General features: G+C 45.2%; 47 protein-coding genes, 1 tRNA gene and 1 pseudogene (1 of these 49 cut by a window edge). 23 read left to right on the top strand and 26 right to left on the bottom strand.

Annotation, left to right across the window (positions count from 1 at the left end):
• Window positions 1-53: 53 nt before the first annotated feature.
• The 3 genes from Q5691_RS05825 to Q5691_RS05815 form a co-directional block, all read right to left on the bottom strand.
• A complete protein-coding gene (locus tag Q5691_RS05825) occupies window positions 54-416 on the bottom strand; it encodes an MTH938/NDUFAF3 family protein (protein ID WP_333344140.1) in 363 nt (120 codons plus the stop codon).
• 478 nt (window positions 417-894) lie between these two features.
• A complete protein-coding gene (locus tag Q5691_RS05820) occupies window positions 895-1,218 on the bottom strand; it encodes a hypothetical protein (protein ID WP_333212535.1) in 324 nt (107 codons plus the stop codon).
• A 303-nt stretch (window positions 1,219-1,521) separates the two neighbouring features.
• Window positions 1,522-2,457 (bottom strand): class I SAM-dependent methyltransferase, encoded by a 936-nt coding sequence (locus tag Q5691_RS05815; RefSeq protein WP_333212537.1) that lies wholly within the window; start codon window positions 2,455-2,457, stop codon window positions 1,522-1,524.
• A 331-nt stretch (window positions 2,458-2,788) separates the two neighbouring features.
• Between Q5691_RS05815 and Q5691_RS05810 the strand changes: the two genes are divergently transcribed.
• The gene (locus Q5691_RS05810; RefSeq protein WP_333212539.1) at window positions 2,789-3,691 is read left to right on the top strand and encodes a hypothetical protein; all 903 of its coding nucleotides are present in this window, start codon (window positions 2,789-2,791) and stop codon (window positions 3,689-3,691) included.
• 207 nt (window positions 3,692-3,898) lie between these two features.
• Window positions 3,899-4,843 (top strand): glutathione S-transferase family protein, encoded by a 945-nt coding sequence (locus tag Q5691_RS05805; RefSeq protein ID WP_333212619.1) that lies wholly within the window; start codon window positions 3,899-3,901, stop codon window positions 4,841-4,843.
• 22 nt (window positions 4,844-4,865) lie between these two features.
• On the opposite strand, the gene Q5691_RS05800 is transcribed toward Q5691_RS05805, so the two are convergent.
• Window positions 4,866-5,516, bottom strand: coding sequence for a Uma2 family endonuclease (locus tag Q5691_RS05800; protein WP_333344139.1), 651 nt, complete (start codon window positions 5,514-5,516; stop codon window positions 4,866-4,868).
• 236 nt (window positions 5,517-5,752) lie between these two features.
• Entirely contained in the window at window positions 5,753-6,679 is a 927-nt protein-coding gene (gene thyD, locus Q5691_RS05795; protein ID WP_333344138.1) for a thylakoid membrane protein ThyD, read from the bottom strand.
• Between the two features lie 493 nt (window positions 6,680-7,172).
• On the opposite strand from thyD, the gene Q5691_RS05790 reads away from it, so the two are divergent.
• On the top strand, window positions 7,173-8,804 hold the full coding sequence (locus tag Q5691_RS05790; RefSeq protein ID WP_333308705.1) for a DUF3352 domain-containing protein: 1,632 nt from the start codon (window positions 7,173-7,175) through the stop codon (window positions 8,802-8,804).
• A 277-nt stretch (window positions 8,805-9,081) separates the two neighbouring features.
• Here Q5691_RS05790 and Q5691_RS05785 read toward each other — a convergent pair whose 3' ends face one another.
• The 3 genes from Q5691_RS05785 to Q5691_RS05775 form a co-directional block, all read right to left on the bottom strand.
• Window positions 9,082-9,279: a hypothetical protein gene (locus Q5691_RS05785; RefSeq protein WP_006632682.1), complete on the bottom strand. Its 198-nt coding sequence runs from the start codon at window positions 9,277-9,279 to the stop codon at window positions 9,082-9,084.
• 196 nt (window positions 9,280-9,475) lie between these two features.
• Window positions 9,476-9,892, bottom strand: a complete 417-nt coding sequence (locus Q5691_RS05780; RefSeq protein WP_333212545.1) for a tetratricopeptide repeat protein — start codon at window positions 9,890-9,892, stop codon at window positions 9,476-9,478.
• A gap of 125 nt (window positions 9,893-10,017) precedes the next feature.
• Window positions 10,018-10,371: a HesB/IscA family protein gene (locus Q5691_RS05775; RefSeq protein WP_006632680.1), complete on the bottom strand. Its 354-nt coding sequence runs from the start codon at window positions 10,369-10,371 to the stop codon at window positions 10,018-10,020.
• Between the two features lie 245 nt (window positions 10,372-10,616).
• On the opposite strand from Q5691_RS05775, the gene Q5691_RS05770 reads away from it, so the two are divergent.
• From Q5691_RS05770 to Q5691_RS05730, 9 genes and pseudogenes are all read left to right on the top strand, one after another.
• The gene (locus Q5691_RS05770; RefSeq protein WP_333212546.1) at window positions 10,617-12,269 is read left to right on the top strand and encodes a DUF6930 domain-containing protein; all 1,653 of its coding nucleotides are present in this window, start codon (window positions 10,617-10,619) and stop codon (window positions 12,267-12,269) included.
• Between the two features lie 136 nt (window positions 12,270-12,405).
• A complete protein-coding gene (locus Q5691_RS05765; RefSeq protein WP_333212548.1) occupies window positions 12,406-12,660 on the top strand; it encodes a hypothetical protein in 255 nt (84 codons plus the stop codon).
• Window positions 12,661-12,664: 4 nt separating this feature from the next.
• The gene (locus tag Q5691_RS05760; protein ID WP_333212550.1) at window positions 12,665-13,021 is read left to right on the top strand and encodes a type II toxin-antitoxin system PemK/MazF family toxin; all 357 of its coding nucleotides are present in this window, start codon (window positions 12,665-12,667) and stop codon (window positions 13,019-13,021) included.
• Window positions 13,022-13,080: 59 nt separating this feature from the next.
• Window positions 13,081-14,517, top strand: coding sequence for a 9,9'-di-cis-zeta-carotene desaturase (zds, locus tag Q5691_RS05755; RefSeq protein WP_333212552.1), 1,437 nt, complete (start codon window positions 13,081-13,083; stop codon window positions 14,515-14,517).
• Between the two features lie 204 nt (window positions 14,518-14,721).
• Entirely contained in the window at window positions 14,722-15,168 is a 447-nt protein-coding gene (locus tag Q5691_RS05750) for an SRPBCC family protein (protein ID WP_015175311.1), read from the top strand.
• Window positions 15,169-15,274: 106 nt separating this feature from the next.
• Window positions 15,275-17,380: a serine/threonine-protein kinase gene (locus tag Q5691_RS05745; RefSeq protein WP_333344137.1), complete on the top strand. Its 2,106-nt coding sequence runs from the start codon at window positions 15,275-15,277 to the stop codon at window positions 17,378-17,380.
• Window positions 17,381-17,466: 86 nt separating this feature from the next.
• A tRNA-Val gene (locus Q5691_RS05740) sits at window positions 17,467-17,540 on the top strand.
• Window positions 17,541-17,703: 163 nt separating this feature from the next.
• Window positions 17,704-18,309 (top strand): annotated as a pseudogene (locus Q5691_RS05735) (Uma2 family endonuclease).
• 538 nt (window positions 18,310-18,847) lie between these two features.
• On the top strand, window positions 18,848-22,396 hold the full coding sequence (locus Q5691_RS05730; protein ID WP_333344136.1) for a PAS domain S-box protein: 3,549 nt from the start codon (window positions 18,848-18,850) through the stop codon (window positions 22,394-22,396).
• 145 nt (window positions 22,397-22,541) lie between these two features.
• Here the strand turns inward: Q5691_RS05730 and Q5691_RS05725 are convergent, their stop codons facing one another.
• Together Q5691_RS05725 and Q5691_RS05720 are read right to left on the bottom strand one after the other, a co-directional pair.
• Window positions 22,542-22,703 (bottom strand): hypothetical protein, encoded by a 162-nt coding sequence (locus tag Q5691_RS05725; RefSeq protein WP_333084216.1) that lies wholly within the window; start codon window positions 22,701-22,703, stop codon window positions 22,542-22,544.
• Between the two features lie 7 nt (window positions 22,704-22,710).
• Window positions 22,711-23,712, bottom strand: a complete 1,002-nt coding sequence (locus tag Q5691_RS05720) for a hypothetical protein (protein WP_333212556.1) — start codon at window positions 23,710-23,712, stop codon at window positions 22,711-22,713.
• Between the two features lie 346 nt (window positions 23,713-24,058).
• Here Q5691_RS05720 and Q5691_RS05715 point away from each other — a divergent pair, with 346 nt between their 5' ends.
• Window positions 24,059-24,358, top strand: a complete 300-nt coding sequence (locus tag Q5691_RS05715) for a helix-turn-helix transcriptional regulator (RefSeq protein ID WP_333212557.1) — start codon at window positions 24,059-24,061, stop codon at window positions 24,356-24,358.
• A gap of 111 nt (window positions 24,359-24,469) precedes the next feature.
• Here the strand turns inward: Q5691_RS05715 and arfB are convergent, their stop codons facing one another.
• The 3 genes from arfB to gnd form a co-directional block, all read right to left on the bottom strand.
• On the bottom strand, window positions 24,470-24,883 hold the full coding sequence (gene arfB / locus Q5691_RS05710) for an alternative ribosome rescue aminoacyl-tRNA hydrolase ArfB (protein ID WP_333212559.1): 414 nt from the start codon (window positions 24,881-24,883) through the stop codon (window positions 24,470-24,472).
• A 72-nt stretch (window positions 24,884-24,955) separates the two neighbouring features.
• Window positions 24,956-25,426, bottom strand: coding sequence for a restriction endonuclease (locus Q5691_RS05705; RefSeq protein WP_333310413.1), 471 nt, complete (start codon window positions 25,424-25,426; stop codon window positions 24,956-24,958).
• Between the two features lie 139 nt (window positions 25,427-25,565).
• Window positions 25,566-27,020 carry a decarboxylating NADP(+)-dependent phosphogluconate dehydrogenase gene (gene gnd, locus Q5691_RS05700; protein ID WP_333212561.1) on the bottom strand — a complete coding sequence of 485 codons (1,455 nt, stop codon included), beginning with the start codon at window positions 27,018-27,020 and terminating at the stop codon, window positions 25,566-25,568.
• Window positions 27,021-27,313: 293 nt separating this feature from the next.
• On the opposite strand from gnd, the gene Q5691_RS05695 reads away from it, so the two are divergent.
• Entirely contained in the window at window positions 27,314-27,736 is a 423-nt protein-coding gene (locus Q5691_RS05695; protein ID WP_333212563.1) for a hypothetical protein, read from the top strand.
• Between the two features lie 129 nt (window positions 27,737-27,865).
• On the opposite strand, the gene Q5691_RS05690 is transcribed toward Q5691_RS05695, so the two are convergent.
• The 10 genes from Q5691_RS05690 to Q5691_RS05645 form a co-directional block, all read right to left on the bottom strand.
• Window positions 27,866-28,462, bottom strand: a complete 597-nt coding sequence (locus Q5691_RS05690; protein WP_333310411.1) for a Uma2 family endonuclease — start codon at window positions 28,460-28,462, stop codon at window positions 27,866-27,868.
• 254 nt (window positions 28,463-28,716) lie between these two features.
• Window positions 28,717-30,582, bottom strand: a complete 1,866-nt coding sequence (locus Q5691_RS05685; RefSeq protein ID WP_333310410.1) for an ABC transporter ATP-binding protein — start codon at window positions 30,580-30,582, stop codon at window positions 28,717-28,719.
• Window positions 30,583-30,637: 55 nt separating this feature from the next.
• Entirely contained in the window at window positions 30,638-33,463 is a 2,826-nt protein-coding gene (locus Q5691_RS05680) for a BPTD_3080 family restriction endonuclease (RefSeq protein WP_333310408.1), read from the bottom strand.
• 25 nt (window positions 33,464-33,488) lie between these two features.
• Entirely contained in the window at window positions 33,489-34,673 is a 1,185-nt protein-coding gene (locus Q5691_RS05675; protein WP_333344135.1) for a Fic family protein, read from the bottom strand.
• A 130-nt stretch (window positions 34,674-34,803) separates the two neighbouring features.
• A complete protein-coding gene (locus Q5691_RS05670; protein ID WP_333344134.1) occupies window positions 34,804-35,412 on the bottom strand; it encodes a Uma2 family endonuclease in 609 nt (202 codons plus the stop codon).
• Complete coding sequence (locus tag Q5691_RS05665) at window positions 35,412-35,768, bottom strand: hypothetical protein (RefSeq protein WP_333344133.1); 357 nt, start codon at window positions 35,766-35,768, stop codon at window positions 35,412-35,414. The genes Q5691_RS05670 and Q5691_RS05665 overlap by 1 nt, the downstream gene beginning before the upstream one ends.
• A complete protein-coding gene (locus Q5691_RS05660) occupies window positions 35,761-36,105 on the bottom strand; it encodes a DUF433 domain-containing protein (protein ID WP_333344132.1) in 345 nt (114 codons plus the stop codon). The genes Q5691_RS05665 and Q5691_RS05660 overlap by 8 nt, the downstream gene beginning before the upstream one ends.
• Before the next feature lie 57 nt (window positions 36,106-36,162).
• The gene (locus tag Q5691_RS05655) at window positions 36,163-38,772 is read right to left on the bottom strand and encodes a site-specific DNA-methyltransferase (protein ID WP_333344131.1); all 2,610 of its coding nucleotides are present in this window, start codon (window positions 38,770-38,772) and stop codon (window positions 36,163-36,165) included.
• A 36-nt stretch (window positions 38,773-38,808) separates the two neighbouring features.
• On the bottom strand, window positions 38,809-39,003 hold the full coding sequence (locus Q5691_RS05650) for a hypothetical protein (RefSeq protein WP_333344130.1): 195 nt from the start codon (window positions 39,001-39,003) through the stop codon (window positions 38,809-38,811).
• A 24-nt stretch (window positions 39,004-39,027) separates the two neighbouring features.
• Window positions 39,028-41,388, bottom strand: a complete 2,361-nt coding sequence (locus Q5691_RS05645; RefSeq protein ID WP_333344129.1) for a glycoside hydrolase family 31 protein — start codon at window positions 41,386-41,388, stop codon at window positions 39,028-39,030.
• 158 nt (window positions 41,389-41,546) lie between these two features.
• Between Q5691_RS05645 and Q5691_RS05640 the strand changes: the two genes are divergently transcribed.
• On the top strand, window positions 41,547-41,960 hold the full coding sequence (locus tag Q5691_RS05640; protein WP_333344128.1) for an element excision factor XisH family protein: 414 nt from the start codon (window positions 41,547-41,549) through the stop codon (window positions 41,958-41,960).
• Complete coding sequence (locus Q5691_RS05635; RefSeq protein WP_333102648.1) at window positions 41,948-42,283, top strand: XisI protein; 336 nt, start codon at window positions 41,948-41,950, stop codon at window positions 42,281-42,283. Before Q5691_RS05640 ends, Q5691_RS05635 begins: the two co-directional genes overlap by 13 nt.
• 469 nt (window positions 42,284-42,752) lie before the next feature.
• Here Q5691_RS05635 and Q5691_RS05630 read toward each other — a convergent pair whose 3' ends face one another.
• Together Q5691_RS05630 and Q5691_RS05625 are read right to left on the bottom strand one after the other, a co-directional pair.
• Window positions 42,753-43,112 (bottom strand): group 1 truncated hemoglobin, encoded by a 360-nt coding sequence (locus tag Q5691_RS05630; protein WP_333212579.1) that lies wholly within the window; start codon window positions 43,110-43,112, stop codon window positions 42,753-42,755.
• Window positions 43,113-43,270: 158 nt separating this feature from the next.
• Window positions 43,271-43,510 (bottom strand): hypothetical protein, encoded by a 240-nt coding sequence (locus Q5691_RS05625; protein ID WP_333344126.1) that lies wholly within the window; start codon window positions 43,508-43,510, stop codon window positions 43,271-43,273.
• Between the two features lie 246 nt (window positions 43,511-43,756).
• Here Q5691_RS05625 and Q5691_RS05620 point away from each other — a divergent pair, with 246 nt between their 5' ends.
• A complete protein-coding gene (locus tag Q5691_RS05620) occupies window positions 43,757-44,359 on the top strand; it encodes a 2OG-Fe(II) oxygenase (RefSeq protein ID WP_041622513.1) in 603 nt (200 codons plus the stop codon).
• A gap of 57 nt (window positions 44,360-44,416) precedes the next feature.
• On the opposite strand, the gene Q5691_RS05615 is transcribed toward Q5691_RS05620, so the two are convergent.
• Window positions 44,417-46,195, bottom strand: coding sequence for an SWIM zinc finger family protein (locus Q5691_RS05615; RefSeq protein ID WP_333344125.1), 1,779 nt, complete (start codon window positions 46,193-46,195; stop codon window positions 44,417-44,419).
• 554 nt (window positions 46,196-46,749) lie between these two features.
• On the opposite strand from Q5691_RS05615, the gene Q5691_RS05610 reads away from it, so the two are divergent.
• From Q5691_RS05610 to Q5691_RS05585, 6 genes are all read left to right on the top strand, one after another.
• Window positions 46,750-48,036, top strand: a complete 1,287-nt coding sequence (locus tag Q5691_RS05610; protein ID WP_333344124.1) for an AAA family ATPase — start codon at window positions 46,750-46,752, stop codon at window positions 48,034-48,036.
• 4 nt (window positions 48,037-48,040) lie between these two features.
• Window positions 48,041-48,700 (top strand): hypothetical protein, encoded by a 660-nt coding sequence (locus Q5691_RS05605; protein WP_333212586.1) that lies wholly within the window; start codon window positions 48,041-48,043, stop codon window positions 48,698-48,700.
• A gap of 358 nt (window positions 48,701-49,058) precedes the next feature.
• Window positions 49,059-50,333, top strand: coding sequence for an alpha/beta hydrolase (locus tag Q5691_RS05600; RefSeq protein ID WP_333212588.1), 1,275 nt, complete (start codon window positions 49,059-49,061; stop codon window positions 50,331-50,333).
• Between the two features lie 942 nt (window positions 50,334-51,275).
• Entirely contained in the window at window positions 51,276-53,450 is a 2,175-nt protein-coding gene (locus Q5691_RS05595; protein WP_333344123.1) for a glutamine synthetase III, read from the top strand.
• A 237-nt stretch (window positions 53,451-53,687) separates the two neighbouring features.
• Window positions 53,688-54,761, top strand: a complete 1,074-nt coding sequence (locus Q5691_RS05590; protein ID WP_333311170.1) for a BMP family protein — start codon at window positions 53,688-53,690, stop codon at window positions 54,759-54,761.
• A 41-nt stretch (window positions 54,762-54,802) separates the two neighbouring features.
• A protein-coding gene (locus Q5691_RS05585; RefSeq protein ID WP_333344121.1) for a PAS domain S-box protein crosses the window boundary here: on the top strand, window positions 54,803-56,877 show its 5' portion. It continues 757 nt past the right edge of the window; the window shows 2,075 of its 2,832 coding nt (coding positions 1-2,075); its start codon is at window positions 54,803-54,805; its stop codon lies off the right edge, out of view.

Here is a 56,877-nt window from a genome sequence, read left to right as displayed (position 1 = left end):
AAATGCTTCAACAATTGTTATCTGGGACATTTTGACCTGAACCCTCAGTGAGATTAATCTGTTATTCTATCAGGCCTTACACTAGAATGAAATAGCCCTGCAGCCAATTTGGTAGACCCAATATAATACTCAATACCTCTTTGATGCAGCAGTTCTTCTGTTTCGGGACAGGTATGTAGCATGAGTTCCATACCACGTGTCAAAACCATAAATTCTATACCTTGCTCTAAAATTTCTTCGATATCAGCAGGTTGAATACCTGGTTGGTGACGAGTACCTGTGAGTCTCCAATCCCATTCCTTAGCACCTCCCCACCATATTTTACAATCTTTGAATTGACAAGTTTGGCCGTCAGTGGTTACTTTAATACGTCCCCAAGAGATATGAGTAATCAGGCTTTGATGACAAGTGCTCATAATATTGTGTATTTATAAAAAAGATAAACAAAAGACCTTTAACTAATGTAGATAGGAGCACCCAACCGCTAAACTGAGATGCCCCATTAACTTTAGTTTAACGGGAATTATCTCTATTCAGTAAATCAAGGCTCGTTTACAAACATCAAGTCCTTGAGTTAAGCATTCCTCTCGCCACTTTCGAGATATGGGTGCACACATTTCTACCAACAGATGTTTTGTCCATTCATAGTTCTGGTGTGACTTACGCTCAGAAACCCGGTTTCTACCCTATGTCGATAGACCGAAAATAAATTTCATGGTCAAGGTCAATCTACACTAAAAATAGTGTGTTTCGTTAGCTTTCTAATCATATTGTTTCCGGTTGCATCAGTATTGTTCAAATATCCCAACAGTCAGTTTTCAGGAAATCCTAATTTTACTCAACATTCAACAATCATATCATTCGTGCAACCGGAATCACTATCACCAAGATAGGTTATTCGATGAAAATCCCAGCAACTTTGTCTCCATTCATAGTCATGTGTGCCACAAATTCATCTCCACCATCTTCAAAACTCAGCTTCCACAAATAAATCGGAAAATTACCTTGTTTTATTTCACCAAAATAATTAATTGAGTATCCCTTTTGCAGGCGGGAAGCAAGCTGCTCGCTAACATCGTCAAACATTTTTTGTGTAATGCTCGCTTTGTAGCCTGCATCACCGACTGTAGTAAAAAGCTCGTAATTTTTCGATGCTGTCGCATCCAAGATAACCTGCAAACAATCGATGACGTTTGGAGATGGGTCGGTCGGGTTCATGCTCATGTCCTTCTTTTAGGGTTCTATCAAAATGTCTAACAAATGGCGCTGTGAATAGCTTCTACGGCTGTCTAATATCAAATCCGGTAGCATCGCCATTATTTATCGGTAGGGGGTGCGATCGCCGAAATGTTTAAATCCACAGATTAGACTATTTACACTCACGCACCGCCCCAAGCATTGAATAATATCGATGCAACTTTACTATTTATAGCAGTTTTCAACCCGATGAAATAAATACAGCTTTAGACACGGCAGTGCCGTGTCCTACCCGATATCTGTACTTCACTATACTGAAAACCGCTATATTGCCTCAGCAACAATAGTGCGGTGTCGGACTGTATTACAAGTGATTGTCGGCTGGGCAAAACCGGAATCTACCAAAGCTTGCTCAATATCCAACCCAAAATACTGATCCAAATAAGGCTCCGTACTCTTGAGCAAAGTCAAAATATAAGGAGGCATTTTGGCATACACTTCCGACTGAGGATTCATATCCATAATTGTCAAATGTCCGCCAACACGTAGCAAACGCCTCGCTTCCCGAAAAATTTCTCTCGTAGCTTTCTGTGGCAATTCGTGACAAACTAAACACATAGAAACTAAATCAAAAGCAGCCGCAGGCAAACCAGTAGATTCAGCAGCAGCGTGCACCCAAGTGGGAGATTTTTGATTTAAAGATTCAGATTCTCGCTGTTGGGAACGGTATTTAGCAACGGCTAAGAAATAAGGCGATAACTCCACCCCAGTCATCTTCGCTTGCGGGTAAACCTCCCCAAGGGCAAAGGTACTCATTCCCACACTACATCCTAAATCAACAATATCTCGCGGCGAAGAAGCAATCTGAGATTTGATGACTTCGTGATAGCTGGCGCGGAGTTTTGCATCGCCTTCTGCACCTGCTTCCGGCCAAATAGTGGCGTGAACTGTACGGGCGGCAACTTCAACTTCTGTAGCAGCTTCCCAACTCATATTACCTTTTTCATAAGCGTGGAATGATGTTAGATAATATTTCGGGTAAACAAGATCGGGATTTTGAACGCTGAGCAATTCTGCATCCCAATTCCGGGACAAAAGTGCTTGGGATTCTTGTCGCCAATGCACTCCGATTTTTTCTCCTCTTTTTATCATCATTTCCCGTGCTTGGTGCTTGGCTAGATTAGCCAAAGGCTTGATGGAAAGGACGCCATTTACTAAGCGCGAGGCTAATCCCGGAGTTTTGTTAACTGCAACCGTCATGTTTTATGTTTTTCTATTTTGCGCCACTTATTTTAACACGCTTAGGCGATTTTGAGTCGGTTAATATAATGAAAGTTAACTTTATGCTGGCGAGTGAAATGCAAATGTTTGGTGAAAAAGACTTTTTTTAATGAACCGCAGAGGGCGCTGAGAACGCAGAGTTAGAGAAGAGAGGAAAGATCAGAGTAGGGCAAAAGTGGATCGGGTGGTATAATATTTATTTGTGCTTACCTACTTCCTTCTGGGGAATTCATCTGGAATCTGGAATCGGATTGGCCGAAGTTGGAGTATTTGGAAGAACACTTTAAATCGGGCTATTCAGGAGTTTTTGATGAGCAAATCTATTGTGGAATTGGTTGACAATTTGCCGTCTGGTGGCGTCACTGTGATGATGCTCAAATCCCTCGATTTTGTGGTTCCGGGGGAGTGGAATAATCTAACGGGTTTTGAGAATACTATTCAAGCGGTGACTGGGGAAACCAAGCGCAAATTAGTTGAAAAAATTCGCGATCGCGCGATCGAGCTTTACGCTAACCCCAATGAGCCATATCAAGGCGTAGTCAGGCTTTACCAGTTAGCAGACAGCGCCGACAGTGCGTTAGGTGCAACGGCTATGGCCAGTAAAATTGGCGAAAACATCGGCTTTCTTTCCTTTCTCAACCGCCTCACTCCCAAAGCTGACACAACTCAAACGATCGACTTGTGTGTCAAAGTGGCGATCGAGCTAATAGCCTACTGCAAACTTAACAATATTTCCCTTAACAATGTGGGAAGCTTTGGTAATTATTTATCTCATTACAAAGGCGAATCTCTGATGCGGATGGCTGCTTTAGTGTGTGTTGACGGTTTAATTCCCCTTGGCCCGGACTTCATTCGAGTAGCACAAAATACCATAGGCGGATTGAATCCTTCAACCTTGCAGCAAAACTCAACATTCCAAAATATCAGCAACCTAATTCCCGGCGCAAATAATTCACAAAAGTTCGGATTTGTGACAACTACTTTCGCTTCAGCGCAAGGTTGGATGAACAATTTAGTACAGTCTCGCGGCTTAACTCCCGCCATAGTTTTGGGCCATCTCAAGCAATACGTTGATGTTACTGATGACAAATTGGATTATGTGGCGGCGTTTTTAGACATGACTACCAATTATTACGAACATACGGGAATTCAGACGGTTGCTCGCCGATTGATCGATCGAGCTTATGCTGAAATAGCCTCTGGCAGATCCTAGAAAATTCGTTCTCAGGTGAGGGAACAGAGGGAGGCAGAGCCAAAGCATCTGCGTTCCCAGGCAGAGCCTGGGAACGAGGGAATAAACCTCGCAATGTGAGTTAAAATAAGCAGATTATGTTAGCAAACCTCTTTTAATCGCATTGTGAAAAACAAATCGCTTCCTTCATCCGTAACAGTCAAGCTCGGCAAATTTGTCTGGACATCAATGTGGCAATTAATGATGTCAAAACTAGCGCCGCCCGATCGCACGGGAGCATACATTCGCCCCAGCAGCAGTTTCCGCAACTTTGTCAGCACTGCACCAGACAACCCTCACCAACCCGCTGCGGGACGGTATCGCCTCTTCGTGGGTACGGGATGCCCTTGGGCGCACCGCACTCTGGTGACGAGGGCGCTCAAAGGGCTGGAAGATGCGATATCGGTGTCTATTGTGTATCCCTCGGAAGGGGGAATGTGGGTGATGGAGTCGGAGACTTTTGGCTGCAATACGATGCCGGAACTTTACCAGTTGGCTTTACCGGGCTATCAGGGGCGGTGTACGGTGCCGGTGCTGTGGGATGACTCGACAAAGGCGATCGTCAATAACGAGAGTTCGGAAATTATTGTGATGCTAAACTCGGAGTTTAACGAGTTTGCTAGCAATCCTCAAATGGATCTTTATCCTCTGGATTTGCGAGAACAAATTGACGAGTGGAATGAGAAGATTTACCAATCGGTGAATAACGGCGTTTATCGCTGCGGTTTCGCGCAATCTCAAGCTGCTTATGATTCGGCTTGCAGTGAATTGTTTGCTGTTTTAGACGAGATCGATCGATCGCTCTTGAGGAGTCGTTATCTTTGTGGCGATCGGGTGACATTAGCAGACGTGCGGCTTTTTACTACTCTATTCCGTTTTGATGCCGTTTACTACAGCTTGTTCAAATGCAATGTGCGCCGCATTCAAGATTACGAGCATTTGGGAGCTTATCTGCGCGATTTGTACCAGTTACCGGGAGTTGCTGGCACTTGCGATTTGGAGGCTGTCAAACGCGATTATTACGGCAATTTGTTCCCGCTGAATCCCGGCTGCATTATCCCCGCTGGGCCCGATCCGGCGAGTTTGCTCAAAGCTCACGATCGAGAAAAAGTCGCAAAGAAAGCCAGTTTTTGAACGAGTTGGCGCGGACTCGCTCTTATTCTTGAATTTCACTTTTTGTCTGGTTTACTTCTTCGTCTTCAACTTCAAAATTAATTCGTTCGTAAATCTCTCTCAGCGACATTTGAAATTCTACGGATTCTAGGGTTAATAGAGATTCCTCTGAATCATATTCTGTTAATACCCATTTGCCATTAGAACTTTTAGCAAATTGTTCAATGTGATAGCTGTATTGGTCAATTAAAATGTATTCTCGAAATTCCGGGATTGATCGATAGGCGAGAAATTTACCACCTCGATCGTAGTCTTTGGTTGAATTGGATAAAACCTCGACGATTACCAGAGGATTTGTAACAATTGTTTTGTTGTTTTCGTGATAAATAGGTTCTCCTTGAATGACGATGATATCGGGATAGACGTAGCGGCGAGTTTGGGGTATCCACAGGCGCACATCATTGATAAATGTCTCGTAATCTTGACCATTCACAGTCAAGGGGAATTTGCGAGAAAAATTCAGTGCAAGTTTGTTGTGGTTGGTTGTTCCGCCTGTCATTGGTACGATTTCCCCATCATGGTATTCACTTTTGTCGATCGCACTTTCTTCTAATGCGAGATATTCCTCTGGCGTGTAGTAGCCTTTTTCTGTTTGTGGTTGCTTTTCGGTTGCTGGTTTTTCTTGGGTTTGCATTGTCGTTCCCTTCTGTTCTCAAGTGATTTTATGATAACAGCGATCGCATGGGACTCAGAGACAGGCTTTCTTACCACAATCGGGCGTGAAGATGCCAACATTCTCGCAGAAACCCGGTTTCTTGGATTAGGCCCGCAGGACCCTCAGAAACCGGGTTTATTAACAAAATCCGGCGTGAGGATGCCACAATTATCGAAGAAATCCGGTTTCTTGGACAACGATGATTCGGCTACTTCCTAGCTTCCAGACAAAATCTCTTCGAGTGCTAATCTCAGCGTCGGATATTGATATTGAAAACCGCTAGCTAAAGTTTGTTTTGGCAACACTTTCTGCCCTTCCAAAACAAGTTTTGCCCCGTCTCCCAAAAGCATTTCTAAAGCAAAACCTGGCACCGGCAACCAAGAAGGTCGCTTTAAAACTTCTCCTAAAGTTTGACACAATTCATTCATCCGCACCGGATTTGGTGCTGTCGCATTCAAAACGCCTTCAACTTGCGAATTTTGCAAAGCGTACAAAATTAAATCAACCACATCCTCGCGATGAATCCAAGAAAACCACTGTTTTCCTGTCCCAATCGGGCCGCCTGCAAATAGTTTAAAAGGTGGCAGCATTTTTGCCAAGGCGCCTCCCATTCCCAAAACTATCCCCAGCCGCAAAATTGCTAACCGCGTTCCCGCATTTTTTGCAGGTTGGGCTGCTGCTTCCCAGTCTTTGCAAACTGCTGCTAAAAAATCGTTTCCCGCGAGGCTCGTTTCGTCAAACTCAGCGGTTTCGCTGGTTCCGTAATAGCCGATCGCCGATGCGCTAACAAACACTGATGGTCTAGGATTAGCATTGACGATCGCCTCGACCAATTTTGCCGTCGTCAGTCTGCGACTGTCCAGAATTGCCTGCTGGCGCGCCTCCGTCCACCTTTCCTCCGCAATCGGAACCCCAGCTAAATTGACAACAGCGTCGCAGCCCGCGATCGACTTTTGCCAATCACCAGACTCCGCTGGAGTGTAGGCGACAACTTCCAAATTCGGATAAGCTGAAGCCGGAAAAACTCGGCTAGCCTTCGCCGCATCCCTGCTCAAAACCACCACTTGATGTCCCGCAGCTTGCAGCTTCTCCGCCAGCCGGCTACCTACAAATCCTGTTGCTCCCGCGATCGCTACTTTCATCGGAAAATTGGGTTTGAAACCCCGTCCTTTTAGGACGGCTTTACATTAATTTGAATCCCCTTCCGGGGTGGAGGGGTATGGGTGCCCCTCCGTCGGGATATGGTTGTCCCGTTCTCCTTTCGGAGTAAAGTTAGCTTCGCCAATGTTTTAAGAGCTTGTTAGGCTGAAAGCACTATCTCAGTGACCTTAAGATTGTTTAACTCTCAGCGACAGAGCAGGGGACTAGCTACGCATCCGCCTGGTGTCGTGACTCAAAAAACGTAGTCCGCGAAGGACTTAGGCTGGTCAGGATGGCTTTCTAGATTTCTCTTTCAAGCCTTATGCCTTTAGGCTAAGGTTCCTGACCTTTTACCAATAATGCACAGTTCTAGCAGTTTAGACGATCGTCCAAACTTGTCTTTGATTATACAAAACTAGAGAGCAGGCCCGATCGCCTCCCCACAAGCCAAGTGTATTTTCATTAAACTGATAAAGGACGCGAGGAACACAAACCATGCCTGCAAAAAAATCAAAGCTTCTAATTGCTGCCTCCATCGCCGCAGCAGGTAGCGCTGCGGTCTACTTTTACTTCCAGGGTTTGAGCCAACAAGTATCCAACCCTCAAGACAGCGCCAAAGTTGTACCCGACGAAGCAATGATGGCCGCGTTTATCTCCCCCAATCCCCAAGCGCTGTCACAATTGCAGCGATTTGGCACGCCAGGGGCTCAAAAGTTGGTCGGTCAGGGTTTGAAGACCTTTCAAGAACAAAGCTTGGCAGGCACTCAAATCGACTTTGACAGGGACTTAAAACCTTGGTTAGGGGGGGTCATGGTCGCTTTGCTGCCCCCTGATGCTGTGACGAATACAGAGCCTCCAAAACTGCTGGTAGTAGTGAGCGTCAAAAATAAAATTAGCGCTTGGAATTTTGCTAATAAATTAAAATCTCAGCCCGGTGCAACTACTCAAGAAACCGAGTATAAAGGAGTTAAAATTTTTGAAATTGCAGAGCCAACTGGCAAGCGCTACAGTTTGGCTTTGCTGAACGACCAATTAGTGATGGCTCCTTTGAAAAAGCCTGTGGAATTGGCGATCGATACTTTTAAAGGAGAACCCTCCCTGGCTACGCAGCAGAGTACAACTAAGTTTTTTTCTGAGAGTGCTGGTGTCAAGAATCCGATCGCAACTGTTTATATTGCTGACTATCCGGCGGCAATTGAGCAATTGAAAGCTAATTTTTCCGCCGATATCCAGTTGCCTTGGACAGTGTTTTCGCAGTTCAAACAAGTGAAGTCTTTGGTTGCGGGAATTGGGGCGGATAGTGAGGGATTGAGGGTAAAAACTATTGCTCAGTTAGACCCTAAATTCGTGCAGCAAAATCCACAATTTGCATCGAAATTGTTGCCCAGATTTCCCGTCGAAACCATTGCGTTAGTCGGTGGCAAGGGAATCGATCAAATTTGGTCGCAAGCAACCGCTGAGGCACAAGATAGCCCGGAAGTTGACAGGGGAGTTCAGCAGGTGAGGAATAGTTTTAAGCGGTTGGATTTGGATGCGGATCGAGAGGTTTTTGGTTGGATGAATGGGGAATTTGCGATTGGGGCGATCGGTTCTAATCAAGGCATTTTATCTCAGTTGGGCATGGGGGCGGCGATGATTTTTGAAACTAGCGATCGCCCTGCAGCCGAAGCAACCCTGAAAAAACTCGATGCGATCGCCAAAAGCAATCCTACAGTCAGTGTCGCCCCCAGACAAGTTCAAGGCAAAGAGGTTACGGAGTGGCAAATACCCCAGCAAGGCACTTTATTCGGGCACGGTTGGCTGAATGAAAATTCTGTGTTTGTAGCTTTCGGCGGGCCTTTAGTTGATGTGATTACTTCGACGCCACCCCAGCCGTTAAGCAGCAGTCCAAGTTTTCAGGCGATCGCTACTTCTTTACCGCGGGCAAACCAAGGTTACTTTTACATAGATATGGAAAAAACCATGTCTTGGGCTAACCAATATTTGCTTGCTGTACAGCCAAATTTAATTTCACCGCCTGCTGCTGAATTGCTCAATTCTCTCCGAGGAGTTAGCGTAGCCACAGCTTCTACACAACCGACAACTGCTGAGTTGGAGATGCTTTTTGCCTTCAAATCTAACCGGTAATTTTTCCTTCTATCCTTCTATCCCTTAATATCCTTTCCGGTTGCATCGGAATAATCAAATCGAGTCAACAGTTAACACTCAACCATTCAGTTTTTCGACCGGCCCGTCAACAGTCAACAGTCAACAGTCAACTATTCCGGAGGAGTGCAACCGGAATTGATATAAATCCCTTACACGACTTCATGGCCGGAGTTTTTTCTGACAAAAAAAAGATGCTGCCCTCAATGGAGGGCAGCTACTCAAATAAAGCATCTTAAAGTCTCTCAAAACTTCAGAATTAACCTTCAGACATTCCCGATTTATTGGGCAATTGCAAATCATCAGGATCTACATAGTGACAAACTGCTTTGTCCATGCAAATTAATGCCCAGCCAGATTTATCTATGCTCATCAACTTGTAAGAAGCGGGCTGAATAAAGAAACCTTTGTGGTTCCGGGTTGCTGGTTTGATGTTAACGTGGCTGTCAGTGCTCATGTTTTTACAACTCCTAGTATTATCCTAATAAAATCTGAAAACCGCTGAGCGGATTTGGCAATCGTCTAAGTTTTCAAATACTAGCACTGACTTCCTGAGTTTTCCATAAAGTTATTTATTGATTTATTACGATGTCGTAATAAACCGCACAGCCGATTTCTTCGATCCCCGCCCAAAAATCGACTTGTTTGCGTGGTTACGGCTCCAGAAGCCACTGTTTAACGCGGGCGAGACTCTTCCAGTCGGGTTTTCTCTTTAATCCTTCTTCAAAATTTTTTTTAACTTCGTCGAGCAACTCTTCCGAAGCCATCACTAATTGCTGAGCCACTTCGACGTGGGGGCGCACTCCTTTTTCTTTGAGATCGAGGATCGCTACTGCTAGGTTGATGCGAGCTTGGGGGTCATGAGGGTTCAATTTAACGGCTGTTTTCGCTGCCTTTTGAGCCGGTGCAGGTTTATTTTCCAACAGGTAGAGCCACGCGAGGCTAGCCCAGGCATTGCCATTTTTGGGAGCTTTTTCGCACACTTCTTTAAACACGGGGATCAGATTAGCCGGGGCTTCGCCAGCTTGGTAGCGATCGAAACCGTCTTTAAACAATTCTTCAGGGGTCATTCGATTTTAGATTTGGGATTTTAGATTGTAGATTGGAAAGAGCATTGGGTGCAGGACGCAGCAAGGCAGTCCGAGGCATTCTCAGCAATTAGCAATTACCAATCCCCAATGCCCTATTTTCCAATTTATGTAGAAAAAGAACTGCCACAACCGCAAGTTTGAGTTGCGTTGGGGTTAGTAAACTGAAAACCGCCCCCGATCATAGCATCGCTGAAGTCGAGAACCAAACCGTAGAGATAAAGAATGCTTTTGCGATCGCAAACTACCTGAAAACCGTCGTAGTCGAACACTTCATCGTCGGATTTCACAGTGCTTGGATCTGCGAAATCCATCACGTAGGACATTCCAGAGCATCCGCCCTGCCGCACCCCTACCCGCAAGCAGAGGTCTTTACCTTGTTTTTCTCTCAGGGCTAAAACTTGACGGACAGCAGAGTCCGTCATTTGAATGCCGCGCTTTTCAGAAATGGCTTGAGTCATAATTTGCCGAACTCCTGAGACTGTCTAATGCAAAGAGTTTAATCTTATTGCTCCATTGTACAGGCATTCGCCGGAAGGCATTCGGTTAGATGCTGAAGACCGAATTTTTAGCTTCTAATTTTTAATTAGCGTGGGGCCTCGTTCCCAAGCTCGATGTCCTCTCCCCCTATAGGGTTTATGATTGATAAGCAGCGGTTGACCGGCTACCGGCACCGCAACAATGCTTCACCCAACGGGCTTACTCTATGGCAGCGCTGAATCGCACTACTCTTCGTCGGCTACAAAACTTACCTCAAATTCCCAGCGTGTGGGAGGGCGATCGCCGACCCTTGTCTAATGCTGACTCGCACATGATGCTAGATGACGACGACGTTCTAGAAGCAGGTGGCGAGTGCATTCTCTGGGTCGATGGCTCCGAAGGAGTCGTGAGGGCTATGGACATGGTAGGCCCAGATGCCGGCCCAGAGGCGATCGTCCGGGCCCTGCTACGGGCAATGGAACATCCCCAAAGTCCGGCTCCCGCAGTCCGCCCCCAAAAAATAGTAGTCAAAAACCGAGAAATTCAATTTTATCTGCGGGGCGTACTTCAAGATTTAGGCATTTCCATTGACTACGTACCGGAATTGCCCCTAATTGACGAAATATTTCGCGGCATGGAAGAGGTCGCAATCAACAGACCTCCTGAGTTGCCCCCTCAGTATGCTGAAGTTTTAATGGAAAAAGCTGCTCAAATTTGGCAAGATGCTCCGTGGCGGACTTTGAGGGAACATCAAATTATATCTATTGAAATCAATCAGTGGGATGTCGCCAGCCTCTACGTGTCTGTATTGGGGCAAGGCAGAATGGATTACGGAGTTTTACTGTACCGTTCTCTAGAATCCTTGAAACGGTTTCGAGAACGAGTCGTCAACGATGAATCTTTTGAAGATTTAGAACAGGCTTTTTTAGGGCAAGACTGTTTGTTTGTTACCTTTGAAAGTGCCGCAGATATTGATGAGGACGACGAGGACGACGAAATTGATTTAGCCGATTTGCCTCCATCGGAAATTGAACCAAATTTCGGCAACCTACATCCTTTAGAAGGATTGCGATCGATTCTTTACGAAGAAGAAGCCCTCACGATGTTAGTTGCTCTCGAAGCCTTTCATCGCTTTTTCCGCAACGGCCGCCGGAAATTGGGTTCAGACACTTTTCCCACTCTTAGCAGCCGCTACCGCATCCCAGTGGCGCAGCCTGACGGAGAAATTCAACAGGTATCCGTTAAAGTTTCCACGATGCCGGATGTTTCAGACGAATTATTACAGATGCTCGGTGATGACGATGATGACGATGATGACGATGATGAGGAATTTGACAAGCCACTGCTGCGGGACGATTTGGTGCCGCAAAATTCATTTTTGAGTCTCGGCGCCGTACCTTGGGAAACGGTAGATTTCCTGCGCCAAAGTGTCCAGTTTCACCAAGGTGCAGAAGTTGATATTAATACCGCCGGAGATGGTTTGCCGGTGGTGATGATTCAAACTTCTCATCCAAAGGCAAAAACTATGATTCAGGATTTGAAAGAAGCTGGAGGTGTGAAGGGAATTGGTTTTAATCCGGGCGAAAATCCTTTTCAGGATGAGCAATTCGACTTGGGTATTTTGCAAACTAAAAATGGAGAGTTGTATTTGTTTGGGGAGTTCAATGAAGACGATCCGGTGCATCAGGAAGCTCGCAAGAAGTGGGACCGTCGCTGTAAATTAACCAACGGTTGGTGCGGTTTGATTATTGCTAAAGGGTTGATGGGTGCTTCTCGCGGTCAGCCTCAGTTTAAGGATATGATCGCTTTGCTTGAGGTGCGCTGGGTGTCTGCTAAAGAGTTGGGAATTGGGCCACTTCAGTTAATGCCGATGTTTTGAAGGAAGAAGGAATAAGGAAGAAGGAAGAAGGAAGAAGGAAGAAAGAATAAGGAAGAAGGAAGAAAGAATATGTAAAAGTAATTTGTAAGGTGCGCCCCAGCGCACCCTAGGTTTTAAATTATAAAGGAAAATGATTATGTCAAATTCTACTCAAAAGCGAGAAGTGTTAGTCGCCCTTGATGCTGAATTCGCGGAGAAAATAGACCAGCTTACTGATGATTGGACGGAGGCTATCGAACAAGCTCTCCGTCTCTGGTACGCTAAGCAAATAGAAGATAAGTTGCGGAAGTTTTATCAAAACCGCAGCCAAGAAGATATTGAGTTTGAGGAAGAATGGGCAACATTTGCTCAGGAACAAATGGAAGAAATTTTAATAGAGGAAGGTCTTTGATACAATGACAGAAGCTTATCCGCGACAAGGCGAAGTTTATCTTGTTAGAGCTTTGCGAACGATCGGAGATACCAAAAAGCGTCCTGTTGCTGTCGTTTCCATAGATAGCCGGAATGAATTGAGCCGTACTGTACTGATTGTCCCTTTTACTAGCGATTTGAGAGGGGGCGAAACTCCGACTCGGGTTTTGATTCCGCCTGGTGAAGGAGGGTTAGAATCTGACTCGCTGGCTGTCTGCGAGCAAATTATAACTGTCCAAAAGACTTATCTGGAACAAGGCCCTTACGGTCAACTTAGTGCCGATGTCCTAGCAAGAGTTCAGAGGGCTATACAAATGTCGATCGGCATTTACGAACTTTAATATTTCTAATATTCTAAATTTTGTTACAATTTGTAAAAATACTGTAAAGGATAGGTAAAATGCGGGTTGCGATCGCAGGTGCGGGACTGGCTGGAATGACCACAGCAGTTGATTTAGTGGAGGCCGGCCACGAAGTAGAAATTTTTGAATCCCGCCCCTTTGTTGGCGGCAAAGTCGGCAGTTGGGTAGATCCCGACGGCAATCACGTGGAAATGGGTTTGCACGTCTTCTTCGGCTGCTATTATAACTTATTTGCTCTGATGAAAAAAGTGGGAGCATTTGACGATTTGCTCCTCAAAGAACACGTCCACACTTTTATCAATCGAGGCGGCGAAACCGGTTCTTTAGATTTTCGCTTTCCGGTGGGTGCTCCTTTGCACGGATTGAAGGCATTTTTTACTACATCCCAGCTATCCGTACAAGACAAAATTCAAAATGCGATCGCCCTGGGAACTAGCCCGATCGTCCGAGGTTTGATAGACTTTGACGGGGCAATGAAAACTATCCGCGATTTGGATAAAGTTAGCTTCGCTGACTGGTTCCGCAGTCAAGGGGGCAACCAAAACTCGCTCAAAAGAATGTGGAATCCGATCGCCTACGCGCTGGGTTTTATCGACACTGAAAATATTTCAGCCCGGTGTATGTTGACAATCTTTCAATTCTTTGCTTCCAAAACCGAAGCCTCTGTCATGCGGATGCTGGCTGGTTCTCCCAACGAATATTTGCACAAACCCATTGTGGAATATTTGGAAAGCAAAAGAGCAAAAATTTACACGCGGCGCAGAGTCCGAGAAATTCAGTTTGAAGAAGGCAAAGAAACCCGCGTCACAGGCTTGGTAGTAGCTAACAGCGAAACAGAAGAAAATATTACCGCAGACGCTTATGTTTTTGCATTAGATGTGCCTGGAATTCAGAAAATATTGCCCCCAGCTTGGCGCAAATGGTCAGAATTTGACAACATTTATAAATTAGATGCTGTGCCAGTTGCTACAGTACAATTGCGGTTCGACGGTTGGGTAACGGAACTAGAAGACGAAGCCAAGCGCAAGCAGTTGAGCCACGCTGTAGGAATCGATAATTTGCTATATTCAGCAGATGCAGATTTTTCCTGTTTTGCTGATTTGGCGCTGACAAGTCCCAAGGATTATTATAAGGAAGGACAAGGTTCTCTGTTGCAGTTGGTGTTGACTCCGGGAGATCCGTTTATTAAACAAAGCAATGAGGCGATCGCCCAACACGTACTTAAGCAAGTTCAGGATTTATTCCCGTCAGCGCGGGAATTAAACATGACTTGGTACAGTGTAGTGAAGCTCGCTCAATCTTTGTATCGCGAAGCACCGGGAATGGATCTTTTCCGCCCAGCTCAAAAAACTCCGATCGCCAATTTCTTTCTAGCAGGAAGTTACACTCAGCAAGACTACATTGATAGTATGGAAGGAGCGACACTTTCAGGCCATCAAGCGGCTAAGGCAATTCTCGAAGCTTACAGTCATTAGTCATTAGTCGTCTCGATCCCCCCTAACCCCCCTTAATAAGGGGGGGACAAGAGTGTTCTCAAAGTCTCTCTTAATAAGTGGGGGAGGAACAGTGTTCTCAAAGTCCCCCTTCTTAAGGGGGATTTAGGGGGATCTAGATTCGACAATAAACGAGAAAATCCACAATCTAAAATCTAAAATCTAAAATCTAAAATCTAAAATCCCATGACTGATTGGTTAGAACACAGTGTCCAAGTAGAAGTGGCAATTCCCATCGAATTAGCGTGGCAACTCTGGTCAGATTTAGAGCAAATGCCACGCTGGATGAAGTGGATAGAATCTGTTCATGTTCTCGAAGAAGATCCAGAATTGTCTCGCTGGAAACTCGCAACTGGCGGGTTAGAATTTAGCTGGCTTTCTCGGATTCTCAAATTAGTGCCGAATCAGATAATTCAGTGGGAATCGGTAGACGGTTTGCCAAATAGAGGTGCCGTAAGATTTTACGATCGCAAAGACAGCAGTATAGTCAAGCTGACAGTGGCTTACGGAATTCCCGGCTGGCTGGGAAAATTGATGGATAACCTATTTCTGGGCCGCGTGGTTGAATCGACTATTCAGGCTGACTTGGAAAGGTTTAAAGAGTATGCTCTGAAAGTAAAAGCCACATCTTAAATTCTGAGGGCTAAAGTCCTGTGGTTTTTAATTGTAACGCGAGAGTCGATCGCCCTTTGGCGTCAGTATCATAGAGATGTGCTGCTGATTCCTTCTCGGTTTAGTTATGAGTTATTGCCTAAACCCCGCCTGTCAAAACCCGCAAAATGCCGATCGTACCCAATTCTGCCTGAATTGCGGCTCCAAACTGTTGCTCAGAGAGCGTTACCGCGCCATCAAACCCCTGGGGCGCGGCGGTTTTGGTCGCACTTTTTTAGCAATAGACCAAGACAAACCCTCAAAACCCCGCTGTGCAATTAAACAGTTTTTCCCGCTATCTCAAGGTACCAGCAGCAGCGAAAAAGCAGCAGAATTATTCAACCGAGAAGCGGTGCGGCTGGACGAGTTGGGGAAACACCCGCAAATTCCCGAATTGTTGGCGCACTTTCAGCAGGAACGCTATCAGTATTTGGTACAGGAATTTATAGAAGGTCAGAATTTACAGGAAGAGTTGGCGCGGACTGGGCCTTTCAGCGAAAGTAAGATTCTCAGTCTGCTGAAGGATTTATTGCCAGTATTGCAGTTCGTGCACGATCGCAGTGTAATTCACCGAGATATTAAACCCCCCAATATTATCCGCCGCCGCCTTTCTCAAACTCCCATCATTTATACTTACCCCACATTAACCGGGGAATTAGTTTTAGTTGATTTTGGCGCTGCAAAAGTTGTGGAGGGTTTGAGAGAAACCGGTACAGTCATCGGTTCTCCCGAATTCGTGGCGCCGGAACAAATTAGAGGTCAAGCGGTTTATGCCAGTGATTTGTATAGTTTGGGAGTAACTTGCATTTATTTGCTGACTCAAATATCTCCTTTTGATTTGTTCGATATCAATCAAGATGCTTGGGTTTGGCGAGACTTTTTGAAGGTTCCAATTGATCCGAAATTAAGTCGCATTCTCGACAAAATGATCGAATCGAGTCTCAGTCGGCGCTACAAATCTGTAGCTGAGGTATTGAAAGATTTGCAGCCGCAGCAGTCGGCGGGGGCGGGCACGGGGGCATCGCCCCTACCAGCGCCTAAAATTTCCGTGCCGCAGAGGACACCGGTGGTGCAGAATGCAGTGCCGCCAACGGTTGCAGGCACAATTTTACCTGTGCCGCCGATGCAGCGGGTTGTTCCCACACGCGCGCCCACTTGGAGGTGTGTTCATACTCTGGTAGGGCATTCTAATGCTGTTACGTCGGTAGCTTTCAGTCCTGATGGTGCGACTTTAGCTAGTGGCAGTGAGGACAAGACGATTGAGATGTGGAAGTTGGATGCGGGTAAGCGCTGGTACACTCTTACGGGTCATTCTGACTGGGTGACTTGTGTGGCGTTTAGTCCTGATGGCGCGAGTTTGGCTAGTGGTGGCAGGGACAAAATGATTCATATTTGGGATTTGAATAAGGGTAAGTGGTGGTACGCTTTGGCTGGTCATTCTGACAGGGTTTCTGCTGTCGCGTTTAGTCGGGATGGTCAGGTTTTGGCTAGCGGCAGTCGGGACAAAACTGTGCAGTTGTGGAATTTGAATAAGGGAAGGCGGATGTCGGCTTTGACTGGTCACGCTGGCGGGGTGGAGGCGGTGGCTTTTAGTCCTGGCGGGGAGTTTTTGGCTAGTGGCAGTCGGGACAAGACTGTGCAGTTGTGGGATTGGCAAAATAATCGATCGATTTGTACTTTGGCGGAGCACGGGGATTGGGTGCGGGCGATCGTTTTTGCTGCGAACTCCCCCAACTCCCTTGCCGGCCCGACCCCCCCCAGCCCCCCCTTGGTAAGGGGGGGAGTAGGAGAAGGATTGACTTCCTCTGTGTCCCCTGCCGGTCAGACCCCCCCCAGCCCCCCCTTGGTAAGGGGGGGAGTAGGAGAAGGATTGATTTTGGGGACGGGGAGTCGGGATGGTACGGCGAAGCTGTGGCGGGTGGATGGACAGGGGCGAGGGACGCTGTTGCGGAGTATGAGGGACAATTCTGGGGATGTTTTGTGTGTGGCGTTGAGTCCCGATGGTCGGGTTTTGGCGACGGGGAGTCGGGATGGCACGATTTATTTGTGGGATGCGGGTACGGGGAGTTTGCTGGAAATTCTGACGGGCCACGGGGGCGAGGTTTTGTCGGTGGCGTTTAGTTCTGATGGGGGGAGTTTGGCTAGCGGTGCGGGCGATCGAACTGTGAGGATTTGGCGGGGGATTGGGCATTAGGGGCGATGTCAAGAGTGTCCGTCTAAAAAATCTTATATTTATGCTTGACAGGCGATCGAATGTTCTGCTACATTAGGAATTCGTGAGGACGCATAGCTCAGTTGGTTAGAGCACTACGTTGACATCGTAGGGGTCACTGGTTCGAGTCCAGTTGTGTCCATGAATTTCAATCATTTATAAATCAAGGGTTTTAGGTTTGCCCTCCTACCGAGAGTTTTGTCTTTCGCTCGACAATTAACCTATTCGTTAGATCATGAATTTAAAAATCTGACGCACCCTACTGAATCAAAATCAAATGATATTAGAGCATGGAAGACTTTACCATGACTCAAGCGATATCGAAGTTCAGGAGTTTTGATGAATTTCTGGAAGGAAAACCATAAATCCGTTATGAATTACATAACTGATTTATGGTTTAAATTAAATGCCAAATCCAACTGGTAAGCATTCATCCAACGCGGGTTTTCAATCGATAGAATTTGGTTTAGAAATCAGGCGATTACAACTTCCTTTATTCCCAAGGAATGTACAATTAAATTTAACGATAACTCTGGCTACGATCTCGATGTGATTGTATTAGATAAACAAGCCGTTGAAGCCAATGAGTCTTGATGGGAAAGAGAATCAGTTATTACTCAGGGAAATTCGGTTAAATTAGTTATTGAAGTAGTCAGCACAAATTGGCGTGATGATTATGCACATAAAATGATTGATTATGAAGCATTAAGCATTCCTAATATTGGATTGTAGATTATTTGGGCTTAGGGGGTAGCCGTTATATTGGTTATCCCAAACAGCCTGCTTTATCGGTTTATCAGTTAGTAGATGGTGAGTATCAAATTAAGCTGTTTTGGGGAGATGAAAGAATTGAATCAGCGGTGTTTCCAGAGTTAAATTTGACCGCTAAGCAAATTTTTAACGGTGGATAAGTGCTGAGGCGATCGCATAGCTCAGTTAGTTAGAGCATTACAATGCCATTGTAGGAGGGGTCAGCGGTTCGAGTCCCTTTCTTTCCATACCTAAAACCCGCCCACAAAGCGGTTTTTGTGGTTTCTATCACCAAACTAATAGATTTGGCATTCTCAATTAGGAATGACAGAATATGTCTAGGCTAGAGATTTAGTATAGTTGCCACGTTTCGTCGAGGCTGTTGCTGAGCAGTTGGGTTGTTTGCAGGAGTTCGGTGTTAAAGAAAGGCTAGCCCGATTCTCGTCGGCACCATCCCCATCCGTGAACAAAGCGCAAGCAAGCAGAACAAGAAAGAAAACCACTGTGAGAACGCGATCGCTTTGCACGATCCCAAGCAGAAGCCACTAACCGGATTAAAGACGAATTTTTAGCGGTGTTCTGGCATGAGGTGCGATCGCCCCTGTGCTTAAATACTGAATGACTTAGGTTTGGGGCATATTATATCTTGATTCCCTAACAATAGCTGGCATAATAGGTAAATAGGCAGGACTAACCGCAATGAATGTAGAACTTACACACTCCTTGAACGATCGAGAAGAGCTTACTGTAAATTTTCCTCAAGAGCTATGTACGGACTGCCAAGCACTGGAAGCACGACGATTTGCGGTGATAGTCGAGCACATGGCTGAGGCTTTTATTTCTATTAATTCAGAGTGGCACTGCACCTATGTCAACCATAAAGCAGAGGAGCTTTTAAACAGTAAGCAGCAACACCTGATAGGCAAAAATATATGGACTATATTTTCGGTCGATCTTACCTCGGAGCTATATAAGTATTGTCATCGAGCGATCGCAACGCGAACTGCAATCGAGTTTGAAGAACATTACCCCTCACTCAACAAATGGTTGAGAATTCGCCTCATCAAGAGTGAAGATGGGTTACTTATTTACTTCCAAGACACTACTGAAACATCTCAACTCGATCGACAATTAAAAGCCGAAATCGCCAATTCGCAGCAGGTGGAAGCCACCCTTCAGAAAGAACAGGAGTTTTTGAAGGCCATCCTAAACAACGTTCAAGCTGGCATTGTGGCTTGCGATGCCGATGGCATATTGACGGTATTTAACCAAGCAGCTAAAGATTTTCATGGATTACCTCAGCAGCCAGTTCCATCGGCTCAATGGGCTGAGTATTATAACTTGTATTTGCCCGACGGCAAAACACCCATGAATACAGAGGATATTCCCCTGTTCCAGGCATTGCAAGGACAGAACGTTCGTGATGTGGAAATGATGATTGTTCCGCAGCAGGGAACGGCGCGAATGCTGTTAGTAACTGGACAGGCGATTATAGCTCCAAACGGCGAAAAACAGGGTGCAGTTGTTGTGATGCACGACATTACACAACGCAAGCAGGCAGAAACTGCTCTGCGTGAGGGTGAAGCGCAATTATCCAGCATCTTCCAAACTATTCCTGATGGTATCACTATTCTAGATTCTACCGGGGAGATTATAGCTGCCAATAGGGCCGCAGAAAGGATTTTAAGATTGACTTGCAGGGACAGTGTGGAGCGAGGGTATAACGCTCCATCCTGGTTCATTACAACCGTGGAGGGTCATCCTTTCCCAGAAGATGAACTGCCGTTTGCGCGGGTGATGCAGACAGGTGAGCCTGTTTATGGTATTGAACAGGCTATTAGCCATGCTGATGGAACTCGCACGATTCTCTCGATCAATGCTTCCCCTTTGTTTGACGCAGAGGGGCAAATTATCAATATCATTGCTGCTTTCAGCGACATTACTGAACGGAAGCAAACCGAAGACGAACGAGTACAGCTTGTTCAAGAACAGGCAGCCCGTGCTGTAGCAGAGAATTCTCAACAACAATCAGCATTTTTAGCCCAAGTGAGTGCTGTCCTTTCCTCTTCACTAGAGTATGAACAAACTCTCCAAAGCGTTGCAAAGCTGGCAGTTCCTTATTTTGCAGATTGGTGTAGTGTTGATCTGCTGAATGACGATCGCACAATTGGTCGGGTTGCAGTTGCTCATTCAGATCCCGAAAAAGTGAAGTTTGGCTGGGAGTTGGCTCAACGCTTTCCCAGACATCTCGATGATGCGTATGGCATTGCTAAAGTCATGCAAACAGGACAGATTGAAATTGGGATTGAGATTACAGATGAACAGTTAGTTGCCACAGTGCCGAATGCTGAATACCTGGAAATCTTACGTGGAGTTGGGTTAAAGTCCTGCATCATTGCACCGCTACAGGCACGCGGGCGCGTGTTGGGTAGCATTACCTTTGTGTTTACTGAATCCGATCGCCGCTATCGCCTGGAAGACATTGGCCTGGCTGAAGATTTGGCTCAGCGAGCAGCGATCGCCATTGATAATGCTCGTCTCTATAATGAAACACAACAAGCGAAATTAGCCGCCGAACTCGCTGCTAACCGGACGGCTAGACTGCTGGCGGTGATGACAGCTTTGTCTGAATCCCTAACCTCGGCTCAAGTGGCTCAGGTCATTATTGAACAGGGAATGTCCGCACTGGGAGCAAGTTGTGGTTTGGTTGCGGTATTAAACCAGGATGCAAGCGAACTGGAGATTATTCAAGCGATCGGGTACGAGCACGTAGGAGAATTTCAGCGCAGTTTTTCGATTCATGCACCCTATCCTCTCGCAGAAGCTGTGCGAAGTGGGCAACCTGTTTGGCTAGAAACTATCGAAAACCGAATTGCCCGTTATCCTGATTTAGCCCAAGCTTATGCCCAGGCTGGTTCAAAAGCCTGGATTTCAGTGCCATTACTGATTGAAGGACAAGCCGTTGGTGGACTGTCGCTGAGTTTTTCGACCGTTCCCGGACTTTCCGAGAGCGATCGCGCTTTCGTTTTGGCACTGGCACAGCAGTCGGCGCAGTCGATCGACCGAGCACGGCTCTACGAGTCAGAATCGCAAGCACGGACACAAGCAGAAGCAGCTAACCGAATTAAAGATGAGTTTTTAGCTGTCTTGTCGCACGAATTGCGAACTCCGTTGAATCCGATTCTGGGTTGGACTCGGCTGCTGCGAAGGGGAACCCTGGATTCTGGCAAGACGGCGGTAGCTCTCGAAACAATTGAACGCAATACCCAGTTGCAAGTTCAACTGATTGAGGATTTGCTGGATATTTCTCGGATTCTGCAAGGGAAGCTGAGTTTGAACTCTACTCCTATTAATTTGAAAACAACTCTTAAAGCCGCGATCGAAACAGTTAGTTTAGCCGCCGAAGCGAAAAACCTTCAAATTCAAACTCACCTAGAACCCGATGTCGGCGATGTGTTAGGAGATGCTACCCGATTGCAACAGGTTGTCTGGAATTTGCTCACCAATGCCATTAAGTTCACCCCAACGGGAGGTAGAGTTGAAGTTGAGCTAAAAACGATTGATTCCTATGCTCAAATTCAAGTCAGGGATACAGGAAAAGGGATTAAGCCAGAATTTATTCCCTATGTCTTTGACACATTTCGACAAGCTGATAGCAGTATTACGAGAACCTTTGGTGGATTAGGGATCGGATTAGCGATCGTGCGTCACGTCGTTGAGCTACACGGTGGAACTGTCAAAGCCGAAAGTTGTGGAGAAGGACAGGGAGCAACATTTACTGTCACACTTCCCTTATTAGCCAGGAGCAATGATGCAAACAGCGATCGCAACGATAATTTATCACTCAAAGCTCACACTTCACCCTTGGCTAGATTATGTATCCTTGCCGTCGATGACGAAGTAGACAATTTAGAGTTAGTTCAATGTATTTTGGAGCAAGCGGGAGCCACAGTGATCTCTGTATCTTCAGCAAAAGATGCGCTACAAAAGCTCAATGAATTGAAGCCAGATGTTTTGATTGCTGATATTGGGATGCCACAAATTGATGGCTATATGTTGATTAGTCAAGTCAGACAACTATCCACACAGGAGGGAGGAGAGATTCCCGCGATCGCTCTCACAGCGTATGCAGGTGAGGCAAATCAACAGCAAGCACTAGCAGCCGGATTTCACAGGCATCTTCCCAAGCCTGTTGAGCCTGAAACGTTAGTGGAGACAATTGAGAAATTGCTTCATCAAATCGAGTAATATTAATTTTGCTTGCACCATCAGTGATTGATATAATTCATCTGCATTAATCTGTGTTTATCTGGTCCTACATCCCCAAATCATATCAAATCCGATCGCCAGTCGATCTGAGGACACGGCACTGCGCCGTGTCCTTAGCCGTAACTTACCTGTGACAGCCTTGGGCGATCGCCTTCAAAACCGCTAGCCGCACTTCTGGATGAGATTTCTCAAGCCCGTTCGCCCGAAAAACCCAGTGTCCGCCGCCCGCGTGTTCGATCGCAATTTTCTGACCGTCAGGCAAAACTATTTGCCACCAATTCAACACACTGGCTTTAATAAGGTGGCACTGAATTTCGTTCAGTTGAGCCTCCATTAATTTCAGTTGACGCATGATTGGATTTTGGGCAGATGACTTCATGATTTTTCTCATTAAATGAATTCGACTGTTTCTCGGCTTGGATTTCAGTTTGCCGATTTTTGAACTTAACTTCACCTTCCGAAGTTTTTGCCTTAACTTCCCTTTCCGAAGTTTTCGCCTTCACTTCCCTTTTACCACCTTTAGGCTCAACTTTGACTCCAAAACCTTTAGACTTAACTTTTCCTGGTGGGGCAGAAGTTGAAGTCTGTTCCGTGGCTGGCTTCTTAAACTCCGCGTCTAATTGGTCTAAAATCTCCTCTTGCTCGGGAGTATGTTCCGCTGGCTGCTCTAAATTGCTGGGATTGTATTCGCCAACCAACCTTGCCAAAAATTCCGAAATTGACAGTCCGGCTGCGGCTGCTTTTTTCGTTAAAAGGGCGTAGGTGTCGGTTTTTATGCGAATTTGTTTGAGCCGAAGGTTGGGATTGTTGTCAACGGTTTCGGCAATAGTTACTGCGGTAATCCTTTCTTTTGGTATGACATCGACAACTTCTTGCCACTTTTCCTGTAAACGACAGTCGCCATATTGGTCTGTAATTGCGTGTTTGAACAAAGGGACAACTTGAGCAACGCAGCTAGGCAAAATCTCAAATCCTGCTTTAATTAAGCGCAGGCAAATACTCGCTGCTTTGATAATTTGTGTGCAGTAAAAATACTGCCGACCTAATGCTTGTTCGCAGTAACTTTTAAAAGTTTTGAACTTGTCTTTGTACAATCGCAGCTTTCGGATGGCATCCAGCATGATTCCTTGACGCACGTAGTCTAGGAATCCCCTTTTAATTTCGCCTGTGAGATAGTCTAAATCGTGAAAGGGAGATTGATTCTGGATTTCTTCTTCAAAGTCTAGCAGCGGGCCTGCAAAGTGAAAGTTGGAGGCGACATCGCCTAGGTAGAAGTTGTCAATTGATGGGGGCATGATCTGGAATGGTTCGAGAAATGGCACGATAGCACGGAAGTTGTGCGATCGCAAAGTTGAAGTTTTGGTCTGGATCTTTGATAAAATGTTGAGTTGGAGTGTGCTGTGAGGTCGATCGACCTTTTACATGGCATCACCTCCTCGGCGTTGAGAAAAAAGGGGCTTGAGGTATGCGCCCAACCCCCGAAAATACGCTTGGGTATGCAGGCATAATTGATAGACACTAAAAATAAGGCGGTCTTTCAAACCTGCATTTTGACGAAAGTAGGCTCGCCAGGGGGCCTTTGTTTGGTCGCTATACATGAAGTCTACTTCATCTAAACAACCATGTCAAGAGGTTCGCTTCATGAAACAAACTTCATGCACTGTGGAAGAAAATTTGCAAGAAAAGGACAAGTCTCCATTAAGGCTTCTCAGAGAACAAGCTGGCCTAACCCGCCCTCAAGTCAAACAACATATCGGCGTTTCTGAGCGGATGCAAGCTGACTGGGAATCAGGAAAGTCCATGCCAACTGTTGAAAACGTAGCTGCACTGGCTAACCTGTACCAGGTTTCTCTAAAAACTATGTTTGAGCTTTTAGGATTAGATGTAACTAAAATTCCCGATGACTTACCAAGTCGATCGCCCTCGCCGAAAGACAACTAACCCGCAGGGGTTCGGAAATGTCTAGGGAAACGGGTTTGAGTCATGCACCCAAGCCCGGAAAATACAAACGCTATAACTAAAAACTCAGAAGCCCGATCGACCTTTCATCGATCAATCCGTAATTTTCCCTCTCAGAGCTTTAATCTGCCCTCGCTTGGTTTTGCTGTCGAGACGCTTGCGCTGGGAACTACGAGTCGCTTTGCTGGGTTTGCGCCTTTTCGGTATGACGATCGCACTTTTAATGAGTTCTTGCAGCCGTCTCAAAGCCTCCTCCCGGTTTTGTTCCTGGCTGCGGTGTTCCTGGGCCTTGATGACAATCACACCTTCGGAGGTGATGCGCTGGTCGTTGATTTGGAACAAACGCTGCTTGTAGCGATCGGGCAATGAGGAAGCTGGGATATCAAAGCGCAAGTGAATCGCACTCGCCACCTTATTTACATTTTGCCCCCCCGCGCCTTGAGAGCGAATCGCACTAATCTCGATTTCGCGATCGTCTATGAACACAGTGTTAGAAATTTGTAACATGATGAATAAGTGAAATTAAAGATACTGAGAAAGCAGTGCATCTTTTATATATAACTTACTTGGGTAGATAAATTATTTACACTTCTTAGCTGTCAGGATGAATTCGATGAGTCTTTTTCTATCCCATAACTCTATGTCGTTAGATTCAGCAAGGTTGTAAGCATTTTCGGTAAATCTGTTGTTGGTGATGACTCTTCCTTTATTGCCGTTGTAATGTTTGACGGCTCCTGCTACTTCTTGAACTGCTTTAATACCAACTGGATTTTTGCTTCTTTTCGCTTGAACCACAGTTTTTGAGCCATCTTTGTATAAAATTAAATCCGCCCCATAATCTTGACTATCTTGAGTTAACTTAACACTATAACCAAAGTTTATAAAATAAAGATATAGAAAATTTTCAAACTCTTTTCCCGTCATTTCATCTACTTCCAGAATACCACTGTCTAATAAACGTTTTCTTGACTCTTCTTCTTTCAATGTATCCAATACCGATGTTGCAATCACACCGAAAACGGCAGCGGCTTTTACTATAAAAGGTTTCATGAAATTACATAAATTACTACAAAGGACGCTATCGCTCTTTAACGACGAATATATTAAAACCTATCTCAAAAACAAACGTCAAAACAGCAACACCAGAATAATTAGTAAGGTGCGCCGAAACGCACCCTACAAAAACTAATTAATCGGTAGTACCAGTTTGCAGCGACTCTTTAGCAGTCTGTGTCCACTCAGAGTGGAAGAATTCACCGCGCGGTTTGTCGGTGCGTTCGTAGGTGTGAGCCCCGAAATAATCCCGCTGAGCTTGCGTGAGGTTTTGTGGCAATCTTTCGCGCCGGTAGCTATCAAAATAGTCGAGCGAGGCGCTAAATGCTGGCACTGCAATCCCCAGTTGGCAAGCAGTAGCTAACACGTCCCGCCAAGCTGATTGGCGATCGAGAATGCTCTGTTTGAACTCCGGTGCTAACAGCAAATTCGGCAACGTGGGGTCGTCCTTGAAAGCTGTTTTAATCTTGTCCAAAAATCCAGCCCGAATAATACAGCCACCCTTCCAAATTCGGGAAATTTCGCTCAAACTTAAGTCATAGTTGTACGACTTCGAGGCCGCGCTCAAAAGTGCCATGCCTTGCGCGTAGGAGCAAATCTTCGAGCAGTAAAGCGCATCCCGAACTTTGTTCACAAACTCTTTAGTATCGCCTTCGTACTTGCCGCTAGGCCCCGTAAGTTCTTGGGAAGCTTTGATGCGCTCGTCTTTGTAAGAAGACATGATTCTCGCATTCACAGCCGCGATAATTGTGGGAATGCTCACGCCCAATTCCAAAGCACTCATAACAGTCCAGCGGCCGGTGCCTTTTTGACCGGCTGCGTCCATAATTACCTCAACTAAGGGTTGCTTAGTTTCCGGATCAATGTACTTGAAAATATTAGCCGTAATTTCTATCAAAAACGAGTTGAGCTCGTCTGTGGTATTCCATTCGGCAAAAACTTCCTGCAACTGCTGGCCGTTCAATCCACCAACGTTTTTGAGCAAATCGTAGGCTTCAGCAATGAGCTGCATATCACCGTACTCAATGCCGTTGTGAACCATCTTCACGTAGTGGCCTGCGCCACCAGGGCCGATGAATGTGACGCAGGGGCCGTCATCTACTTGAGCCGCAATTTTGGTGAGAATTGGCTCTAGTAGGCCGTAAGCAGTGCGGGTGCCACCGGGCATCAAGCTAGCACCATTCAGCGCGCCTTCTTCGCCGCCGCTGATGCCCATGCCGACAAATCCCAGTCCCATCGATTCTAAATCTTTGGTGCGGCGTTCGGTGTCGTCGTAGAGCGAGTTGCCACCGTCAATAATCATGTCGCCCGGTGACAGCATGGGTTTGAGCTGGTCGATGACCGCATCTACGGGTTTCCCAGCTTGCACCATAACTAAGATTCGGCGTGGGGTTTCTAGGGCATCGACGAATTCTGTCAGAGTCTTGGCGGCTACAATGTTCTTGCCGGGGGCGCGTTGGGCCATGAAGTCGTCGGTTTTGGCTGCTGTGCGGTTGTACACAGCCACGGAGAAGCCTCTGCTTTCGACGTTGAGCGCTAGGTTTTCGCCCATCACGGCTAGACCGATTAAACCAAAATTTTGCTTTGTCATGCTAATAACCCGCTGGTTGTTCCCGCTTGATGATAGGTTTGCGAGAGAGGAAAGCGAGGCGGGGTGTACCGCTTTCCGGTGGACTAAAAGTATTGGACAATAGACCTAGGAGGTTTAGGTTTATTTTTATATTCTCAGAATTGCTGTTTGGTAAATCAGTAGGGTTTTTTTAAGATTTAAGGGATATTAATGACGCGGGCAGGTGATGATAAGGCAGGTATTATGTCGATCGCAGTAACGGTAGATACAAACAAGCGGACATTTTAAGGACAATTGAGGAGACTGTTGTAATTATGGAAGATTTGCAGTATCTCGCGGCCTGGGTGAAGGAGCAACACGCTCGCGAGTATATTTTGACTTGGCTGCTGAGTCAACAGGGGCTGTGGTGGTCTGATGGGGATATTTATCAGGCCGTTTTGCAAAAGTCGGGAAAGCTTTTGAAAGCTTATGTTCAAAAAAGGCAAGCGGGAGAGTTATTTGAGGGAATTTCTGAGAAGTTGGGAGGAGATGATAATTGGGATGATTTGGCGGGGAGTTTGGCGCGGATTGTTGCGGTTTATCAAGAGGAATTATCGCATTTGCAAGAGCGCGATCGCAAGGGGGATGGGGTAAAAAAAAATTTGATTAGCCAACCGTTGACTGGAGATCCTTTGCCGCTTTTGGAGGTGCAGCAAGCTTTGCCTGATCCTTATGCGGATACGTTGACGGGGAGATAATTGCTCATCATTTTTGTGGATGGAGGCTCATCTCAGAAACCGGGTTTCTTCCTTTATTTCTCGTACTCAACCCTAATTGTCGCAGAAACCCGGTTTCTCGCAACTTGGGCGACAGTTCTCGATCTAGATTCAAGGATTGAGAATAGGTGTAAGATCTAGAAGAAATCCGGGAAGTACATCTTCACCCGAAAGTGTAGGCGGTTGGTCAAAAGAGAAATTGATTACTTCTGCTATATCTTCAGACAAGTGATAGATTTCTACTAAAGGCGTTTGGGGGTCAATTAGCCAACCTAAGCGACAGCCGTTAGTTCGATAATACCGCATTTTAGCCCGCAATGTTTCTAGGGAATCACTTTGCGATCGCAATTCTATTACAAAGTCCGGGCACAGGGGAGGAAATTTGCGCTTATCTTCTGCGGATAATGCTTCCCAACGTTCTAGGAGTACCCAAGCAGCATCAGGGGAACGCTTCGCACCGTTGGGTAATTGAAAGATAGTGGAAGAGTCAAAGACTTTTCCCAATCGAGTCTGACGATTCCACAAACCGAGTCCCAGGTTGAGATCGGAATTTCTGATGCCGCTTTCGCCTCCTGTTGGAGGCATAATAATTAGTTCTCCTTCGGGGGTTTGTTCTAATCGCCACTCTTCATTAGCGATGGACAATTGATAAAATTGTTCGTCGGTTAAAGCGACGGCTGCAGGTAGGTTGAGAGTTATAGTTTCCATCGTTGATATTATCGCCAACTAGGTTGGTTTTATTATAGCTCGCACTTTCTGACAATTTTCTCAAAAAGAGCGCACGATCAGAAACCGGGTTTCTTCCGATATTTTTCGTACTCAACTGAAAATTGTCGCAGAAACTCGGTTTCTCGCCACGCAGCGACACAAATGCGAGCGTTAGGGCTGGTTCATATAAATTGTTTGTGGGAATTCAAGATGGTTGATGAACCCGCCCCTCCGGTAATTCTGTTGATTTCACTCTAAATATAGCTGCTAGCTTGACGGGTGAACATTGAGCAGTAAATTCCGTTTGATGCTATCAATTCGTCGTGAGTTCCTATTTCTGCTATTTTACCGTTTTCCATGACGGCGATACGATCGGCTATTTTCGCTAATCCTAATCTGTGACTGATGACTATGGTTGTTTTCCCGGCGGCTATTTGGCGGAAGATGCTGTAAATTTCGTGTTCTGTCTTGGGGTCGAGGGCGGCGGTTGGTTCGTCAAAAATAAGCACTTCGGCTGTAGAAAGCCGCATTAAGGCGCGGGCGATCGCAATTCTTTGCCACTGTCCCCCCGATAAGTCTATGCCGTCTTCTAATTGTTTCCCCAACGGAGTCTCTAAACCTGCGGAAAGACTATTGACTTTGGCGCTAATTCCTGCTTCTGAAATAGCTTCGTTAATTGCGGTGTCATCCGACAGTGAAAGCAAGTCGCCGAAACCGACGTTTTCTCGGACTGTGGAGGGGAAACGGGCGTAATCTTGCATGACGACGGCGATGCGCGATCGCACGTATGCTAGAGAGTACGATCGCAAATCTTTGCCGTTCCAGTCGATCGTACCACTTGTCGGGTCGTACAGGCGACCGAGGAGTTTGCCAAGGGTGGTTTTACCCGCGCCATTTTCACCTACAAGCACTAGCATTTCACCCGGATTAATCGTTAAGTTGATATCCTCAACTGTGCTTTTATTGCTACCGGGATAGCAGAAAGATAAATGCTTCATCTCGATGCCAATTTTATCTTTTGTGGGGGGGGAATCTTGCCCGCCTTCTGGTAAACTAGGCAGGCGAGATGCTACATCCCCAAGCGGAGACTGCAATTCTGGTTGGAGTTCCAAAAGTTGAAAAATCGGAGTAACACCGAGGGAAATATCGTACAAATTAGCATAATTGCCTATAAGTAACTGCAAACTTTGCTCCACCTGAACAATCAAACCCGAATACAGCGCCAAATCTCCCAAAGTATAGCGACCACCCAAAGCTCCCATTACCACATAAACAAATGGCAAAGCTACTCCGATTCTACTAAACACTGACCACAAAAGTAAAACAATTGCTCCTTTTTTTCGGATTTGCTGCATCTCGCTAAAAAATTGCAAAAACTGATCCTGCCAGCGTTTGAACCAAAGTTCCTGCAACCCAAACAAACGCAATTCTTTAGCATATTCTTCGCCCGTCAAGACTCTAGCGGATAAGTTCATCTCGCGGCTGATTTTAGCTTGCTTTCTTTGAACTCTCCAGATGATTTTGCTATATTTTCTTTGGATGTAAATTGAGGGACAGGATGAAATCAACATCACCACTGGCACCCACCAAGCTATCGCGGCAGCAAGGCCTATCGATGGAATAAATATAAAAATTCCCGTGATGGTCATGCTGATGGTAAATGCTAGTTGCTGTATTTTGAATACTCCGGTTTTTGCTAGTTCTACTATATTTAATAGTTCCGGGTTTTCAAACAGGGCAATATCGTCGAAATTGGCGACTTTTTCCAGGACTTTTCCTTCGACAAAGCCTTGAACGCGATCGCGCAAAGATGTCGCTGCAAAAGAGCTCATTGTGTCTAGGGCATCGCCGACTAACCTAAGACTTAAGACTCCGGCAATACTCCACAGCAATATTGGTCGGGAAAGCATCAAAGCAAAGGGCTGTGCTGTTTGGGTTTGCGACAGCAACCGAGATACTTCATCAATGATTAATTTATCTAAAAAAAGCACGGCAGATGGGGCAGCACCGGCGATGATGTTGAGTATTATTAAATGGCGGAGTTCAATTGGTGCGGCTTTGATTATCAGGCCCAAGCTGCGCCACAAAGCTTGGAATGTGGTAATTTGGATCGGTTGCATAGTTTGTGGGTAGGTGTCGGGTCTACTCATCCCCGGATGCTATATTATAGTAACTTTATCTCAACTGAAATGCAGCTTTTTCCAAGATTAATCCAACATCAGCCGGATTTGTGGATACATCATACTGCCAATAACCAAAACCACCATGCTGGTTAACAGCTTTAATCCACTGATCGAGAAATACCCATTTAGCCTCATCTTGACGAGTTTGTTGCCCTTTAGTTTCTAGAATCAAAAAATTGCCATTTTTCAGACGAACTATAAAGTCGGGGCGATATTTCCGAACAACTCCGCCAAAAATATAGAGAATCTCAAATCCAAGGTGATCGTTTTTCACCCAAGCATCTACAATATGAGCGTTTCTTTCTCGATCGAGTTCGTAGGCTTCGCTGGCTTCCCATGTACTGTCAAAGACGCAGCAGTTGATGTGAGATTTACAAGTGTACTCGCAAGGTTTACCTGTGTACCAGGAACGCATATCACCTGTAGATCGGATTGGATGAACTGGATCGAAAACTGGTTCAATTCTTTCTGTATTTTCTAAATAAATAGCGTTCCAGATGTGTTCAACGACTTTTCTCAGATTAAGAGTGATCAGGATACGTCGTCGGATTTGGTCTCGATTGAACAATGGCGGAGTAATTTGGATAAAATCTGATTGGATGAATTTTTCGACTAATTGAATCAGTTTTGCTAGTAAGTATTCTCTATTACCTTTCCAGCCGGGTTTCATCTGATCGAAAATATCTCTAGCAACCTCAAAAGTGATTTTTTGCATCCGCTGTTTGCGACCTAAATCTTCTAGATCGATCGCCTTTATTTTCGTGACATCGGGTTTGCCATCGACACTCGGAGCGAGGTCTGCTAGGGTAATATTGTCAGAGGCATTTAACTTCAAAGGCTCAACCTGACTCAAATCGAGTTTGAGTTCTGGTTTATAAATGTAATCAATGCGAACGATATTTGGAAAGCTGATTTCAAACTGCTGCTTTTCTGGATCGGGTTTAATTTCTGTTTTAGGAGTCGGGGGCGGAGGCGGAGTTCCTTCATCGGATTCGTGGGGAAGAAAGGTAAAAGGAACACCAAAAATATTAACATATTCGGCTTCAAGTAGCTTTGTTTCTGGGTTGATGTCGTAAGTAGTTCTCCGTAAACCTCTACCTACAACTTGTTCGCAGAGAAGTTGGCTGGTGAATGCGCGAATCCCCATAATATGCGTTACAGTTTTAGCGTCCCAGCCTTCAGACAGCATCCCAACTGAGATGACATTTTGAATCTGTTCTCCAGGCTTCCCAACTTGACCAACCGTATCCACCATTTGCCGTAAAAGTTCTGCCTGTTCTTTCTTAGAAAGTTTGCGAATAGGCTCATCATCAGAGTTATCATCTTCGGCAGTCTCAGGGTTTGTGTCTTGTATCTCAGTGCTTTCCTCTTGGGATTCTGCCATTTTCAGAACGTTAGAATCTATGTGTAAGGTGTATTCTGGAATGCAGAGTTCTTCGACTTGAATTTTGTTATGGTCAAAGGCATATTTGATTCGGGCAGCAGTTTCGGTACGGTTGGCGATCGAAATCATTGCTGGTGGAACTTTATGGCCAGATTCTTTCCATGCTTTCGCAGTTTCCAGCCAATCTTTTCCGAGTAAGAGGTAGCCGTTGTTGAGCAAATCAGGAAGCGATTCATTGGGCTTGGCTTTACGATTTACATCATCGTAAACTTCTGGATCTCGATAAAGATGGTAAAGACGGGATTTGAAATCTTGCACGTTGAGTCTTGCATCGTCGCGAATCACAACGCGGGGAGTCTTGACTAAGCCAGATTCGATCGCATCATTTAAGCCAAAATCACTGACAATCCAGCCAAAGAGAGCTTCTTCTGAGCTTTTTTTACCAGACGGGGCGAAGGGTGTGGCGGAGAAGTCAAAGCAGGTGAGGATTTTTCTAGCTTGGTGGATGCGATCGCACCCACCAACCCACTTAGTTGCCTCATCTAAGTCTTCTTTGCTGACACCTTTAACTTTGGATTCAGCAGGAATGCGCCATGCGTGGTGTGCTTCGTCGTTGATGACAACTATGTTGCTGGAGTTGCCAAGTTCTCCTAAAACCTCTCTTGCGTAGGCTTCATTACTTTTTGCACCACGTTTATCAACTCCTTTTTTCTTTTTAATTTGTTCCTCAGTTTCCCAATTGAGGGTGTGCCAGTTACGGATTAAAACTTTGCCTTGACGAAGTTGATCTAATAAGCCCAGAGGAACAATATTGAAAATTTCGTAGTAGCTATTTTCAGCAGAGGGAAGCAGAACTTGCAGGCGATTCTTAACTGTAAGTCCGGGGGCTATGACAAAAATAGCTTTGGAAAAGCGGGAGTCTTGGGGATAGGTAACTTTATTCAGAATTTGCCATGCAATTAACATCGCCATGACGATTGTTTTGCCGGAACCTGTTGCCATTTTGGAACACAGGCGTTTGAAGTTTCCCCCATCGGAAGGGATGTCGATACCAACTTTTTCAGACGGGGGGGATTCTGTTAGCCAGATTAGGGTTTCTATGGCTTCTAACTGACAGAAAAAGAAGGGAAAGTCCCGTTCTTCGGAGTTGTGCCAGTGTTCTAGCAGACGTTTGGTAACGCCTGTAACGCCGGGGTGTCCCTCATTGCACCAAGCTTTGACGCGGGGGCGGATTTGGTTAACTAGAGGAATTTCGACAAATTTGCCTGGATCGTCGAAGGTTTTGGAGCTTTCGGAAGCGATAATATAGCCTGCGGGTCTTCTTCCTTCTGCAAGATTAAACAGGCGAGAAGTGCGATCGTAGTGCCAATATTGTTTGGGTTCTTTGTAGGGAGAATTGATAATAAGTTGATCGATGTTAGTTTTTGATGACATAAGATTTGCTGTCTTAAAAAAAATATTAACTTTGAGTTGAGGGTATAGAATCAGATTTTTCTGGATTGATTAATGTGTAACTACTTTCAAAAAGATTGAGATAGGGTTCGTAACGATAAAGTCTGTTGCGTTGCCAACCGGTGACTTCTTGAAGCAAAGTAACTTCTACAAATTTATCGACTATTTTACTAGCAGTTGCGTAACTACATTGCAGTTCATTTTCGACCAAACGAATATTCACGATCGGGTGCTGGAAAAGTAATTCTAGCAAGCGCAACCCATAACTGCTACTGGAAATTTGCTGCCCAATAATTTCGCGGTGTTTTTCGCGCATTTCCAGAATAGAACGGGCTGTTGTTGTTGCTGACTGACTGACTTCAAAAATACCTTGAAGAAAAAACTTTAACCATCCTTCCCAATCACCATGAGTGCGAATTGCCATCAGGCGATCGTAATATTCTATTCTGTGAAATTTTAGATAATGACTGAGGTATAGTAAAGGCTTTTGCAGGATTCCTTGCTGACAAAGCAGAAAAGTAATTAGCAATCGTCCAATCCGTCCATTTCCATCTAAAAATGGGTGTATTGTTTCAAATTGAGCGTGAGCTAATCCGCAATGAATCAGTACAGGTAAAGAATTGTTATCGTGCAAAAATCTCTCTAGGTTGTCGAGAGATTGGTGCATTTCTGCAACTGTTGGAGGTACATAGGCCGCAGTACCCAGGTTACAACCTTGAGGGCCAATCCAATTTTGACTTTTCCGAAATTCTCCCGGTGTGCGATCGCTCCCTCGCACATCTTTGATCAATTCTGCATGAATTTCTCGCAGCAAGCGCAGACAAAGTGGAAATTCTTGAAGCCGCTTTAAACCGTAGTTCATGGCGTTAACGTAGTTAACAACCTCCTGCACATCTTTAAAGCGTTCTTGACCTTTGACATCAATTTCATATTGAAGTACGTCCTCTAGGGTGCTTTGCGTTCCTTCAATTTGCGAACTAAGAACGGCTTCCTGACGGACGTACATCGCTACGAACAGGTCAGGGTTGGGCAAAATAGAGGTAGCACCGTCTAGTCTTCCTAAAGCTCGATCGGCATTGGAGAGCAAGCGATGAAGCTCTGCGTCCATTTTAATGGGCGGTTCGGGAGGGAGGGGCGCTGGAATGAAGGCGCTATATCCTTCAATTTGTTGGACGTATCGACCAGATCGCATAATTGGGTGACGGAGGGACAAAGGTTGAGGTCTTGTTATCTTATGTTATTCCAGTGAAATAAGACGGCTGGATCGGAATCTTATTATATTAAAACACTTTTTAGTATAATAAGATTTGTCGTCTGAATAATTACCCACAATTAAAAATTTGCTCTGCGGTCACATTCAACTCTGGGAATACCGCTGATTCAACCCTTTTATCTCCCCGAAACAGCTTAATTTGATACTCACCATCTACTAACTGATATACCGATAAAGTAGGCTGTTTCGGAGAACCAATATAACGGCTACCACCTAAACCCAAATAATCTACAATCCAATATTCAGGAATGCCTAATGCTTCATAATCAATCATTTTGTGGGCATAATCATCACGCCAATTTGTGCTGACCACTTCAACCACTAATTTTACGGAATTTCCCTGAGTAATAACTGATTCTCTTTCCCATCGAGACTCATTGGCTGCTACGGCTTGTTTATCTAATACAATTACATCGGGATCGTAGCCAGAGTTATCGCTAAATTTAATTGTACATTCCTTGGGAATAAAGTAAGGAAGTTGCAATCGCCTGATTTCAAAGCCCAATTCGAGCGACTGAAAACCGGCAATCGCTGAGTGTTTACCAGTTGGATTGGGCATTTCAACAATAACTCCGTTATGTAGTTCATGGTGTCCTTTTTCTGGCTTCCATTCCAGGAAGTCATCAAAAGTTATTAACTTGGGTATAGCTTGAGTCATCAGGAAACCTCTTTAGTGATAGGTAGATGAATAATTTGATCTTGATATTCATTGAGAAAAGAACATTCAGCAATCAAAATTAATTCCTCTATGTTTTGCCCAACGCTTAAATTAGCATTTAAAATAAATATTCCAGGAATATGACGATTGGCTTGCAAATGATCGTTTAAGTGAACAGGCATAGATTTACGGTTATTCGTGACTAGGATAAAGTCATATTTTTCACACCATTCTAAAATCTCTGGGTCTTTAGTTCCTTTGGCTGGTATAAAAGGTTCGCCAATGACCCGAATAATTAATTCTACTTGTTTACTCCGAATTTGATTAGGATAAACCGGGTCAACATTTTCATCCATTAGATACTTGAGCGGCATTTTTTTGACTTCTTTCTTCCTTAATTTTTTGCAGTCTAATCGAAGCTGGATGAGGGTTTAATTCTTGGGCTTTTCTTTGTTGGTGTGACCATTCTAGCCAGTCTTCGATATATTTATCTAAGAGTGCTTTATTGTTTAAATAATACAGGATGGTCGCATAAATTTGATCGAGGGTCAAAGTGTAAAAATGTTTTAAAATTTCCTCTGGTGAACGTTGTTGATAAATATATTCATAGAGGATGCTTTCTATTCCCACTCTTGTCCCTTTTACTCGAATGTCGTCAGGTGCTAAAAACTCAAAATATTCTTCTATTAGCATGGTTTATTCCTCCATTTGTTGCTTAAGGTTTGAATTAATTGTGATAAATAATGAAAATCATGCCGTTAACCGAATAATCTTCAAACTCTCAATTCCTCTATCGTCCACAATCTTGACAGCAACACGCTGATACTCGCCGATTTCAAAGGGCAATGATACTGTCCCTTGATAGGACTCAATTAAATCCTCGTCAATTTCGGCTTTCAGATTGCGGGCTAGACGCGACCAAGCATCTTTTTCTCCTGCCATTGGGAAGAAAACCTGACGCGGGAAAACGCTTCTGCCATCATAATCGGTATCTAACATCCATACGGCAATTTTTTCAACGCTGCCAGATTCGATATTTCCCGTTTTGGTGTTGTAGTAATCGAAGCCAAAAACTTCTACTTCCCACTTATCTTTATTTTCGCCTTGATCAATGCGGCGGAGGGCGACATCTGGTTGACCCATCAGCCAGAAGCTATCGTTACTAGCGCGTTTTTTCTTAAGGTCTTCTGTCTGCATATCCATGTTCATTTGTGCTTTCAGAAGCGTGACACCGGGCCAGTTGGTTTCGTCGATGTCTTTGGCCGCTTCAGGGTCAAATTGGAAGGCGGCAAAGATAATTAATTTAGGTTTGGGTACTAAAGTTTGTGCTTCTTCAATAGCTTGAGTGACTTGGCGTTGTTCTAGGGGTGCGTGTTCTGGCCCGAAAGAAATCACAACTCGCATCGGTTTATCATAAGTGCCGCCAGATTCTTTGACGGTATTTGATCCCAAATCGTTAGGTTTAGTTTCGGCATCGGCATGAAGCCAGCGAGTACCGGGTAAAGCTTCGACTCGCGAAAACAGGATGTATTGCCCGTTTTTACCGCGAATTCCTGTTTTTAGCATTTCATCACGCCATTCTGATTGCCGCAGAGTTTCGCCAGAACGGGTAATTGATTGGTCAGCAACGGGTGGATTGATAACATCATCAATTGGTTTGACTATGGGGGCGGGGACTGCCTCGACTGTAAATGGGCCAGTAACTCTAACTCTGGATTTATCTATCAAGGGTTGGTCGTAGAGGGTTTCTTGGTCGGCATATTTATTAATAGCTTGTTCGATTTGTATGCGGTTCATGCCTTCCCGAATGTCTGGGTTATTGGCAATAGATTTGAGGGTGATGTGAGGGACGGTTTTGTATTTGAAACCACTGCCTACGCCTTCCTGGGAATTTGCAAGTTGATAATAGTCAAAGGTGGCGGTCATTAAGCGTTGTTTGGCTAGGGTTACTGCTACTCGCGAGGTATCGCAGGTGATCCATCTGCGTCCCCATTGTTCGGCTACGTAGGCAGTTGTGCCGCTACCGCAGGTGATATCAAGGACTAAATCACCTGGATCGGTAGTCATTAAAAGACAGCGTTGGATGACTAATGTTGAAGTCTGAACTACATACAATTTGTCATATTCACCTGTTGTATTTGTCCATAAATTAGAGACTTTACTTACAGGAAAATCATTATAATAAATAATATATCTTAGTGTCTTACCTCTATCAAATAAACGGTTTGCTTTAGCTAAATTTTTCATGCCATTTTTTGTGGTTTTCCAACTCCTACCTGAAGATGTTCGATAGTTTTTGCCCTCGTATTCAAAATCAAATATGCAAGATTGCGTATAACCACTGGATACTAGATTATCGTCACAAAAAATTCTACTATCTTTGGATATAATATTTAAATTGGCTTTTTCTTCAGCCGTTAAAGGTCTTCTTGTTCCATCAGAAAATTCAATATTTGAATATCTAGAGTCCCCTCCCAATTCTCGCTGAGTAAATATATCTCTATATTTGTATTTGGATTTATCTTTTGCATACCAAATTAGATAAGATGTAACTACTGATAATCCCGAAGATGTTAAAGTGCCAGAGCTTCTATAAGAAATAACACAAACAAAATTATCCCCACCAAAAACCTCGTCCATCAATTCCCTAATATGATGCAGATTCTCATCAGAAATCTGCACAAAAATACTTCCTATTTCAGACAACAACTCTCTCGCTAACAACAATCTATCTCTTAAATAAGTCAAATAAGAATGAATCCCCAATTCCCAAGTATCCCGAAATGCCTTAATCGTTTCCGGTTCTTGAGTCAAATCCTCATCTTTCCCATCTTTCACATCCCGCTTATTCACAAACGGCTGAAAATTTGAACCATATTTAATCCCATAGGGCGGATCGAAATAAATCATCTGCACTTGTCCCGCCATTCCCTCTTTTTCTAATAAGGAATTCATCACTAAAAGCGAGTCTCCAGCAACTAAGCGGTTACTCCAATTATGCTTGTGCTTGTAAAATTCGATCGCCTGTCGAATCGGAGGATTTTCTTCGGGTGTTTCAAATAGAGATAACTGTACACCCTGACTTTGATTTTGCTTCCGCACTGCTTCAATGATGCTGCGCGGATCAATGCGTTCGTGAACGTGCAATGATACTGTAGGGACTTCAAAGCTAGTATGTTCTGCTTTGCCAGCCCAAACTAACTGAGGGTCAAGGTGAGGATCGTAGGCATATTGTTTGCTATCCCCATCTGGATCGGTGTCTGGCGTAACCAGTCCGACGGGTGGGTTATTTACCCTTTGTTGGTTTTCGTGGTTGTATTGCCCGATCGCTCTTTGGTCAGGTTTCTTTTGCCTCGCCATGATTTCCTTATACCCTCAAAACCTTTACCTTACAATTTATGCCACACCTTTGCCCAATTTGTTAGATGTTTTTTGGGATTGCTCTAGTCTGCTAATATCTTGGCTATTCTTGAAATGAATTTTATCTAGCCACAATGGAATCACAGGCGATCGCTCGATCGAGGGATACGATCGCCCTTTCCATCTCAAACTCTGCCAGATCGAGCGATCGCCCTGAATCAATCCCACCATAGCATAAACCGCTTTATGCCAAAGTTATCCAAATGTCAAACGCCGCACCGTACCATCATCGGTAAATCGCTGTTCGCCAACGCCAACAACTTCCACAATAACTTCGCGTTCTGATATCAAAAATTGACCCTCGCGCGCGGCAATTTCAACGATGATTTTTTCCTCTTCCAAATACACCTTGTAATTAGTCGTTGCCCAGACACCTTTTTCATGTTCAAAACTGTGTCCGTCGTCCTCATAAAGCGTCCATTCACCGCTTCCGGGCCAAATTCGCATTTTTAATGACTCAAGCGGTTCTTCGCTGACAAATTGCCTCACAGGTGCGATCGCAATTATGCCTCCACCCCGCACGTAAAGCGGCATTCTCTCCAAAGGTGCATAAGCCAAAATGTGCGTCGGGCCCTGATAGCATTCGCCCGTCCACCAATCGTACCAAGTCCCCTCCGGCAAATACACAGCGCGATGTTCAACTCCCGGCCGGTAAACAGGTGCAGCCATCAGCGACGGGCCGAGTAATACTTGATCGTAAAGGTGATAAGTTGCCCGATCGCGCGGAAAGTGATACAGTAGCGGTCGCAAAATCGGTGTTCCCGTCGTTGCAGCTTCCCAAAACAACGTGTAAATGTAAGGCAACAACTGATAGCGCAAATTCATGTATTCGCGGCAAATCTTCTCAGTGCGATCGCCAAAAACCCACGGTTCGTGCTGCGCCGTACTTATCGCCGAATGACCGCGCATCAAGGGATACAGCATTCCCACCTGCATCCACCGCGCGAACATTTCGGCGGTTGCATTCTCCGCAAAACCGCCGATGTCGCAACCGACAAACGCCACGCCGGAAAGCCCCATATTGCAAAGCATTGGTAGCGACATTTCTAAATGATCCCACAGCGATTGATTGTCACCCATCCATACCGAGGAGTAACGCTGAATGCCGGCAAAACCCGATCGCGTCAGCACAAAAGATCGCTCGTTCGATCGCACTTTTTGCAACCCTTCCGAACAAGCTTTCGCCATCATCAACCCATACAAATTGTGCGTTTCCGCGTGGGTTGCGCCCTCGGATTCCGGGCCTTGCGGTGCATCCAGCGGAAACCAGATGTGTTCGTGACCGTCACCAAAAGGCCGTTCTGCGATCGAAGGTTCGTTCATGTCGTTCCAAATTCCCGCAACGCCCATATCTGTAAGGTTTTTGTGCAATTCGCCCCACCACTGGCGCACCTCTGGCCGCAGGAAGTCGGGAAACACCGCTTTTTCGGGCCAAACGTAACCGTGGAATAGCCTACCCTCTGCAGTGCGGACGAAATAGTCGTTTTCCACACCCTGATCGAATACTTCATAATCTCCTTCCGGTTCGTACTTGACACCGGGATCGACAATGGTGACAACCTTAAAACCGGCTGCTTTCAACTCTGCGATCAGTTTCGCGGGATCGGGGAAACGCTTCGGGCTCCAGGTAAAAATACGGTAGCCGTTCATATAGTCGATGTCGAGGTGGATGACATCGCAGGGAATCGCCCGATCGCGAAATTCCTTCGCCAACTCCCGCACAACGTCCTCGGAGTCGTAGCTCCAGCGGCATTGGTGGTATCCCAGCGCCCATTTTGGCGGAAGCGGCATCCGGCCTGTTAACTGCGTGTAGGTGGCGAGAATTTGGGCGGGTTCCGGGCCGTAAATGATGTAGTAATCGAGTTCCGGGCCTCTGGTTTCCATCCGCAAAACTCCCGGTTGTTGGGCGCCGATATCGAATTGACTCCAAAATGTAGTGTTGAAGAAAATGCCGTAAGCGCGATCGGGATTCAGGGCGATGTAAAATGGGATCGCCTGGTACATTTCATCGCTGAGGGAGTTGTAGTCAAGCGCGTCTATTGTCCAGTTTGTCTTGACTTCGGAGAGTTTGTCGAGAAAGCCGGTGCGTTCGCCGAAACCGTAGAAGTGTTCGTCTGCTTCGATGCGTTTCCAGCCTGCGGTTGCGCCTGTGCGCCATCCCATACTGGGATCGCAGTCGCTAGCAAAGGGTTTTCCCGATTTGTCAAAGCATTCGATGGCAGTGCGATCGCGCTTGACTGAAATCGTTATTTGTGCTGTTTCAATTTCTATTTTTTCGTCAGTTTCTCGCACTTCAAATGGTGTAATTTCCCACTCTTCGTCAGCGAGAGTTATTGAGTGCGATCGGCTTTTGAATTCACCTGTCGGGGACATTCGCACTCTGATTAAATTCGGCGCGAGGATGCTGATGTTTAGGGAGGAATTGGTACAGTTGAAGTGAATTGTGCGTGAAGCGCAGCTATCCCGTAGGGAATCGGTTTTATCGATCGATTGTACTGAGCCGATGGTTGACCAAGGCTGTTCGGTTGTTTGGAGTTTTCCGAAGTATTGCGGCATACACTCTGACTCGAAATATTATCGATTTTGCTATGAGCAGTTAAGGGTTGTCATCTGGCAAAAGGCTGAACTATAGCCAAACTGAGTATTCCCCACCCGTAGCCAGGGTATAATGGGCGACAAGGAGCCGACATTAAGTTGGATGAGGTACTCTGAAGATGGCTAAAGACATTTACCACAATACGGTGAGAACGGCTCTAGAAAATGATGGTTGGACGATTACTAACGATCCCTTAACCTTGAAGATAGGAGGACGCTCGGCTTATATAGATTTGGGTGCACAGAAGTTATTGGCAGCAGAGAAAGAAGGTCAGCAGATTGCAGTGGAGGTGAAAAGCTTTATCGGCCCATCACCCGTACATGATTTGGAGCAGGCGCTAGGTCAATACATCATGTATTCACAAGTTTTGGAGCGGCAGAATTCGGCGCGTTTGTTGTACTTAGCCATTCCAGAAAGCGTGTTTTTAGATTTTTTTTCAGAGGAGCTGCCACAATTAATGGTTGAAATCAATCACTTAAAATTGCTAATTTTTGATGCGAACACAGCGGAGGTTAGAAGATGGATAACTTAGAGTTTTATCGGCAAACGATCGAGACGATTTTACGAAAGTATGCAGAAATTCCCTATTCTTTTGGAGAAATCGACCAGCACTTAATTGTCGATCGCGATCGCAATCACTTTATGCTGTTTGATGTGGGTTGGCAGCAAAAACGGCGAGTGCATGGATGTATAACTCACGTCCAAATTATTGATGACAAAATTTGGATTCAACGCGATGGCATTGAGGATGGGATTACAAATGAGCTAGTCGAAGCCGGGATTGGGAAAGATCAGATTGTCTTGGGGTTTCAACCGCCCAACGCCCGCCCTCATACCGGATATGCGGTGGCATGAGGTTGCCGGCGATAGAGTTAAAAACCTGTACTTCACCGAAGAAACAATCAGCGTCGCTCTCATGGATGGCCGAACAATTACTTTACTTTACTAAATCTACTTAAGCTGTTACGCATTTAAAATAGTATTGTAGGGTGCCACGGGCCGCAGCGTTTTTCTTGCCTAATAAGTGAGCGAACTGACCAATAATTTCAAAGGTGGTACCCGCCACGTGATTTATCCGTGGAATCAATCCAAAATCTAAAATCTAAAATCCTCAAGCCCCCGAATTTATCCGTGGGGTCGCCTCTAAAATCTAAAATCTAAAATCTAAAATCGAATGACGCACCCTACAGGCTACTTCCTTCGCCTCTTCGGGGTTCATTATATCCGGCAAAAAACAAAGTGGATCTTTCGCTTCACCCTTACGAAATCTCCACTTTCTTCACTATTCTAGTGGCTGGAAAAACCCTCTTGCCTTCACTCGATTTTACTTGTACAAAACAGCTTCTTTCAAAGTCGCTACCTTAGCTAGCGCTGCTTCGAGATCCTCTTGGGATGCGCCGTGGGTAACGATTGCATCGGTCAAATGCTTCACAATTGCATCAAAGTGTTCAGGCTGTAAATTCAAACCTGCGTGTGCTTTCTCCATTGAACGGCCTGAGTATTGCTCGGAGCCGCCGAGGGCATAAGAGATAAAAGCAGTTTGATGGTGGCGCTGCTTTTCCATATCTGTATGATCGAAGAAGTGGCTCACTATCTCGTCAGCCAAAACATCGCGGTAAAAATCATCTACCATCTCTTTAATGGCTGGTTCTCCACCCATTTTTTCGTACAATGTTGTTGGCATATCGTTTCAGAAAGTTATTTTTTTCACTCACTCTTTAATTATAGCTGGCAGCTTTGCTTTTTTCCGCTCTGTGAAATATTAATTTAATCTAAAATAATTACTTAGTAACTGTTGCGACTGCTGGTATTTTTTAGACCCCCCTCTATTTGTAAACTTTATTAATGTTCTATCGCCACTGAAATTTTGTCGATCGCCCTCCCAGCATTTTGACCTAATGCACGGATTGCTGGTTTTAGCAAGATGTTTGCGACAAAGCCCCAATACGCATCTGTTTTCCAGCTAGCAAACTCAATAAATCGGTGAGAAAACAGAGGCCGAATGCGATCGCAATTTCCGCGATCGCCTCTGCAATTCCACAAGTTAAAATAAATGGGCGATGGGCTGCCCAGCGGCATCATGTATAAGCAAATGGCAAATATAATCGAATCACAACGACGATCGCCTGTATACTGATATTTTGCCGTTTCTCGTCGGTTGCGACACTTCCGGGCGATCGCCCGCAGTTAAGAAAAACCTTTGACTTAAGTACGCGGACTGAAATCAAGATTATTATGTCCTCCGCGAGAAACGAAGCAATCCCAAGTCTGAGCGATTGCTGCATTTCTATCTGCTGTTTCCTTAAACTTTGATGATTTTTGAGTGCCTTGAAATACTATAGCCAACATCCTAACGCTTTCTCGATCGACTACCTCAACGACTTGCGAGGAGCAATTCTAGCCTCCCCTTATCTAGCAATCAACAACCTCAATCGCGATTTCATTGGCACAAAAGGGTTTTCCGTGGTGTTTCAACGTTCGGAAATCGCCGAAGTAGAACGGCGCTTCCCCTTGTTTAAACCCTATCTAGACCAAGCATTACAGCCTGAATGCAATGCTTTTTACCTCAACCCTTTGTTGCTGGGTGAAGGTTCCCGCGTCGATCCGCATATCGATCGATCTTTGCGATCGTACTGCAAAACAGTTGAACCTCCCGCAGCCGTCAGCGTTTTATACGTACAAGTACCGCCGAACTTGCAAGGGGGAGAGTTGATACTGCGGCGCAACAAACAGCAAGTCGGGCAGATTAAGCCCCAAGCCAACTCGCTGATCTATTTTCAAGGAGATTTGACTCACTCTGTCAACGCTGTTAAAAGTACCGGAACTCGTTTGAGTTTGGTTTGTGAACAGTACAGTTTGAGCGAAACAGAATTGCAAGATATTCCAGGATTCACAGTGGAGTCTAGGGCCGTGAAAGCAAAAATTAAGTAAGGTTTATTCGATCCGGGGTTGAGTCGCTTTCACTTGGGTTTACGGTAAACTTAAGGCTCAATCTAAATCGGGACTTTTGAGCATTTCCATCAACTTCCGCTTCCGACTGTGTACTTGCATCAGTTGAGAACGATAAGTAGACCACTGAAGATTTTGCCCAGTGTGTAAATAGGCAGCGCGGGCTTTCTCCAACCACTTAATCGCCAGATTGTACTCGCTTGATTTCCCCTGATCCATAATCGATGCAGCACGCCGACAAGCATTGGTGATTACCCAATCGGGGCTGTGGCTGATAGCAGCCCCCATTACTCGGTGAATAAGTGCTGAGTCGTAATAACTCAAGCCATTAGCAAGGGCGATCGCATCTTCAATCATTCCCTCATCCAGAAAGATATCAACCTTCGCGTCAGAAAAATTCCAACTTTCCTTACTTTTCAGAGTTGCTAACAAATCTGGTTTCAAAGTTGACCAACTATCTCTTGCTAACTCCTTCACTAAACTATAATCTCTAAAAGACGGTTTGATTTTAAATATCTCGATTCTAGCATTTAACGCAAGTTCGTCTTCGCCCAACTCAACAGCCAACTCACTCATCGATGTTGCCAGTTGGTAATGGCAACGACCTGACAAATTTAACCCAGCTTGGCAAATTTTCAGAGCTTGTTCTAAGGCTCCCTGTTGTTTTAAAGTTTGAACGAGAGCAAAAGCATCTTCTGCTGATTGCATCTGGGTAGCAGCAGCTTCCACTGCTTCTTCTACTCTCCCCAAACGAGTTAACATCGTCAAGTATTGTTGAGTACAACCTTCTGCTTGGGCTAAGTATAAGTATTCTCGATCGCGTTCCTGGCGATCGAGGATTTGCAAGCGAATCAATGTTAAGTCGTGAGCACAGTCTGGTGCGTCACCAGTCCAAACTCCTTGCCCAGTAATGTTTCCTTCAAGTACCTTTTGGAGTAGGGGGTCGTCCCAACCTTGGCGTAAAGCTTCCAAGCTCATACTGAAATCACAATCCCATTCATCTTGCCAAGCTTCTAACATCACCTGGAGATCGATCTCTTCTTCAGCAGTTAGTTGAGCCGTCAAAATGGCTTCTGTCCAAGCTTCATTCAAAGCGTTAGCTATCTCATAATTTTCAGCCCCAAACTCTTCTACATCATTCCAATCTTCAACGCAGGCTGTGGTGATGGCTTCTAAAATTACTAAGGCATTGTTGCCATCCCCCTGTGCGCTGAATTCCTGGGCTCGCTGAATTACATCTAAAAGTTCTTCTGTAATCGGATCTTCCTCCCATCCATCCTCCAAATACCTCACAGCCTCTCGCAAAATTCGTCGTACTTGATATCGAAAAGGAGCAGGATCGATGGAGGTGTGGCGCGGTGCTTTGGTAGGTTGGTTTGAAGGTGCAGGAATAGCACTTAAGTTAATGTATTGTTCGATCGCATCAATGAGTGATGGTTCTTGTTTTACTAAATGCTGTATTAATTGCTGGGTTTGTACATCGTTAAGGCGATCGAGCAATTGTTCCAGTGTCGGGCGCTGCTCAATTATTTCTGGTTGCCGCAGACACAATAACAACGTCGCCACAATGTGTTTACACCACCCAGCGTTATCGTAAGCACAAGTGCAGAATAATGTAGAGGCTAATCCGGCATCATCAAAGGGCAGGGTAACACGGTAGGGTTCTACTTCGGAACCCTCCACTACTGCTTGCACCATATTGCCACGCCGCACTGCGCTAGTAACATTGCCAGCTAAATAGTAAGCTTCACCCCGCTTGAGGGATTGGGCAGAGGTGTGATGCTCGATCGTTGTTTCACTGAGTTTGGGAATGGGCATGAGACTATGCCTCAGAAATTAAAGGATTAGACTCGATTTTACCTGATAAATACACTTGGTCTACAATTTAATTGCGTTCCGATTTGAGGTTTCCATAAATTTCAAAAATCTGTAAAGCAAGCACTGAGAACGTTTGTAGCTTAACGAAGCAATCGCTCTTGTTATGATAGCTTTACATTCTGTGACATTGTAAAGTTTATTTGCACCTACCTAGTTAGCGATCGCTATACTCTAAAATACCTAGAAAAAAACTAAGGAGTTTGGGAGAAATTAGTAGTGCTGGCATCGTTTTTAAATGGGTAGGGTTAGAGAAATGTTACGCTGATTTTTACAAAATCTTCCATAACGTACATGACGAAACAAAAACAGACAAGCGGATATCGATTCAGGCAGCTAGTTTGCAGTGTTTTGCTAGTGCTGGCCAGTTGGAACGTGCCTCAATGCGCTTGGGCAGATGCTAGCCAATAAGTAAAATCAAGTATAATGTTAGAGTTACTGAATTGTTATATGGTTAGAGTAACTTATAACATTCCTAATGGAGCAGAGGAACTTAAGTGGTAAAAATAGAAGGATTTAGGGTAATAAATTACCGCTCGCTGCGTGATATTACTATGGGCAAGCTGTGGAATACGCAAAATGCCAACCCGCTAACGCCAATGACAGCCGTTATCGGTAAAAATGGTGTTGGGAAAAGCACGCTTTTCGACACTTTTGGCTTTCTTGCAGACTGCTTAAAAGGGGGAGTCGAAGAAGCCTGTGATTCCCGTGGGCGGGGAGGTTTCGAGAGAATTCGCTCGCAAGGACAAAAGGGAAGTGTTGAGTTTCAGATTTACTATAAAGAGGATCGTAACGCTCGACCAATCACCTATGACTTGGCAATAGACCTTGACTCTTCTCAAAGACCATATGTAAAAAAAGAAAGACTTAGACAACGGAGAGAAAACCAACTCAAAGGACAACCTTGTTCTTTTTTAATTTTAAATGAAGGTAAGGGTTTAGCATGGAAAGGTGAAGCAGAAGGCTTTGATGAAGATGGAGGGAAATTTGATGTAACTAATTTAATAAAAAAAATTCAAACAGGTGGGATATTAGAAGAAAGTAATGAAACGGAAATCGTTGAACTAGACGACAAGCGAAAATTGGGAATTGCTACTTTGGGAGCGCTCAAACAACACCCAAGAATTTCCGCCTTTCGTAGATTTATCGAAGGATGGTATCTCAGCTATTTCACACCAGACGCTGCCCGTAGCTTACCTCTGGCTGGGCCACAAAAACATTTGAATATTCATGGAGATAATCTAGGAAATGTAGTTCAATTTATGGAGAGAGAGCATCCTAAGAAATTCCAATCAATTCTGCAAAAAATATCTAGTAAGATTCCAGGTGTGGAAAAGATTAGCACCACAAAAAGTCCAGACGGTAGACTTTTGCTGCAGTTCAACGATCGAGGTTTTCAAGAACCGTTTTATGCTCAACAAATGTCAGACGGAACACTGAAGGTATTTGCCTATCTCCTTCTTTTAGAAGACCCCTCACCACCGCCATTTTTGTGCATTGAAGAACCAGAAAACGGACTTTACCATAAGCTTTTAGAAACTCTAGTCCGAGAATTTCGAGAACACGCTACAGCTCGAAGAAGTGGATCGCAAGTATTTGTTACAACACATCAACCCTATTTTGTAGATGCTCTTAACCCTGAAGAGGTTTGGGTACTTGAAAAGGGCGAGGATGGTTTTTCTCAAATCAGACGAGCTAGCCAAGACCCTCTCATTAATAACCTTGTTTCTGAAGGATTGCCCCTTGGCGGACTTTGGTACAGCGATTATCTAGATAAAAGGTGAATAAATGCACTTTGAGATACTTGTCGAGGATATTTCTGGAAAAACTGCTCTTGAAATTCTTATACCAAAGATTATTAGCACCGAACAACACACATTTAAGATCCATCCTTACAAAGGAGTTGGGCATATTCCTAAAGGTTTAAAATCTGCTTCTGAAGCCAATAAACGAATTCTGCTCGACCAGCTTCCGCGACTTATTCAAGGCATCGGCCAAACATTCTCTCAATATCCTCCTGATTACCCTGCTGTCCTCATTGTAATTTGCGACCTTGATGACCGATGCCTCAGTACGTTTCGCAGAGAACTACTAGATATTGTAGATAAGTGTAATCCTCCGCCAAAGACGCAATTTTGCATAGCAATTGAAGAAGGAGAAGCATGGTATCTAGGCGATTTAGCAGCAGTTAAGGCAGCTTATCCGAGAGCAAAAGAAGTAGTCCTAAATTCTTACACCAATGATAGTATCTGTGGGACTTGGGAGAAGTTAGCTGATGCGGTGTTTTCCGGTGGCAAACAAAAATTATCTAAACAAGGTGGGCAAGCAATTGGTTTAGAGAAAACAAACTGGGCTAACAAGATTCCTCCCCTCATGGACGTAGATAATAATTTGTCACCAAGCTTCTGTTATTTTCGAGATAAACTTCGAGACTTAACGAGTCAGTAAAGAAACCGGGTTTTTTTATTGGCAATCGCCTAGTGCAACGAAGTAGACTCGTAAAAAAACCGGTTTATAGACACCCGTGCCTAAGTCCTGTCTAACTACCAAAATCGGAATAATAGCCAGACTTTTGATGAGTAAAAACCCATACAGCTAGTTTAGCGGGACAACCTCAACTTAAGATTTCCAGAAACAGCGAACAACCCCAAAAATGAAAATAGAACGATGCAAAGCATTTTCAACCGACGCAGGATGTCGGAGTCAATGAAGCTGCTGGTTGGGTAAAATACCAGAGGCGATCGCCTCACCAATAAAAACCACCAGATTAATTTAAACTAATTAAAAATTAGGCTGCGAAAATCCGATGATCCACAAGAAGAACCGCAAAAAGTTACCCTTATTGGCAGCATTCTTAATCTCGCCATTTATTTCTTGGTTCCTGAGTGCGATCGCCCTATTTCTCAGTCTCTGGGTCATCGTACCAGCACCCACGATGTTCCTGTACCCTTTGGCGGTGGGAGCACCAGAAATCAGTCCTTGGTTGGTCGGTATCAATACGATCGCCCTTCTGCTGAACCTGCTCAGACGGCATCAAGGCAAAGTCTACATTATTTTGTCACTTTGTAACCTGTTCGCCCTAATCCTTGGCCTGCTACCCCTGATTCAGTTCCCAGCAGCCAATGCAGCGGTAGCTACCCAAATGCAAGCAGTTTTAGGGGAAAACTATTTAGCAGCCCTTCCTCAAGCCGATCGCGCGCAGCTACGCCCTCAACCGTTTATCCTCGCAGATGCGTTCCGAGGAATTCCCCTCAGAGAGGTTAGGATCGATCGGGCTATTGAATTTGCCAACCCTGACGGAGTTTCACTGCAACTAAACCTTTATCGGCCGATGCAAATTGGCAAATATCCGGCGATTATCACACTCTACGGGGGAGCTTGGCAGAGAGGCAATCCCGATGCCAATGAAGAATTCAGCCGCTATATGGCAGGCCAAGGCTATTGTGTGGTTGCAATTGATTATCGCCACGCTCCCAAGTATCGATTTCCTGCTCAGCTTGAGGACGTACAAGCCGCTCTTTCTTATATCAAAACTCATGCTGCTGATTGGGAAATCGATCTCGATCGAATTGCTATTATGGGAAGGTCGGCAGGTGCCCATTTAGCAATGCTAACTGCTTATGATTCTAGTATACTTCCTGTTCGAGCAGTGGTCAACTATTACGGGCCAAATGACCTGATCCGCGGATACAATGACCCACCTTTTCCTGATGCCATAAATGTTCGAGCCGTCTTGCGTGCCTTTCTGGGAGGAACGCCAGACGAACTCAATGAGCTTTACCGTCGGGCTTCTCCCATCAATTATATTAAACCGAATCTTCCCCCTTCTCTACTGGTTTATGCAGGTCGCGACCATATCGTTCAGCCCAAGTTTGGTCGATCGCTCTACGAACGATTGCGAGCCACGGGCGATTCCCTACGGGATAGCTTCGCTTCACGGGCTATTTTGCTCGAAATTCCTTGGGCTGAACACGCTTTTGATGCAGTTTTTAATGGGCCGAGCAATCAATTAGCTTTGTACTACACAGAACGCTTTTTGGCTCATGCTCTGAAGTCTTCGGATTACCAACGAGTTAACTAAAAATTACCAACTTATTCATTTATGCTCAATAAACTGCGGCTATAACAGTTTAATAAGTTCCCAAATCTCCTAAAGATTTCTCAGGCAAATTGTCGCACCAACTTTGAGAAGAGTTGCAAGACTTTATTTATCATATAGCGGTTCGATCGCGTGATGAGGTATGCCCCATGCCCCATGCCCCATGCCCCATGCCCCATGCCCCATGCCCTGTTAAACTGAAATCCTGCGGTTGTGTGCGATCGGTGCGATCGACCTTTCTGAAAAAAACATAAAATTCTGTAGCCTACAATACATTTATTTGGTTAATGATTGTTTAAACTCTCCAAGTGTAGATTGTGTACTCTCCATAATTCTCCAAAACTCCTAAACGAGTGCGTTGTTTGCTGGACTGCGATTTATCGATCGTCGAACCGTTAAAAACCATAAGTAGTTTTGACCTGAATTCATCGGAATTGATTCGCACAAAATTTTTGAGCTGACCAGGGTGAAGATTAATTACTAAATTTGTGCAGTGCAGACATCTATAATGTTGACTCAAGTTTGTACAGGCTCTTGCCATCTATCTTCTTGCTAATAACCGAAATCCAACCGCATCTCACACTGGATTGTCACACCCGATGGACGGCGAAGTGATTGAGCCTCGCTCCTCCAATCTTTTCGAGCCTGCCAAAAAAGGCATTCTCCCAAAAGTTAGCTTTGACTAAAAACGTTGGGTAAATCTCAGATGTTGCACCATGATCAAGAACAGGCTTTCATGCCTATTCCACAAAGAGTGATTTTTCTTGTGGGGAGTAGGGGTTGGGCAGGAGAACCCGCCCATCCCAGACTTATTGAGAATAGTGCAAAATGTGAGGTAAATTCAACATATTCGTCAATCGTTAGACTTTTGCTAACATCTATTTTTTTTCAACTACTCGTCCCGCAATACCAATAAAAATAACCATGAGTGGAAACGAATCGCGCGTTCAAGCAATTTCTCAAATCGTCAACCGCAAACTGATGCCTGGTCGGCCTCCCAAGCGGCTAGAAGATATGTGGGCAACAGACGTTTTTACTCTGAGCAAGATGCAAGAAAGTCTGCCCAAAAGCATTTTCAAATCAGTAAAAAACACCGTTCAAACCGGCCAAAAACTCGATGCTTCCGTAGCTGATGTAGTTGCAGTAGCAATGAAAGATTGGGCTATTTCCAAAGGAGCCCTCTACTACGCCCACGTATTCTACCCGCTAACCAACGGTACCGCCGAAAAGCACGACGGTTTCATCTCAGTGCAAGGCGACGGTTCCGTCATCTCAGAATTTGCAGGCAAAGTTCTCGTACAAGGCGAACCCGATGGCTCCTCATTCCCCAACGGCGGCATCCGTTCCACCGCCGCCGCTCGCGGATATACAGCCTGGGATGTCACCAGCCCTGCTTATGTCATGGAAACAGACAACGGCATGACATTGTGCATTCCCACTGTTTTCATCTCCTGGACAGGTGAAGCCTTAGACAAGAAAACGCCGCTGTTGCGTTCGATTGCCGCCATGAACAAAGCAGCAACTCGAGTGTTAAAGCTATTAGGCAATACCGAAGTTGCTCCGGTAAATTCCAGTTGCGGTTCCGAACAAGAATACTTCCTGGTAGATGCCAATTTCACCAACAACCGCCCCGATTTACTGCTAGCAGGTCGCACCCTGTTTGGCAAACCTCCTGCCAAAGGTCAGCAATTTGACGACCACTATTTTGGAGCGATTCCAGAGCGCGTTCAAGTCTTCATGCAGGAAGTAGAAGAAAGAATGTACCGGCTGGGAATTCCTGCCAAAACCCGCCACAACGAAGTAGCTCCCGGTCAGTTTGAAATTGCACCAGTTTTTGAAGCTGCAAACGTCGCCAGCGACCACCAACAATTAACCATGACAATTCTCCGCAACACTGCGAAGAAACACGGTTTTATGTGTTTGCTGCACGAGAAGCCTTTCGCCGGCATTAACGGTTCTGGCAAACACGTCAACTGGTCGGTCGGCAATGCCACCCAAGGAAACTTATTAGACCCCGGCGATACACCGCACTCGAACATACAATTTCTAGTGTTCTGCGGCGCTGTGATTCGCGGAGTTCACAAATACGGGCCGCTATTGCGCGCGGTAGTTGCTACTGCCAGCAACGACCACCGATTGGGTGCAAATGAGGCTCCACCAGCAATTATCTCTGTCTATTTGGGTTCGCAATTAGAAGATATCTTCGGGCAAATTAGCCGAGGAGAAGTTAAGGACTCTAAAGGTCGGGGAATTATGAACTTAGGTGTAGAAACACTGCCTACTTTCATGAAGGATGCTGGAGACAGAAACCGGACTTCGCCCTTTGCCTTTACTGGAAACCGGTTTGAATTCCGTGCAGTAGGTTCCGGTCAGTCTGTTTCCGGGCCGCTGGTGGCGATGAATACAATTCTTGCAGATTCTTTGGACTGGATTGCTAACAAATTAGAAAGCGATTTGGCTAACGGAACTGAACTGAATGCTGCCATCCAAACCATTCTCAAAGAAGTGATGGACGAGCACGGTGCTGTTGTATTTGGTGGCGACGGCTATTCCGAAGAATGGCACAAAATGGCCGTTGAGGAACGGGGTTTAGCTAACTTGCGGACTACGGCAGATGCTTTACCCGTGTTGAAGGAAGGATACATTGAAGACTTGTTTGAAAAGACAGGTGTTCTGACTCCAGTTGAATTGGAAAGCCGTTACGATGTTTATGCTGAGCAGTATTTGCTGGCAATTGAAGTCGAAGCAAAACTGGTAATAAGCATAGCCAAAACCATTATTTACCCCGCAGCTTTGAGGTATTTAGCTGAAGTTTCTGGGACGATTTCTAAATTGAAAGAGATTGGGATTGAACTGGAAAAGGAAAGTGCCGAAAAAGTAGCGGTGCTGGTTAAGTCAATGATTGATACTGCCAGCAAATTGAGTGCTGCTTTGAGCAAGCACGATTTTGCTTCGACAGAAGACCATATGCAATATGCTTCGCAAACAATTCGTCCTTTGATGGATGAGGTTCGCCAGTATGCGGATGCTCTGGAAGGTGAAGTGGCTGACGATTTGTGGCCGCTGCCTACTTATCAAGAAATGCTGTTTGTTAAGTAAGGAATGAGAATGAAATAACTTCCACTCTTGAAAGTGGGACGGGCGGGACGCCCATCCCACAATAACAATTAAAATTGTAAGTTATTTAATTCGCGATCCTAAGAGCAAACAAATTCGATTAATTGCAGGTTAGAGTTGTAAGGACACGGCAGTGCGGTGTCCTTACTTGTTTTTGAGGTTAAATGAGTGGTACGCTGAATCGGCCAGAGTCATTAAATCCCAGCTACAGTAAGAGTTGTGAAGATTGTTGAGATACCCTTCAACAAATTTATCGGCGTAGAAAAAGTAATATTGCTGCGAAAAGCTATTATGCGGATTCAATCTCTTTTCAAACAAATGACTCTGGTGGCTCTAGCTCTATTTTTTGCGATCAGTTGCAGTCGATCGACTCCGAACGTAAACTCTTCCCCTGAAGCAAGTACCTCTAGCAGCTTTAGAGTGGCATTGGTCGTCACAGGCTCCAAAGACAACAACAGTTGGGCTCAAGCCTGCTTTGAAGGGTTAAACCTAATCAAAGATAAATTTAATGCTCAGGTAGACTTTACTGGCCTTGACGGTGAAGATAGTGAAGCTGCCCTTCGCAAATATGCCCAGTCAGGCTATGACCTGGTAATTGCAGCCAGTGGTGGCTATATCAAAGCTGCCGAAAAGGTTGCTAAAGAATTTCCGCGAACGAAATTTGCCCTGGTTACAACCTATCCAGGGAATAACCAAAATTTGGGGGCTGTTGCCTTTCGATCGGGTGAGGTGGGCTACCTCACAGGCGCTTTGGCTGCCATGAAGACTAAAAGCAATAAAGTTGGCTATATTGTGGGTGCAGCTTATCCGGTTTACAAAGAAGAAGAAGCCTTGTTTAGGCGGGGAGTGAAGGCAACGAATCCCTCTGTTCAAGCTTCGACTGCTTTTCTCAACAGTTGGATTGATACGGAGCAAGCCACCAAAGTTGCAACGGATATGGTTGCCTCTGGAGTAGATGTTTTGACAATCAACGCGGATGAGGCAGGATTAGCCGCGCTAAAAGCCGTTACGCAAAAGCCAGGAGTCCTTGTGATTGGTTGGGCCAAGGATCAGTACGAACTGGCTCCCGGCAAAGTCCTAACTAGCGTTCTGCAGGACATTCCCAATCTGGTGCTAAATGTGGCAGTGTTAACCCAGCAAGGTCGCTGGGAAGGAAAACTTTACAAGTTTGGGCTCAAGGAAAAGATCTACGACTTTGCCCCTTTCCGTGGTAGTCTCACGTCTCAGGAAGAGGAGACTTTCAAGACGATCCGAGATGCTGTGACGACTGGCCAAATAGATGTTTCTCCTTAGTGCGCGCATTAATTGATTTACCAATATTGATCAATAGTCCGATGAAAAATCAACGCAACGATCGCGCTCTGCCGATCGCCAGAAGCTCTCGTTCTCATCCCTGGCAACGCTTCTTTTCTATTGCAAATCAGCTCCGCTATGGTTTGATATTTTTGGTTCTTCTGAGCTTACTGCCCACAGGTGGCTTGCTGATCTACCTCAGCTTTCAGGCGCAGATCCAGCAATCGCGATCGCTCCAACAAGCGCGTAGCCAGACAGCAGGAGGGCAGATTGATAATTATCTAGATGACTTGAAACGAAAACTGAGCTATTTAGCTAGGGTCAAAGGACTCACCAACTTTCAACCTCAAGCGCAGCAGAGCCTGTTGGAAGGGTTGATTCGTCATAATGATGCTTATGAAGCCGTTGCCATTTTGAACCGGAAGGGAAAAGTTGTTGCATCAGTTTCACCCTATAAACCGCTTAAATTAGAAAATCCAGCCAAGTCGCCACTGTTTATTCGTGCCTTTAAACAACAGGAAGATTATGTCAGTCCTGTAGAAATTAATCCTACAAATCACCAACCAACCACCATTCTGGCAGTTCCGATTCGGAATGAGCGAGATGAAGTGGATGGGGTGCTATTAGCCGAGGTAAATCTCAACTTTCTCTGGTTTATTGTTTCCCAAACAGATGTTGGCAATACAGGTTATGTCTATGTAGTTGATGAGCGTAATTTTCTCATTGCTCAAAAGGGTAGTAAGCCAGAAACGTTTCAAATTCAAGATATTTCAAAGCGTCCCTTTTTTCAATTTTTGAAAGCATCCGAGGATACTAAGCACCTTAATGTTTATCAGGGTCTAAAGCAGGTAGAAGTATTGGGAGCCAGTGCCTTAGTTCGGAGCGTGAATTGGAATGTGGTTGTAGAACTGCCAACGGCTGAGGCGTATGCTCCCGTTTACCAAATGCTCTCAATTATGGGAGGCTCATTGACGCTGGTGACGATCGTCGCTGTTGGCATTGGGTATCTATTTATTCGGCAAATTGTGGTGCCGCTACAGCGCTTAACTACAGCAGCTACGGAACTCAGTGCGGGGCAATTAGAGACGCGGGTCAACATCGACAGCCAAAACGAATTGGGGACATTGGCGATCGCCTTTAACAATATGGCAACCCAGTTAGAGGAACTGATTAAAGCAGTTGAAGTCGAACGCAATTTTGTTTCAGCTATTCTTGAAATTGCAGGTGCCCTGGTAGTTGTGCTCGACCCGCAGGGACAAATCGTTCGCTTTAACCGAGCTTGCGAACAAACGACTCATTACTCGTTTAGTGAAGTGAAAGGGCGCTACATTTGGGACTTGTTCCCGAACTCAGACTTAGCTAGACAAGCCAAAACTACTTTTGAGTCTTTACAATCTGGTAATTTTCCCCAGCAGTATGAAGGCAGTTGGGTGAGTAAAGATCAACAACTTAGACTCATTGCCTGGTCAGATACTGCTTTAGTCGATGATCAAGGTCAAATTGAGTACATCATCAAAACAGGCATTGACATTACTCAACGGAAACAGGCAGAAGAGGAACTCAAAGCGTCGGAACAGCGGCTATCTTTTCTATTCCGCCAAACTGCACTAGCAGTGGTGGAATGGGATTTAAACTTTAAAGTCACTGCTTGGAATCCAGCGGCAGAGCAGATTTTTGGTTACACGGCTACAGAGGCGATCGGACACCATCCCGCAGAATTAATTGTGCCTGCATCTGCCCGAAAGGTCGTCGATCAAATTATGAACGAGTTGTTGATGCAGAGCCAAGGAATCTACAGCGTCAATGAAAATTTTACAAAAAACGGCAAAATCATTATTTGCGAATGGTTCAATACGCCTTTAGTAGGGGATGGTGGAAATATTATTGGAGTTGCATCCTTGGCACTGGATATTACTGAGCGCAAGCAAGCCGAAGCTGCATTAAGGCAAGCAAAAGAGGAAGCTGAGGTTGCACTCAAAACCTTGCAGCAAACTCAGGCACAGCTTATTCAGGCAGAGAAAATGTCAGGTTTGGGGCAACTGGTTGCTGGTGTGGCTCACGAAATTAATAATCCAGTCAACTTTATCTATGGCAACCTGAGCCATACTGCCGACTA

This window comes from Microcoleus sp. w1-18aA5, assembly GCF_036701705.1.
Lineage (GTDB): Bacteria > Cyanobacteriota > Cyanobacteriia > Cyanobacteriales > Microcoleaceae > Microcoleus.
This window is presented reverse-complemented; position numbering and strand designations above follow the sequence as displayed.

Excerpts from the sequence above, each read along its gene's own strand:
- Q5691_RS05825 (WP_333344140.1), bottom strand. The coding sequence starts at position 416 with ATGAGCACTTGTCATCAAAGCCTGATTACTCATATCTCTTGGGGACGT.
- Q5691_RS05820 (WP_333212535.1), bottom strand. The coding sequence starts at position 1,218 with ATGAACCCGACCGACCCATCTCCAAACGTCATCGATTGTTTGCAGGTT.
- Q5691_RS05815 (WP_333212537.1), bottom strand. The coding sequence starts at position 2,457 with ATGACGGTTGCAGTTAACAAAACTCCGGGATTAGCCTCGCGCTTAGTA.
- Q5691_RS05810 (WP_333212539.1), top strand. The coding sequence starts at position 2,789 with ATGAGCAAATCTATTGTGGAATTGGTTGACAATTTGCCGTCTGGTGGC.
- Q5691_RS05805 (WP_333212619.1), top strand. The coding sequence starts at position 3,899 with ATGTGGCAATTAATGATGTCAAAACTAGCGCCGCCCGATCGCACGGGA.
- Q5691_RS05800 (WP_333344139.1), bottom strand. The coding sequence starts at position 5,516 with ATGCAAACCCAAGAAAAACCAGCAACCGAAAAGCAACCACAAACAGAA.
- thyD (WP_333344138.1), bottom strand. The coding sequence starts at position 6,679 with ATGAAAGTAGCGATCGCGGGAGCAACAGGATTTGTAGGTAGCCGGCTG.
- Q5691_RS05790 (WP_333308705.1), top strand. The coding sequence starts at position 7,173 with ATGCCTGCAAAAAAATCAAAGCTTCTAATTGCTGCCTCCATCGCCGCA.
- Q5691_RS05785 (WP_006632682.1), bottom strand. The coding sequence starts at position 9,279 with ATGAGCACTGACAGCCACGTTAACATCAAACCAGCAACCCGGAACCAC.
- Q5691_RS05780 (WP_333212545.1), bottom strand. The coding sequence starts at position 9,892 with ATGACCCCTGAAGAATTGTTTAAAGACGGTTTCGATCGCTACCAAGCT.
- Q5691_RS05775 (WP_006632680.1), bottom strand. The coding sequence starts at position 10,371 with ATGACTCAAGCCATTTCTGAAAAGCGCGGCATTCAAATGACGGACTCT.
- Q5691_RS05770 (WP_333212546.1), top strand. The coding sequence starts at position 10,617 with ATGGCAGCGCTGAATCGCACTACTCTTCGTCGGCTACAAAACTTACCT.
- Q5691_RS05765 (WP_333212548.1), top strand. The coding sequence starts at position 12,406 with ATGTCAAATTCTACTCAAAAGCGAGAAGTGTTAGTCGCCCTTGATGCT.
- Q5691_RS05760 (WP_333212550.1), top strand. The coding sequence starts at position 12,665 with ATGACAGAAGCTTATCCGCGACAAGGCGAAGTTTATCTTGTTAGAGCT.
- zds (WP_333212552.1), top strand. The coding sequence starts at position 13,081 with ATGCGGGTTGCGATCGCAGGTGCGGGACTGGCTGGAATGACCACAGCA.
- Q5691_RS05750 (WP_015175311.1), top strand. The coding sequence starts at position 14,722 with ATGACTGATTGGTTAGAACACAGTGTCCAAGTAGAAGTGGCAATTCCC.
- Q5691_RS05745 (WP_333344137.1), top strand. The coding sequence starts at position 15,275 with ATGAGTTATTGCCTAAACCCCGCCTGTCAAAACCCGCAAAATGCCGAT.
- Q5691_RS05730 (WP_333344136.1), top strand. The coding sequence starts at position 18,848 with ATGAATGTAGAACTTACACACTCCTTGAACGATCGAGAAGAGCTTACT.
- Q5691_RS05720 (WP_333212556.1), bottom strand. The coding sequence starts at position 23,712 with ATGCCCCCATCAATTGACAACTTCTACCTAGGCGATGTCGCCTCCAAC.
- Q5691_RS05715 (WP_333212557.1), top strand. The coding sequence starts at position 24,059 with ATGAAACAAACTTCATGCACTGTGGAAGAAAATTTGCAAGAAAAGGAC.
- arfB (WP_333212559.1), bottom strand. The coding sequence starts at position 24,883 with ATGTTACAAATTTCTAACACTGTGTTCATAGACGATCGCGAAATCGAG.
- Q5691_RS05705 (WP_333310413.1), bottom strand. The coding sequence starts at position 25,426 with ATGAAACCTTTTATAGTAAAAGCCGCTGCCGTTTTCGGTGTGATTGCA.
- gnd (WP_333212561.1), bottom strand. The coding sequence starts at position 27,020 with ATGACAAAGCAAAATTTTGGTTTAATCGGTCTAGCCGTGATGGGCGAA.
- Q5691_RS05695 (WP_333212563.1), top strand. The coding sequence starts at position 27,314 with ATGGAAGATTTGCAGTATCTCGCGGCCTGGGTGAAGGAGCAACACGCT.
- Q5691_RS05690 (WP_333310411.1), bottom strand. The coding sequence starts at position 28,462 with ATGGAAACTATAACTCTCAACCTACCTGCAGCCGTCGCTTTAACCGAC.
- Q5691_RS05685 (WP_333310410.1), bottom strand. The coding sequence starts at position 30,582 with ATGCAACCGATCCAAATTACCACATTCCAAGCTTTGTGGCGCAGCTTG.
- Q5691_RS05680 (WP_333310408.1), bottom strand. The coding sequence starts at position 33,463 with ATGTCATCAAAAACTAACATCGATCAACTTATTATCAATTCTCCCTAC.
- Q5691_RS05675 (WP_333344135.1), bottom strand. The coding sequence starts at position 34,673 with ATGCGATCTGGTCGATACGTCCAACAAATTGAAGGATATAGCGCCTTC.
- Q5691_RS05670 (WP_333344134.1), bottom strand. The coding sequence starts at position 35,412 with ATGACTCAAGCTATACCCAAGTTAATAACTTTTGATGACTTCCTGGAA.
- Q5691_RS05665 (WP_333344133.1), bottom strand. The coding sequence starts at position 35,768 with ATGGATGAAAATGTTGACCCGGTTTATCCTAATCAAATTCGGAGTAAA.
- Q5691_RS05660 (WP_333344132.1), bottom strand. The coding sequence starts at position 36,105 with ATGCTAATAGAAGAATATTTTGAGTTTTTAGCACCTGACGACATTCGA.
- Q5691_RS05655 (WP_333344131.1), bottom strand. The coding sequence starts at position 38,772 with ATGGCGAGGCAAAAGAAACCTGACCAAAGAGCGATCGGGCAATACAAC.
- Q5691_RS05650 (WP_333344130.1), bottom strand. The coding sequence starts at position 39,003 with ATGGTGGGATTGATTCAGGGCGATCGCTCGATCTGGCAGAGTTTGAGA.
- Q5691_RS05645 (WP_333344129.1), bottom strand. The coding sequence starts at position 41,388 with ATGCCGCAATACTTCGGAAAACTCCAAACAACCGAACAGCCTTGGTCA.
- Q5691_RS05640 (WP_333344128.1), top strand. The coding sequence starts at position 41,547 with ATGGCTAAAGACATTTACCACAATACGGTGAGAACGGCTCTAGAAAAT.
- Q5691_RS05635 (WP_333102648.1), top strand. The coding sequence starts at position 41,948 with ATGGATAACTTAGAGTTTTATCGGCAAACGATCGAGACGATTTTACGA.
- Q5691_RS05630 (WP_333212579.1), bottom strand. The coding sequence starts at position 43,112 with ATGCCAACAACATTGTACGAAAAAATGGGTGGAGAACCAGCCATTAAA.
- Q5691_RS05625 (WP_333344126.1), bottom strand. The coding sequence starts at position 43,510 with ATGATGCCGCTGGGCAGCCCATCGCCCATTTATTTTAACTTGTGGAAT.
- Q5691_RS05615 (WP_333344125.1), bottom strand. The coding sequence starts at position 46,195 with ATGCCCATTCCCAAACTCAGTGAAACAACGATCGAGCATCACACCTCT.
- Q5691_RS05605 (WP_333212586.1), top strand. The coding sequence starts at position 48,041 with ATGCACTTTGAGATACTTGTCGAGGATATTTCTGGAAAAACTGCTCTT.
- Q5691_RS05600 (WP_333212588.1), top strand. The coding sequence starts at position 49,059 with ATGATCCACAAGAAGAACCGCAAAAAGTTACCCTTATTGGCAGCATTC.
- Q5691_RS05595 (WP_333344123.1), top strand. The coding sequence starts at position 51,276 with ATGAGTGGAAACGAATCGCGCGTTCAAGCAATTTCTCAAATCGTCAAC.